General features: G+C 47.7%; 49 protein-coding genes and 1 pseudogene (1 of these 50 only partly in view). 18 read left to right on the top strand and 32 right to left on the bottom strand.

Going from position 1 to position 57,671, the window contains the following annotated elements:
- Positions 1-76: the 5' portion of a PA14 domain-containing protein gene (locus ACYVGO_RS12915; RefSeq protein ID WP_460969618.1), read on the bottom strand. 3,227 nt of this gene lie to the left of the window's left edge; only the first 76 of its 3,303 coding nucleotides appear in the window; its start codon is at positions 74-76; its stop codon lies off the left edge, out of view.
- A gap of 446 nt (positions 77-522) precedes the next feature.
- Entirely contained in the window at positions 523-1,380 is an 858-nt protein-coding gene (locus tag ACYVGO_RS12910; protein WP_142771172.1) for a glycosyltransferase family 2 protein, read from the bottom strand.
- A 947-nt stretch (positions 1,381-2,327) separates the two neighbouring features.
- Here ACYVGO_RS12910 and ACYVGO_RS12905 point away from each other — a divergent pair.
- A complete protein-coding gene (locus ACYVGO_RS12905; protein ID WP_460969617.1) occupies positions 2,328-3,320 on the top strand; it encodes a cyanophycinase in 993 nt (330 codons plus the stop codon).
- Positions 3,321-3,361: 41 nt separating this feature from the next.
- On the opposite strand, the gene ACYVGO_RS12900 is transcribed toward ACYVGO_RS12905, so the two are convergent.
- Entirely contained in the window at positions 3,362-4,711 is a 1,350-nt protein-coding gene (locus ACYVGO_RS12900) for a RagB/SusD family nutrient uptake outer membrane protein (protein ID WP_460969616.1), read from the bottom strand.
- Between the two features lie 49 nt (positions 4,712-4,760).
- Positions 4,761-7,832, bottom strand: a complete 3,072-nt coding sequence (locus ACYVGO_RS12895; protein WP_460969615.1) for a SusC/RagA family TonB-linked outer membrane protein — start codon at positions 7,830-7,832, stop codon at positions 4,761-4,763.
- Between the two features lie 492 nt (positions 7,833-8,324).
- Between ACYVGO_RS12895 and ACYVGO_RS12890 the strand changes: the two genes are divergently transcribed.
- The gene (locus ACYVGO_RS12890) at positions 8,325-9,626 is read left to right on the top strand and encodes an OmpA family protein (RefSeq protein ID WP_460969614.1); all 1,302 of its coding nucleotides are present in this window, start codon (positions 8,325-8,327) and stop codon (positions 9,624-9,626) included.
- Between the two features lie 98 nt (positions 9,627-9,724).
- The gene (locus tag ACYVGO_RS12885; RefSeq protein ID WP_142771177.1) at positions 9,725-10,387 is read left to right on the top strand and encodes an endonuclease III domain-containing protein; all 663 of its coding nucleotides are present in this window, start codon (positions 9,725-9,727) and stop codon (positions 10,385-10,387) included.
- Positions 10,388-10,400: 13 nt separating this feature from the next.
- Here ACYVGO_RS12885 and ACYVGO_RS12880 read toward each other — a convergent pair whose 3' ends face one another.
- The 7 genes from ACYVGO_RS12880 to ACYVGO_RS12850 all read right to left on the bottom strand — a co-directional run bounded on the left by ACYVGO_RS12880 (position 10,401) and on the right by ACYVGO_RS12850 (position 20,875).
- Positions 10,401-10,937, bottom strand: a complete 537-nt coding sequence (locus ACYVGO_RS12880) for a hypothetical protein (protein WP_460969613.1) — start codon at positions 10,935-10,937, stop codon at positions 10,401-10,403.
- A 247-nt stretch (positions 10,938-11,184) separates the two neighbouring features.
- Positions 11,185-15,060 carry an AsmA family protein gene (locus ACYVGO_RS12875; RefSeq protein ID WP_460969612.1) on the bottom strand — a complete coding sequence of 1,292 codons (3,876 nt, stop codon included), beginning with the start codon at positions 15,058-15,060 and terminating at the stop codon, positions 11,185-11,187.
- A gap of 341 nt (positions 15,061-15,401) precedes the next feature.
- Positions 15,402-15,860, bottom strand: a complete 459-nt coding sequence (locus ACYVGO_RS12870) for a DinB family protein (RefSeq protein ID WP_142771180.1) — start codon at positions 15,858-15,860, stop codon at positions 15,402-15,404.
- On the bottom strand, positions 15,857-18,868 hold the full coding sequence (locus ACYVGO_RS12865) for a glycoside hydrolase family 3 N-terminal domain-containing protein (protein ID WP_460969611.1): 3,012 nt from the start codon (positions 18,866-18,868) through the stop codon (positions 15,857-15,859). Before ACYVGO_RS12865 ends, ACYVGO_RS12870 begins: the two co-directional genes overlap by 4 nt.
- A gap of 171 nt (positions 18,869-19,039) precedes the next feature.
- Entirely contained in the window at positions 19,040-19,729 is a 690-nt protein-coding gene (locus ACYVGO_RS12860; RefSeq protein WP_142771182.1) for a porin family protein, read from the bottom strand.
- Between the two features lie 112 nt (positions 19,730-19,841).
- Positions 19,842-20,276 carry a hypothetical protein gene (locus tag ACYVGO_RS12855; protein ID WP_460969610.1) on the bottom strand — a complete coding sequence of 145 codons (435 nt, stop codon included), beginning with the start codon at positions 20,274-20,276 and terminating at the stop codon, positions 19,842-19,844.
- Positions 20,273-20,875, bottom strand: a complete 603-nt coding sequence (locus ACYVGO_RS12850) for an RNA polymerase sigma factor (RefSeq protein ID WP_460969609.1) — start codon at positions 20,873-20,875, stop codon at positions 20,273-20,275. The genes ACYVGO_RS12855 and ACYVGO_RS12850 overlap by 4 nt, the downstream gene beginning before the upstream one ends.
- A gap of 169 nt (positions 20,876-21,044) precedes the next feature.
- Between ACYVGO_RS12850 and ACYVGO_RS12845 the strand changes: the two genes are divergently transcribed.
- The gene (locus ACYVGO_RS12845; RefSeq protein WP_460969608.1) at positions 21,045-21,293 is read left to right on the top strand and encodes a hypothetical protein; all 249 of its coding nucleotides are present in this window, start codon (positions 21,045-21,047) and stop codon (positions 21,291-21,293) included.
- A 139-nt stretch (positions 21,294-21,432) separates the two neighbouring features.
- On the opposite strand, the gene ACYVGO_RS12840 is transcribed toward ACYVGO_RS12845, so the two are convergent.
- The 5 genes from ACYVGO_RS12840 to ACYVGO_RS12820 all read right to left on the bottom strand — a co-directional run bounded on the left by ACYVGO_RS12840 (position 21,433) and on the right by ACYVGO_RS12820 (position 25,727).
- Entirely contained in the window at positions 21,433-22,659 is a 1,227-nt protein-coding gene (locus tag ACYVGO_RS12840; RefSeq protein ID WP_460969787.1) for a DUF748 domain-containing protein, read from the bottom strand.
- 152 nt (positions 22,660-22,811) lie between these two features.
- Positions 22,812-23,588: a pentapeptide repeat-containing protein gene (locus ACYVGO_RS12835; protein ID WP_142771186.1), complete on the bottom strand. Its 777-nt coding sequence runs from the start codon at positions 23,586-23,588 to the stop codon at positions 22,812-22,814.
- 162 nt (positions 23,589-23,750) lie between these two features.
- Positions 23,751-24,098 carry a hypothetical protein gene (locus ACYVGO_RS12830; protein ID WP_460969607.1) on the bottom strand — a complete coding sequence of 116 codons (348 nt, stop codon included), beginning with the start codon at positions 24,096-24,098 and terminating at the stop codon, positions 23,751-23,753.
- An 86-nt stretch (positions 24,099-24,184) separates the two neighbouring features.
- A complete protein-coding gene (locus ACYVGO_RS12825; protein WP_460969606.1) occupies positions 24,185-24,964 on the bottom strand; it encodes a PD-(D/E)XK nuclease-like domain-containing protein in 780 nt (259 codons plus the stop codon).
- 109 nt (positions 24,965-25,073) lie between these two features.
- Complete coding sequence (locus ACYVGO_RS12820; RefSeq protein ID WP_142771189.1) at positions 25,074-25,727, bottom strand: hypothetical protein; 654 nt, start codon at positions 25,725-25,727, stop codon at positions 25,074-25,076.
- Between the two features lie 233 nt (positions 25,728-25,960).
- Between ACYVGO_RS12820 and ACYVGO_RS12815 the strand changes: the two genes are divergently transcribed.
- From ACYVGO_RS12815 to galU, 4 genes are all read left to right on the top strand, one after another.
- Positions 25,961-26,350 carry a helix-turn-helix transcriptional regulator gene (locus tag ACYVGO_RS12815; protein ID WP_142771190.1) on the top strand — a complete coding sequence of 130 codons (390 nt, stop codon included), beginning with the start codon at positions 25,961-25,963 and terminating at the stop codon, positions 26,348-26,350.
- 101 nt (positions 26,351-26,451) lie between these two features.
- Positions 26,452-26,937 carry a hypothetical protein gene (locus ACYVGO_RS12810; protein ID WP_142771191.1) on the top strand — a complete coding sequence of 162 codons (486 nt, stop codon included), beginning with the start codon at positions 26,452-26,454 and terminating at the stop codon, positions 26,935-26,937.
- 171 nt (positions 26,938-27,108) lie between these two features.
- Entirely contained in the window at positions 27,109-28,104 is a 996-nt protein-coding gene (locus tag ACYVGO_RS12805; protein ID WP_142771192.1) for a mevalonate kinase family protein, read from the top strand.
- Between the two features lie 71 nt (positions 28,105-28,175).
- On the top strand, positions 28,176-29,042 hold the full coding sequence (gene galU, locus ACYVGO_RS12800) for a UTP--glucose-1-phosphate uridylyltransferase GalU (RefSeq protein WP_460969605.1): 867 nt from the start codon (positions 28,176-28,178) through the stop codon (positions 29,040-29,042).
- Positions 29,043-29,096: 54 nt separating this feature from the next.
- Here the strand turns inward: galU and ACYVGO_RS12795 are convergent, their stop codons facing one another.
- On the bottom strand, positions 29,097-31,589 hold the full coding sequence (locus tag ACYVGO_RS12795; RefSeq protein ID WP_460969604.1) for a CotH kinase family protein: 2,493 nt from the start codon (positions 31,587-31,589) through the stop codon (positions 29,097-29,099).
- A gap of 550 nt (positions 31,590-32,139) precedes the next feature.
- On the opposite strand from ACYVGO_RS12795, the gene ACYVGO_RS12790 reads away from it, so the two are divergent.
- The gene (locus tag ACYVGO_RS12790; protein WP_460969603.1) at positions 32,140-33,672 is read left to right on the top strand and encodes a sulfatase family protein; all 1,533 of its coding nucleotides are present in this window, start codon (positions 32,140-32,142) and stop codon (positions 33,670-33,672) included.
- A 91-nt stretch (positions 33,673-33,763) separates the two neighbouring features.
- Here the strand turns inward: ACYVGO_RS12790 and aspS are convergent, their stop codons facing one another.
- The gene (gene aspS, locus ACYVGO_RS12785; RefSeq protein WP_460969602.1) at positions 33,764-35,533 is read right to left on the bottom strand and encodes an aspartate--tRNA ligase; all 1,770 of its coding nucleotides are present in this window, start codon (positions 35,531-35,533) and stop codon (positions 33,764-33,766) included.
- 331 nt (positions 35,534-35,864) lie between these two features.
- On the opposite strand from aspS, the gene ACYVGO_RS12780 reads away from it, so the two are divergent.
- Positions 35,865-36,239 (top strand): endonuclease domain-containing protein, encoded by a 375-nt coding sequence (locus ACYVGO_RS12780; protein ID WP_460969601.1) that lies wholly within the window; start codon positions 35,865-35,867, stop codon positions 36,237-36,239.
- Positions 36,240-36,470: 231 nt separating this feature from the next.
- Here ACYVGO_RS12780 and ACYVGO_RS12775 read toward each other — a convergent pair whose 3' ends face one another.
- Entirely contained in the window at positions 36,471-37,940 is a 1,470-nt protein-coding gene (locus ACYVGO_RS12775; protein WP_460969600.1) for an amidohydrolase, read from the bottom strand.
- 394 nt (positions 37,941-38,334) lie between these two features.
- Between ACYVGO_RS12775 and ACYVGO_RS12770 the strand changes: the two genes are divergently transcribed.
- Together ACYVGO_RS12770 and ACYVGO_RS12765 are read left to right on the top strand one after the other, a co-directional pair.
- Entirely contained in the window at positions 38,335-38,580 is a 246-nt protein-coding gene (locus ACYVGO_RS12770) for a hypothetical protein (protein ID WP_460969599.1), read from the top strand.
- Between the two features lie 8 nt (positions 38,581-38,588).
- Positions 38,589-38,954 carry a hypothetical protein gene (locus ACYVGO_RS12765; protein ID WP_460969598.1) on the top strand — a complete coding sequence of 122 codons (366 nt, stop codon included), beginning with the start codon at positions 38,589-38,591 and terminating at the stop codon, positions 38,952-38,954.
- Between the two features lie 92 nt (positions 38,955-39,046).
- Here ACYVGO_RS12765 and ACYVGO_RS12760 read toward each other — a convergent pair whose 3' ends face one another.
- From ACYVGO_RS12760 to ACYVGO_RS12725, 8 genes are all read right to left on the bottom strand, one after another.
- Positions 39,047-39,595 carry a DUF4136 domain-containing protein gene (locus ACYVGO_RS12760; protein ID WP_460969597.1) on the bottom strand — a complete coding sequence of 183 codons (549 nt, stop codon included), beginning with the start codon at positions 39,593-39,595 and terminating at the stop codon, positions 39,047-39,049.
- A gap of 217 nt (positions 39,596-39,812) precedes the next feature.
- Complete coding sequence (locus ACYVGO_RS12755) at positions 39,813-39,959, bottom strand: DUF2442 domain-containing protein (RefSeq protein WP_460969596.1); 147 nt, start codon at positions 39,957-39,959, stop codon at positions 39,813-39,815.
- Positions 39,956-40,090, bottom strand: a complete 135-nt coding sequence (locus ACYVGO_RS12750; protein WP_460969595.1) for a hypothetical protein — start codon at positions 40,088-40,090, stop codon at positions 39,956-39,958. Before ACYVGO_RS12750 ends, ACYVGO_RS12755 begins: the two co-directional genes overlap by 4 nt.
- Before the next feature lie 65 nt (positions 40,091-40,155).
- On the bottom strand, positions 40,156-40,248 hold the full coding sequence (locus ACYVGO_RS12745; protein WP_460969594.1) for a DUF4160 domain-containing protein: 93 nt from the start codon (positions 40,246-40,248) through the stop codon (positions 40,156-40,158).
- A gap of 77 nt (positions 40,249-40,325) precedes the next feature.
- On the bottom strand, positions 40,326-41,417 hold the full coding sequence (locus tag ACYVGO_RS12740; RefSeq protein WP_460969593.1) for a hypothetical protein: 1,092 nt from the start codon (positions 41,415-41,417) through the stop codon (positions 40,326-40,328).
- Between the two features lie 86 nt (positions 41,418-41,503).
- On the bottom strand, positions 41,504-42,094 hold the full coding sequence (locus tag ACYVGO_RS12735; RefSeq protein ID WP_460969592.1) for a hypothetical protein: 591 nt from the start codon (positions 42,092-42,094) through the stop codon (positions 41,504-41,506).
- A gap of 98 nt (positions 42,095-42,192) precedes the next feature.
- On the bottom strand, positions 42,193-43,047 hold the full coding sequence (locus tag ACYVGO_RS12730) for a class I SAM-dependent methyltransferase (RefSeq protein WP_460969591.1): 855 nt from the start codon (positions 43,045-43,047) through the stop codon (positions 42,193-42,195).
- A gap of 81 nt (positions 43,048-43,128) precedes the next feature.
- Positions 43,129-44,901 carry an FAD-binding protein gene (locus ACYVGO_RS12725; protein ID WP_460969590.1) on the bottom strand — a complete coding sequence of 591 codons (1,773 nt, stop codon included), beginning with the start codon at positions 44,899-44,901 and terminating at the stop codon, positions 43,129-43,131.
- Between the two features lie 168 nt (positions 44,902-45,069).
- Here ACYVGO_RS12725 and ACYVGO_RS12720 point away from each other — a divergent pair, with 168 nt between their 5' ends.
- On the top strand, positions 45,070-46,011 hold the full coding sequence (locus ACYVGO_RS12720; RefSeq protein WP_460969589.1) for a polysaccharide deacetylase family protein: 942 nt from the start codon (positions 45,070-45,072) through the stop codon (positions 46,009-46,011).
- Positions 46,012-46,295: 284 nt separating this feature from the next.
- Here the strand turns inward: ACYVGO_RS12720 and ACYVGO_RS12715 are convergent, their stop codons facing one another.
- The 3 genes from ACYVGO_RS12715 to ACYVGO_RS12705 all read right to left on the bottom strand — a co-directional run bounded on the left by ACYVGO_RS12715 (position 46,296) and on the right by ACYVGO_RS12705 (position 51,136).
- Positions 46,296-47,138 carry a ThuA domain-containing protein gene (locus ACYVGO_RS12715; protein ID WP_460969588.1) on the bottom strand — a complete coding sequence of 281 codons (843 nt, stop codon included), beginning with the start codon at positions 47,136-47,138 and terminating at the stop codon, positions 46,296-46,298.
- Between the two features lie 104 nt (positions 47,139-47,242).
- Entirely contained in the window at positions 47,243-48,268 is a 1,026-nt protein-coding gene (locus ACYVGO_RS12710) for a sugar phosphate isomerase/epimerase family protein (RefSeq protein ID WP_460969587.1), read from the bottom strand.
- 60 nt (positions 48,269-48,328) lie between these two features.
- A complete protein-coding gene (locus ACYVGO_RS12705) occupies positions 48,329-51,136 on the bottom strand; it encodes a PQQ-dependent sugar dehydrogenase (protein ID WP_460969586.1) in 2,808 nt (935 codons plus the stop codon).
- An 83-nt stretch (positions 51,137-51,219) separates the two neighbouring features.
- On the opposite strand from ACYVGO_RS12705, the gene ACYVGO_RS12700 reads away from it, so the two are divergent.
- Entirely contained in the window at positions 51,220-51,993 is a 774-nt protein-coding gene (locus ACYVGO_RS12700; protein ID WP_460969585.1) for an NUDIX hydrolase, read from the top strand.
- Between the two features lie 240 nt (positions 51,994-52,233).
- Complete coding sequence (locus ACYVGO_RS12695) at positions 52,234-53,193, top strand: ABC transporter substrate-binding protein (protein WP_460969584.1); 960 nt, start codon at positions 52,234-52,236, stop codon at positions 53,191-53,193.
- A 70-nt stretch (positions 53,194-53,263) separates the two neighbouring features.
- Here ACYVGO_RS12695 and ACYVGO_RS12690 read toward each other — a convergent pair whose 3' ends face one another.
- Positions 53,264-54,031 (bottom strand): hypothetical protein, encoded by a 768-nt coding sequence (locus ACYVGO_RS12690; RefSeq protein ID WP_460969583.1) that lies wholly within the window; start codon positions 54,029-54,031, stop codon positions 53,264-53,266.
- 33 nt (positions 54,032-54,064) lie between these two features.
- Complete coding sequence (gene moaA, locus ACYVGO_RS12685) at positions 54,065-55,057, bottom strand: GTP 3',8-cyclase MoaA (RefSeq protein ID WP_460969582.1); 993 nt, start codon at positions 55,055-55,057, stop codon at positions 54,065-54,067.
- A gap of 169 nt (positions 55,058-55,226) precedes the next feature.
- Here moaA and ACYVGO_RS12680 point away from each other — a divergent pair, with 169 nt between their 5' ends.
- The 3 genes and pseudogenes from ACYVGO_RS12680 to ACYVGO_RS12670 all read left to right on the top strand — a co-directional run.
- Complete coding sequence (locus tag ACYVGO_RS12680; RefSeq protein WP_460969581.1) at positions 55,227-56,003, top strand: DUF2490 domain-containing protein; 777 nt, start codon at positions 55,227-55,229, stop codon at positions 56,001-56,003.
- 180 nt (positions 56,004-56,183) lie between these two features.
- Complete coding sequence (locus ACYVGO_RS12675; protein WP_460969580.1) at positions 56,184-56,723, top strand: hypothetical protein; 540 nt, start codon at positions 56,184-56,186, stop codon at positions 56,721-56,723.
- 325 nt (positions 56,724-57,048) lie between these two features.
- Positions 57,049-57,671: pseudogene (locus tag ACYVGO_RS12670) on the top strand (hypothetical protein); the annotation flags it as partial.

Genomic DNA, 57,671 nt, shown 5'->3' with positions numbered 1-57,671 from the left:
AAAGAAGCAGTGCAGTTGGCAGTAGCCAATGTACGATGCGAAGCGGCTTTAAGCTGGAAAGTAGGTGTTTTGCCATGAGAAGTATAGTTAATGTCTGGTGGCAATAGTAATAAGTTAAATTTTAATTATCCAAAAAATATTATAGTTTATACTTAAAAATATTTTTGTATTTATTAAACGTATACTAAATGATAAACTGGTGCAAGATGAAGTTGCAATTTTGGGTGAGAGTAGCTGGAACAGGTGAAAGAACCTTTAGAGAGATTAGAAATATAGAATAGACCTTATTGTACTTACAGTCCAGTAGAAGTTGGTAGCTGAGGATCAATAGGATAGGGTGAAATTTGATCAATCTGACATTGATCCCGCAATGAATCTAGGGGGTTGAGCAGTGCGATACGCAATGGTGATAAGGGTACAACCGCCGAGGATAAACCCAGGCATAATGTGCTGTGTTTGGCAAAAGCTACCGGGTTTTTAGGATTGTCTACGGGTTTAGAGTCGATGGGGCACAACTATTTTTTAATTGAACGACTTCTTAGTATCGTGAGGAGGATGAGGTGTTAAATAGGACAAAGCACGGTTTAACTCCCGATGGATTCGTATTTTTAGGCACTGCCACAGTGTGCCATCTCGTAGCAACGTGCGGGGAGCTGTCCAGACCCGTGCGGAGCGAGTTCTCATTTGTACGACCCTACCGTATTGCATCATATCAAAACACAACCGGCCTTCGTCTCCTCGAAGGTTTGTCTGAATATAGCCGGCTCTCAAACCTGCTTCTCGTATATACCCCATACTGATACCATACGAATTAAGATACGGACGTTTATAGTGCCGAAACTCAGCAATAACATCTTTCAGTGTTTCATATACTAAGAATTGCCACCTTGGTATTTCGGGTAAAGCAATAAAGGAATAACGTCCGTAAACACAGACTACATCGGGTTGCTGAAGTTTTTTCATCATTTCATCCAGCCAATTTGGTGGATAAAGGCAGTCCGCGTCTGCTAGCAAGATATACTTGCCGATTGCCATTTCCTGGCCTAATTGACGAGCTGGACCCCAACCCTGGATAGGTTGAAAAAAACGCTTAACATGCAGTTTCTCGATAGTCTCCTGTGTTTTGTCAGTTGAGTTATTATTGATGGCAACAATTTCAAATGGAATATCTGTAGTCAGGCTTGAAAGTGTACTTATAGCACGAAGAATATTAATTTCTTCATTGTAGGCTATGACAATGATAGACACGAGTGGTTTCGTACTAATTCGTTCATCAAGACGCGAATTTATGGAATCGAACAGGTGTAGTGGAACTTGATCAAGGTTACGAAATGGATATTCATATTGTTTTATCCATTCAGGATTTGAGAGAATTTTCATAAAAATATGGGTAGGGTTTGCTCGCGCTATTCAATCAACTTGAGCAGGTATTTATCTAAAAATATATATTAGACTACTAAGTGAGCTGAACGTAACTTATCTTTTACAGTAGCCTTGCATGATAGGTAAATTATGTCTAAAATTTCTGTAAATAGCTAGTTATATAATTTATAAAATATGAGCAATAGAAAGTGTTTTATAGGTTAGATAGTGCTATAATTTATAGATATAGGTGATGTTTTGTTTATAAATAGAATGTTTTGGATCTTATATTTTTACATTATATTGTTTTGAAAATATGTTACTTAATTGATTTATATTCAGTAAATTGTAAATTTTACTGACTGATTTATAAATAAGTTAATTTGTAGATTTGTTGACTTTTATTATACCTGCATATATGGTTGCTATAGTTTTAATATTATGTATTAATAACTATAGACGATACCTAAATTGTAAGTATTTAAATTTACATGTATTTGAATTTTTACTTTGGTACTTGTGAAAATAAATTGTTATTATATATTGAAATTTATAGCTGCCTGATTTTAATGTAGACTTATTTCTGCTACTATTTTTTGTGATAATATAGTTTTAGTATTATTGTTGTTGTGCTATTTTGATTAACCTATTATTTGTAAAACTATTCAATTAGTATTAATTTATAGTTGTAAGTAAACGGAGACATTGAATGGGATGCGACGGGAAAATTACTATGTCCAGGCTCTATAGCGCAGTGGCTTATCCATGAAGATAAGTACTTTTGATAATGGGCTAGTATTCACCCATCATTCAGTCATTGCGTATCAACAAATGGTTCTGAGTCAGGTAAAAACAGCACAGCTGTTAGTTTGACTGACCTTACTTTTATATATATGCTCAATAAGTCAATTAGCACACTGTTTGGTTTTTTCGCCTGTGTCCTAGTCAGTCCTAATCAACCAAATTTGGCTGTTGCCCCTAAACGCTCGTATACATCCTGGATTGTAGGTGATACGTCTGATGCAAAACGACAGCCGCTTGGTGGGGTGGTATTAGCGGGTGGAAGTACAGATGTTGATGCGGCAATGCGCTGGTTTCTGAAGCAGTCGGGTGGGGGCGATGTGCTGATTCTTCGGGCATCGGGGAGTGATGGGTATAATGAGTACCTGTACCGGAAGTTAGGCGAGGCTGTTAATTCAGTTGAGACAATTTTGTTGAGAGATCGGGCCTCGTCAAATGATTCAGTCCTTATTCGTAAAATTCGTCAGGCCGAAGCTATCTTCTTTGCCGGTGGTGATCAGGCTAATTACGTTAACTTTTGGCAGGGTACACCCGTCGCCGATGCCGTGAACGAGCGTATTAAGGCGGGCGCTGTTGTAGGAGGGACGAGTGCGGGTTGCGGTATTCTGGGGCAAACCTACTTTTCGGCCATCGAAGGAAGAGTGACCTCCGAAGAAGCCCTGGCGAATCCTTACGACAAACGCGTGGATATTCGTCGGGATGATTTTTTGAAACAACCGCTGCTGGCTAATACTCTAACCGATATGCATTACAGTGCCCGTAACCGGCAAGGCCGCCATCTGGCATTTATGGCCCGTGCCGCAACAGATTGGGCTATCCGACCGCGCGGTATTGGCATCGATGAAAAAACGGCCGTTTGTGTTACACCCGATGGAAACGTTATGGTGTTTGGACTGGGGAATGCCTACTTTCTACAAATGACTAGGAAGAAACCTGAGGTATGTACGCAAAATCAATCGTTATCCTGGAACCGGAACCGGAAAGCGGTACAAGTAGTAACTATTGCTGGGTCGATTGATGGTGCCAAAGGGTTTAATTTGACGTCGTTTCAGCCGACCACGAAAGCAAAAAAAGAGTACTGGTATGTTCATTCGGGCACGCTGGCGCGGGTATTTACCCGTGCCAGCGTACGCACAAAAAACGGGCGAATCCAATAGGTGGATTCGCCCGTTTTTTAATTGAGAACCAAGTCTGACGATTAATATCCTGGATTCTGAACCAGCTTTTTGTTGGTATCGATCTCCCGTTGTGGGATAGGCAGAACCAGGTTGTTAGCGTTGTAAGCCACTGTGCCTACGGTACCCGCTGTGCGTTTGATATCAGGAAGTTGCTGACCTTCGAAGGCTAACTCAAGTCGACGCTCCAGCAGAATGGCTGCCAGATCGACCGTTGTTAAGGGAGCGGCCTTGGCGCGCGCGCGAATCAGGTTTACATCGGCAAGTGGCGTTGCGCCCGTAGTAGTACCCAAACGGAGGTTAGCTTCCGCACGAACCAGGTACATTTCAGCCAGTCGAACGACAGGTACATCGCCGTACTGATCGTTGAACTTACTGGTAAAGGTGTTCTGTCCAGCCGTGTTAAAGAAGGTACCCCGCACATCGCCAGTAGCGTACAACTGCCGGAATTTCGTTTGTACCCGTACATCGCCACGGCCCTGATTCAATGACGATGCATAGAACGTATTCAGGTCGTTAGCGCCATCCTGGTCTGTAACAATAACCTTGAAAATAATCTCCGACTCGTTGGTGGCGTCGTTAAATACATCGGCAAAGTTATCTTCCAGTGCATAGGTGCCTGAGGTAATAACCCGATTGGCGGCATCACGAGCCGCTGTGTAGTTCTGCTGCTGTAGATAAACGCGGGCCAATATAGCTGCGGCAGCACCTTTTGTGGCAAAACCACTTCCGCCCGATTGTTCGGCTGGTAGCAAGCTTTCTGCTTTTGTAAGATCGTCTAACACCTGTGCATATACTTCAGCAACTGTATTGCGGGCACGATAGTCAACATCTGTTACTGAGGTTGTTGGGGTCAGCACCAGTGGTACACCCGGATTGGCCGTTGCTGTACCGTCATTCCAGCTTTTGCCGAAAGCCTTTACCAGCTCAAAATACAGGGCTCCCCTGATAAAACGGGCTTGTCCTTCCGTATTGCCCCGGTTGGTTTCTCCCACTTTAGCCAGAGCCGATAGGACGCTGTTCGCGCGGTTGATGGCATTGTAGCCATCCAGCCAGAAATCGCGGGTAACCGTGTTCGATGTCGTGACAGTCTTGCGCCAGATTTCGTCGATCGTAGCGTAAGTACCCCCAAAAAGGACATCTCGGTTATCGCCCATTAAATCGCCAATGTATTGAATGCCACCACCGTATAGGTTAACATCACTAAGTCCATCGTAAGCGCCAATGAGGGTAATTTGTACGTCCTGTTCTGTATTTAACGCCTGACTCTGCTCAATACTCTGAGTCGGTACAACGTTCAGGCGGTTGTCGCAGGCCGTAATCAGCAAACTGACGGCTCCGGCGTATAACCAATATTTTATGGATGAATTCATAGCAAAAAATGCGTTGAAAAGTCGTTGATAATTTGTTCCGAAGTGCTGATTAAAAACCAATATTAATACCACCCGTGATCGTACGTGCCTGAGGAGCGGTATAAAAATCATAGCCCTGAGCAATGTTCGATACAATGTAATCGGCGTTTACTTCGGGGTCCCAACCGGCATAATTTGTGAACGTGAGCAGGTTCTGACCCGTTACAAACAAACGAACGTTCGTCAACTTCGCTTTATTGATAAGTGCTTTGGGCAGGCTGTACGATAGCGTAACGGTACGCAGCCGAACGAATGAACCGTCCAGAATGAACCGGCTGGATGATTGGGCACCGTTGTTATAGAACAAGCGAGCTTCTGGTACATCGGTAATCGTGTTCGCTGATGTCCAGGCGGCCAACTGGTTAACGGTCTGGTTATCTTCAAAACGTCCGTTAGCCGACGAGTAGCGACCAACACCATAGAAGTTGATCTTATTGCCAAATACGCCATTAAACAACACACTCAGGCTAATGCCTTTGTAGGTGAAGGTGTTCGTGATACCTCCCGTCCATTTCGGTAGTGGGCTACCTACAACCACCCGCTGTGCCTGACTATAGGTGTTGGTTGTTGTGCGATCCAGGGTGCCATCGGCATTCGTCGTGTTTTTGTACCATAGCGCGTCCCCATTGGCTGGATCAACACCTGCATATTCCTGCGTAAAGAACACACCCAGAGGTTGACCTTCAACAGCACGGCTCATGGCGTTGATACCTCCTTCAATAATCTGTGACTGTAGATTGGTGATCTTATTCTGGTTGATAGCCGCGTTGAAGCTCGTGGTCCAACGGAAAGCACCCGTCAGGTTCTCACTGTTCAGTACAATCTCGAACCCTTTATTCTCCAGACTACCTACGTTGCGGAATTGTGTAGCAAAGCCCGTTGTACCTGGTACGTTTACGCTCAGCAACAGGCCGGACGTTTGCTTATTGTAGTAGTCGATTTCCCCGTTGATTCGGTTGTTCAGAATACCGAAGTCAAGTCCAATGTCGAACTGGTTGGTTGTTTCCCACTTCAAATCGGGATTAGCCAACTGCGATGGGCGCTGACCGGGCAGCGTACCGTAACTGGCATCGCCGGTGAACAAGCCTAGCTGGGGAAAATTCTGGATTTCAGCGTTACCCGTTTGCCCGTAGCTGGAACGGAGTTTCAGAAAGCTGATCGTGCTGTTATTCTTCAGGAAATCTTCTTCCGATAGTACCCAACCTGCTGAAACGGCTGGAAAGAAACCATACCGGCTGTTTTTACCAAAGCGTGACGAACCATCGACACGGGCACTCAATCCCACCAGGTACCGGTCCGAGAATTTATAGTTGGCCCGCGCAAAGTACGACAGAAAGCGATAATCGGTCTGGGTAGAACTACCATCCGTTTTACGGGCAGCACTGGCAATCTGGCGATACGCATCCGATGGGAAATCCCGCCCCTCCGTAAAGTTGGTTTTCTGCTGCGATTGCTGATACGACATACCCGCCGTCAGATCGAGTTGACTGCGGCCGAATAGCGTATTGTAGGTGAAGAAATTGTTGGTCGTGTAATTCTCTACCCGAACGTAACGGTTTTGCCCAATACCCTGTGGTGCACTGAAATTGCGTTGCGTTTTGCTGTTGTAATACAGCTCTTCCTGTTGGTTAAGCACGTCCAGGCCAAACTCAGTACGGAAGGACAACCCTTTGATAATCTGTAACTGGCCGTATACGTTACTGATGCTGCGGTACACCGTTGTGTTAAAATAGGCATTGCCGATGTTAATTAACGGGTTGTAATAGACCGGTATGCTCAGATCGCCGGGAGGGGTACCAACGGGTAGACCCGTGGTTGGATCCGTGGCGGGTGTCATTGGCGGCAACGCCACCATTTGCATTGGGTTATCAAACTGATTATCAGCCGAAATGCGCTGATTGAACGTGCGGGTCTGCCCAGTGTTAAAACCTACCCGAAGCCGATCCGATACTTTATGATCCAGGTTAAGCCGACCCGAATACCGTTGCAACGCATTGCCAACCAGAATACCCTTTTGGTCTAACAACTGGCCCGATAGGTAGAAAGTAGTTTTTTCATTCCCGCCATTTAGGTTAATGTCATATTGCTGATAAGGGGCATCCTGATAGGCCAGATCACCCCAGTTTGTGCTCGCCTGCGTTGGTGTGCCATAGGTGCCAAGGCCCTGCGTTTCGTAGAATCCCTTCATATAGGATGTATAAGAGTCTGGATCACTTTGATCAAGACCTTCAATCCGATCCGAGTTTGCTGCTGCCTGGTTGTAAAACTTAACGTACTGATCCGTATTCAGAAATTGCAGTTTGTTCGTGGGTTTACTTGAACCATACTGGGCGCCAAAGGTAATGTTCGTACGACCTGCCTTCCCGCGCTTGGTGGTAATAAGCACGACTCCATTGGCAGCACGCGCACCATAAATAGCACCCGCCGATGCATCTTTTAGAATATCGACCGACTCAATATCCTGTGGGTTAATATCGGCCAGTGGGTTGGTGGAGGCACTGTTAAAACTCAGGTTATCCGTTGTAACGGGCGTGCCGTCAACTACATAAAGCGGTTGGTTCGACGCCGATACCGACGATTGACCCCGCACCCGCACCTGAATCCCCTGCCCCAATTTTCCGGAACCTGAGTTAATCTGAACACCAGCTGCTTTCCCCTGGAGCGCCTGGTCGAAGGTTGTTACCGGTTGATCCTGAATATCGGCAGCCCGCACTTTGGCGATGTTACCGGTCAAATCCCGCTTAATTTGCTGACCATACCCCGTAACAACAACTTCATTCAAATTGCGTACGTCAGTCTTCAATTGTACATCAATTACCGACCGGTTGCTGACAACTTCTTCGACAGTTGAGAAACCAATAAAGCTGAAAACGAGTGTAGCGTTGCTGCCTGCCGATAGCCGATAATTACCCGTTGCATCGGTGAGCGTTCCCTGTGTGCTACCTTTTATAGTGACGGATACCCCTGGTAAGCCAGTGTTATCGTCAGACGACGTGACCCTACCCGAAATCGCCTGATTTTGGGCATACGCTCCCCATGCTGTCAGAAGAAGCAGGAAGCTGATTTGTAAGAGTTTTCCCATAATGTTGTTAATGAAAAAAAGTAGTAATAACTGCAAAAGTACAATATTCAATGTGAATTAAAATGACATTAAACGGAGTGGCTAAGTATGTTATAGGTTATATACTAGAATAATTCATAAACAAATAAGCTGTATATGAAATAAAATACTTAAAAAATGACCTTAAAGCCTGGTTATAGTGATAAAGATTTGGTGAGGCTATTGTTGAAAAAATTATATTAATTATTTACTGAGATACTGCTTAATAATCTGAAAAGTAGCTAATGTTTACAATACTTAAGTAAGATTTGACAAAAATACCTAAGTAGAATTGATTAGGATTAAAGATGAACTAGCCTATATAACTTTTCCTGCGTAGCCCTGTTTTTTAGTAGATTCCTATAATTTTCGATTACGTAGTAGCTGATTCAGGACTTTTTAAAATAGGTATTAAACGGTGAAACAGGAGTTGTTGTCTAATCGTTACTGGTACATCAGTAAACTCAAACAACGATGAAATTTAAGCTGTTCACTCTATTCCTTCTGCTATTCGTAACGGGCTTGCGTGCACAGGTGCAGTACACAACCGAAAGCCCACGGATTGACGACATTAACGATGCCGATGTTAGCATCAAGCGCGTTGAGCTGACGGATCAATACACGGTCATTTACATGAAATTCGAAGCTCCCCAGTTACCACGTTCGCTGGGAAAATCATGGCTGTTTCCAATTCCCGCGCCAAATGGAGGAGGTCAGGGCGGGTCAATCGAATCAACAAACAACATTGGTTTTCAACCCACATCACGTTTGTACGTAAATCAGGGCGAACGTTCCTACAAATTCATTCGGGCAGAAAATATTCCCGGCGAAACGCGCCGACGGGTTAAACCTGGTGAACGCGTTGATTTTGTGGCTTATTTTGAGCGAATAGACCCCGGCTATACAACGTTCGATTTGTTTGAATGCCGGGACAGTAAAGGGTATATCTGTTTCAATTTCTGGGGCGTACACATCATTAATCCACCCCGGAAAGACAAGTACTCGCAACGTACACCGAAAGCACCAACACCTGTTCCTCCTAAACCGCAGCAGCCCCGCTACAAGCCCCGTACTACACCGGGCCTGGGGGCACCGGAGGAGGCACCGAAACCAACGGAGCCTGTCCAACCACAGGATGCACCGGCTCCAGTGGCTGTTGCGATTAACGGTACTACGCGCGATGCTAAAACGAAACAGCCAATTGTAGCTACTGTCACGTATCGGTTGTTATCCGGTGCCGAAGCATCGGGCGATGAACCGGCTGATTCCATACGGAGTAGTAACCCAACCGGAAACTACAAGATTGCCATTGAGCGACGGGGTGTTTATGCGGTAACGGCATCGGCCAAAGGTTACTTTAGCCAGAGCGATACGCTGGCGACCAATCGCATTGATGTGAACCGTGATTTTAATCTGGTGCCCATAGAAGCCGGTGCTAAAATCACCCTGAAGAATATTTATTTCAATATATCCCAATATAACCTAAAGCCCGAATCGTTCCCTGAACTGGACCGCCTGGTAACGGTGATGCAATCGAATCCGGCCATGCAAATCCGGCTGGAAGGACATACGGATACTGTTGGTGAGTTTGATGCGAACGTTGAACTGTCGCGTAATCGGGTCAATGAGGTGAAGCGATATCTGGTTAGTAAAGGCATCAGTGCAGGCCGGATCGAAACCGTTGGGTATGGCCCTTCACGACCCATCAATACCAACAAAAGCCTGAAGGAACGAGCCGAAAACCGACGCGTGGAAATGGTGATTGTGAAAATATAAAGGGGGGTAAACACAGAGAAAACGGAGATTAAACAGAGTTCATGGAGATTTTCTCTGTGTTCTCCGTGACATCTCCGTTTTCTCCGTGTTTAGATACCATGAAACCTACCTTCGACCTCAACGTTGTTTTGGCGCATATTGACGAAGCCATCCGGCCGTATCCAAAAGCGGCTATGTTCGATCTGTTTGAACGGGGCTACAACACCCTGTTCGAGCAACTAATCTCCTGTATCGTGTCTATACGAACGCTCGATGAAACCACGATTCCTGTCTCCTTACGTTTGTTCGAGCAGGCTCGAACGCCCGAACAACTTCTTGCCATCGACATCCCAACCTTAACGCAATTACTGTACGGTACTACCTACCCCGACCAGAAAGCCTATACCCTGCATGGCATTGCCGACCGCATCATGAATGAATTTGGGGGAAGTCTCCCTGCTGATTTCGCTACGTTAATTTCCCTGAAAGGCGTTGGGCCAAAGTGTGCTAATCTGGCATTGGGTGTTGCCACAGGACAGGCGGCTATCAGCGTCGATATTCACGTTCATCGAGTTGTAAACCGTTGGGGCTATGTGCATACCAAACAACCCGAACAAACGCTGAAGGTATTGGAAGAGCGGGTTCCGCGTGAACAGTGGATAAACATCAACCGACTGTTGATGCCATTTGGTAAGCATATCTGCACAGGTACATTGCCTCATTGTTCAACCTGCCCCGTACTGCCCTGGTGTGAGCAGGTAGGTGTGGAGCGCCATCGGTAGGTTAGCCAAAAACCTATTTCTGCAAGGTTGTTAAAAACTGTTTCAGATTGGCTAAGGTATCGCGGCAGGATTTGTCAATTTTTTGATATAATTCGGCTTGTTGGCGAGCGGCCTGCTCAATTAATTTCCGGTTCGTGATTTTGCCACCAGCTGCCCGTTCCAGTTCATCGGCTGTGCTGCTGGTTGTTCTGACCGGCACACTGATGCCTTTGCTTTCGGCAATCAAGTCGGTAATGGTAGCACGGTAGCGACCAAACTTAGCTTCAACTGTAAGGGTGTAGCGAACAGCCTGATCATCAATCCGGTAGGTTGCCTTGATAAACTGGATATTATGTTCCGGATCGTATTGCTGTTCGGCAGTTGGTTCTGCCGCATAATAGTATTCGGCCCAATCATGAAGCTGCCTCATCAGTTGCCGGGCTGGCAATTTAGCGTCTGGTACACGTACGATTTCCTGATATTGAACCTGGCCTGTTTCATTGGTTGGCAATCGGAGCTGCGCGAATGCACTACGTGATAAAAACAAGGTGAGGATGATCAAATACTTCATAGAAAATTGACTTCGAGTTTATGAACAGGTCTATTGCGCAGCCTGCCAAAAGCGAATGCGAAGATAAGACCGATAGGGATTTGATAATAGTGAAAATCCGCCAGTTGAGAGGAAATTAGTAACTATAGGTTTGGTATTTGCTCTTTATAATGGCTTCTATACAGATGGTGTTTTTGTCGTGCCGATCGTCCCGGTTGTAGAGAAATGCAGCATTACACGACCAACCGGGACGGTCGGCACGACAGCTTTATTCGTCAACAGGCAACGGGCGTTGCTGGCTCAATTTCAAATAATTAGCGCGGTATTTTTTATTTCCCTTCACACCAATACTAGTCAATATTCCACTCGTCATCGTTTTAATCCAGTAGCCGAAAATAAAGGTCTGCGGATCACGATCATAGAAAATACGCGAATCGGCTTCGTTTTTCTTACGTAAAACCTTGCCGATAACGAAGTTCTTTAATTTGATTAACAGCGTTTTTTTTGTTGTATCAGCAGGAGCGAGCAGGCTGATTTTTAAATCTTTATAATAAAAGTGCATGTTACCTACCGATGCATATCGGTTGCCCACAACCCGGGCCGTGATGGGCTGCACGTACCCCCCGTCCAGATTTGCGGCTATCATCGGGTTTGTTATTGAGCTCATTTCAGAAAGGTGTACATCCGATGTGTTGAGCAGCATATGAAAACCCGCCAGCGAATCGCCGTAGGATTCCCGGTAAGTCAGCCGATTGATGTTTAGTCCCAGTAGTTTAGTACTGGCCCTGAGCACTAAGCTGTCGGTCGTTTTTCTTGGGCGATTGGTAATGTTTTTCAGCACCCCATTGATGTTCATCAACGGTACGTTACTCACTCGGTTCGTCAATTTGGAGGTCTCGTGGTAAATAACATTACTGTTGATGACTGAAATCGAATCAATCTGAAAGGGTATGTTAACCCGACTCATTAATCGGGTAGGCATTAACTTTTCTGGCATAAAGTCTGGATCGGGCAATCGTTTATCCCGCGATACATCCGTCGTCACGTTTTTAACAACAATATGCTGAATGGCGATAGTCGAATCGCGACGCCATTGGGCCATATTCAGCCCGTTCAATTGAGCTTCATCCCCTTTTACGGTAATATAATCGGCCTGAAAATGGGTTGGTGCCATAAACTCCTCCTGAGGCATTGTCGGAGTTATCTGGAAATTATTGAGTTGCAGACGGGCGTTTTTAGGTGTCCAGTTTACATTTCCGGCCTGAAATGTGGTGGAAGGTCTTTGCAGTAAAGCGTCTGTAATGGCCAGATTTGTATGGTTCATCCAGGTTGACCAGGCTATTTTTTTGCCTGCTGTCCAGCTAAAATCCGGAAAATCGACCGTCGCTTTAACGTGACCAACGGTAAGCTCACTGGGAGGGGCCGCTTTTTTTGATTTGAGCACCGGATGCAAGTCGGTAGCGGCAAGGCTTGCGTGCAAATCGCCGACCAGAATGGGTTTCCCCGCCTTTGTAGCCGATAATCTGCCGTTCGTTAGCTGTACGGAGGCAGATGGGACTACCGTCCTTAATTGGGGGCTGGCAAGCGTTATAGCACTTGGCGTTACTTGTAAAGACGCAAACGTAAGGGCTTCCTGTTTAGCCCCATATAGCCCTTTTGCATCTATATCAACCACCGTTCGGACGCTCACTGAATCCCCCTCTTTTTTGTTGAGGTAATTAACCTTAGCCGCATTAACGTCCAATTCGTGCAGCGTAAATGTGAATGGAATAGAAAACGCACTGACTGGACGTTCGGGTTTCGATATGCCTTCTGTAATCAGGGTTAGTTCCGGGCGCTCAAGGTATACTGATTGCAGACGAATTGTTGAAAAATCAGTCGACTTAAATGGGGCCACCACCCGGAGCTGAGGCAGAGCAAGTTCGAGTTTTTTGCCCGGACTATTGTCTGTGTAACGCACGTTGGTCAGCGTAGTGATTTGCTGGCTATTTAGCTCTGCCTGGGCAATTGAAACCTGTTTAGTACTTGGCTGATTAAGATAGAGATCAGTCAATTTGCCGCTGATCTGATTCCAGCTAAAGTAGTCCGTTTCCGTTGTCAGACTATCGATACGTATTGCCGACCCCTGAAAACCCGCCCGCATTTGTTGGGGTAAAGCAGCATTCAGCGTTAGGTGGTCGGCCATTAACCGGGCAATATGGAGTAGCGGTAAGGACTCATGAGTGTGTGCCGATGTATGGGTAGGGATCGGACTTAGGCTTTTTTTTGCGGTAGTTTTCATGTCAACCACTAAGTCATGAACGCGGAGTAACTCAATCTGGATGTCTTTCGATTGCTGAAGTGCATCCCAGCCGAAAGCTTCCCAATACACGTTATTGGCGGTCAATGCGGTTCCGTTGGGGAAGCTCATCTGTACCTTATCAACGCCGTTGTACCGTTGTTTTCCGTAGAGGGTATAATTCGTCAGGGCAACGTTTAGCTTCTTCGTTCGCAACTGGGCACTGGCCACGGTCAGGTTCGGAATGGCGTGCTTCATGTCAATCAACGAATCGCTCACTAAAAAGTCGTTCAGCAAAACGGTAGCATTCATATTTTTCATGCTTACTTCCATCGGCTTCTCGCCCGATAGTTTGTACTGCGCATTGGCATTGATAATCCGGAAGTTGTCTACCTGGAGAAGCTCGCCCAGACCGTGTAACGTCTTGAATAAATCAACTTTTTTGGGTGGTGCGGTTGCCACAACAAATGGCTTTGGGTGTACTGCTGCTTTGGGGGTAGCCAGGATCGCAATGCTTGGTTGAACCAGTTCGGCAGCAGTAGCCACAAGTCGCTTCTGCATCAAATCTTCAAAGCTAATATTGTGTAGATGCAGCAACGGGGCTTTAAAAGTCAAGCCTTTGCCGGTTAGTTTTCGGGACGTAGTGCCATAGAGTACATTCCTGAAAATGAGGTCTTTCTTGAGCACCTGAAACGATTCAACCCCGATTTTGAACAGGCTATCGGGCGAAAAAAAAGCAATATTACGTAAGCTCAGGTTAACGCTATCCGTGGTAAGCGAGTGGTCACTTTGTTGATTGAGCGTCAGATTATAAATGGTCAGGTTCGCTTTCTGCGTGCCACTCCTGGAGGCCGGGTTCGACTTACTCGCCAGTAAGATTTCGCCATCCTGTACCCGTGTGTAGCCAATCGTTACGGTTTTGAACAGGGTTTTGATGTTCGCGTGAATTGTGCCACTCGTATCGGTTATCTGCTCTTTCCGACTTTCAATCGGCAAGGTGAGTACGGGTCTGACGCAAATGAGGGTATCGAGCCACAATTCACCTTTCTGGTACACGGCAGGTAAATGCCTTGAGTTGAAGAAGAACTTCTCGGCCCGCAAACTCATCTCCCCTTTTTGGGCAGTAGCGGGTTTGCGGAAATGAACCGAATCTATTTCAAATAGCTGCGTAGCGCTGGCAAAGCGCAATCCCCGAAAGCTTAGCGTATTTTTTCCATCGGATAACACCCACTGTTGCTTGCCCAGCGATACCTCAATGTGATCGGAGCCCAACACCCGTCGGTTATCATTATCAAGCTTAGAAAAATTGTGAACGACCAGGTTGATATCTTTAATGACAAATGGGCCTGACGAATTTCGTTTGATCAATGCGAACGATCCACCCTGAATGTTGAATGATTTCGCATGTAAATGGTCCAGGGTTTTTTGAAGATTCTCGAGAATACTCGATGTATGAAAACGGGTTTGATTGTGGCTTTTTGAATGGATGCGATAATCATGAACGACAACCTCGGGCCTGGAAACAGAAAAACTATCGACTAATAACTTCTTGTTTAGCAGGAGTTCCTGCCAGGATTCAATGGATAAATAAGCATTGGGAATTTTGACTGTGTAATAAGACGGTACGTTCGTGGTGTCTTTCCGGGCAAAGACCAAGCCATTTATTGTAACGGTTCTGCTTAAAATAGACAGGTTTAGGTCCTTACTCTGGAAGGTATAGCCCCCCTTTGTTTCTTTATCAATGGCGTAGGTGATTACGTCTTTTAAATTATTCACCAGCACAAAATACACGACACCTGCCGCTAAAAGGGGGACTGCCGCTACCACAAGAAGTAGTTTTACCCAGCTTTTTGACGACAACTTCATAAGTCTATTCGTGAGTAGGATGGTAGAACTTTGAGGTAGGTAGTTGGTACTGTTAACTAACTATCAATATAATGAGTTTAGCTCATGCTGTTAATTTAAGTGCAGGAATCTATAAATCAAGGACTTGTTAGGTGCTTCCTCGATAGCGTGAACGTTCTTCGTTCGCGCCAGTTGTTCACGCTTGGCTGTGCCGAGTGTGGACTATTTTTTACGGCCTCTGGCCGGTGAATACATCAAAAACGGGCCAGAGACCCTTGAAAAGATAGTCCACACTCGGCAAAGCCAAGCGTGAACAGGAGAGGCCGAAGAATAATCAGCACGAACGTAGAAGTTCGTGCTATTCAGAGCATTTCCCGCTTCCAGACAATAAAGTCCGTTACGGGGGCTTCGGCTACCATGGGTCGGATAAGTTGCACGACCTGCCCTCGGTGATAGGCCGCATGGTGACTCATATGGGTTAACAGATCAAGGAGCGTATTTTGATACGCCACCCCCTGCGAGTTTTTGTAGGCGATCGTTTTTCCTAAATCGGACTCAGCTAATCCATCCAGATAACTCGTTAGCTGACGATGTTGACGCTCGGCGGTTTCGGCCATCCAGCTAACCGGAATATCTTCCCAAATAGACACAAAGACCGATTCGTTGGTGATACGGCCAAGCCAAACGTGCTGTGCCGACAGGATATGGCCCATTACGGCAAGCGCGCGCGCTGGTGGATTTTGGATCGTTTCGAGCGAGCCGATAACGCGGAGGTTGGCCCAAAGCTCGTAATTCAGTAGCTGAATCAGATGATCGTTCATTGCAATCCTCGTTTTGTTGCCTGATACAATGCTTCAACGATGTTGGTGCGGGTATTCAGATTGCCTAGTTTAGGATTGTTTCGGGTTGGGTAAACCCGGTTGCATAAAAACACATAGGTAAGGTTATAGGCCGGATCGGGTTCAACCCAGACAAATGTGCCGGTAAAACCCGAATGCCCAAAACTGGCTTTCGTTGCCGACTTAGGCCCATTGCCCGAATAAGTGAACGACGGTTTATCGAAGCCCAGCCCGCGCCGGTTGCCTAACTCCGGAAACTGATACCGGGTAAACTCCGCCATCGTTTTCTGAGAAATAAACTGCTGGCTACCGTAGCTACCCTTCTGTCGGTACATCTCATACACTTTCATCAGGTCATTGGCGGAACCAAATAAACCCGCATGCCCCGATAGCCCGTTCAGCATAGCCGCGCCTTCATCATGCACACGCCCCCAGATAAGTGTTTTACGGAACAGTGAATCATATTCGGTAGGAACAATGCGATTTAAAGGATAAAATCGGCGTGGTAAAAATGTTAGTGTACTGGCTCCTAATGGTTTATAGAAAGTCGTTTTAATGTAATCCTCAAAATCCACACCCGTAATTCGCTTCACAATTTGCGGATAAAGAATAAACGAAAGATCAGAGTACACGTACTCTTTCTTGGCATTCAGCGGAGAATCCCGGATTTGCTGGAAAATGGTTCTCGGATACTTTCTGAATTCGAACAAGCTATCCGTCACCTCAATCGGGTAACGCCCCGACTGTTCCGCTTTGAAGGTCTTGGGTTTCCAGGTACCGTCCGGATTTTTGGTGTCCATCCAGAAAGGAATCCAGGCTTTCAGCCGGGCCTGGTGGGTGAGCACATCGCGCCAGACCAAATCCGCTTTGTTTGATTTTTTAAAGCCGGGCAGATAATCCGCCATTTTACCGTCGAGGTTAAACTTGCCTTCGTCCACTAAGCGCATTAGCGCGGGTGTTGAGGTGCTCACCTTGGTAACTGAGGCCATGTCGTAAAGATCATCCAATTGCACAGGCAGGGGTTCGGCACCTAAGGAGGCATCGTAGGTGTGCTTGCCGTAGGCTTTTCGGAAAATCACTTTGCCATCTTTAGCCATTTGCACGACACAGCCCGGAAATGCCTTCTGCGTCAGACCTACATTCACCAAGGAATCAACCTGCTGGGTCAGAAACCGGCTATCGATTCCCACTTCTTCAGGAATAGTGTATTTGAGTCGGCCAATGGGCTTTATGGGCATACCATCGCCCACCCGGAAGCGCTGATTGACGGTAACGGGTAGTTTACCTGATGCACCAATGGCCCCAAAAATCAACTGCGCCGATAATTCCTCGGTGTAATTGGTCAATTGGTAGGGCATAACAATGGCACGCGCCTTCTCAATATTACGGCTGGGCTGGGCCGTATCCATCGGAAATGTCAGTTTGTCCAGCGCATATACATTGCCAAACACCGTGACGACTGCCTTTCCCGTTGCAACCAACTCGCCAACCAGGCCGGCGGTTTTAGTTTGCAGACCGTATTTAACCGCTGGCCGGATGTTGTTCAGATGCACATCAACCAAAATCAGGTTGTAGTTTTTGAGCGAATCGCGTACCTGAGCCAGTGTCGAATCGGGAGTTTTTGAGGTAATGTTAAAATGCTTAATTAGCGTATAGTTGCCCGCCATTTGCTGGAATGCGGTGATTTTGTCGCTCTCAATGGCTACCGATGCAATTCGTAACGTATCTAACCGTTGCAGCGGCAGTAAATTCTGATCATTTTTCAAAACGGTCAGGCTGGCTTCGGTGAGTTTCCGGTTAAGCAATTCGTCCTGTACCGGATTGAGGTCGCTTACCAGATTTTCCAGCGCAATGGGTTTGTACTGATCGAGGCCAACCCAGGCTTTAGCTTTCAGTACTTTCAGGCAGCGGGCATCTAGTGAAGCCTGCGTCATGCGCCCATCGGCAATGGCTTGCTTGATCAGATAAAGTGCCGCCGGTACATCTTCCGTAAATTCCAGAACGTCCATGCCAGCCTCCAGCCCCAGTTCATCGGCTCTGCCCGATGGAAAATACTTGGTTACGCCTTTCATATTCATGGCGTCGGAGAAGATCAGACCCTGAAAACCCAGTTCGTTCTTAAGCAGGTTCGTAACAATGGCAGGCGAAAGGGTAGAGGGGCGATTCCGGGTTGTGTCCAGCGCCGGAATACTTAAATGGGCAATCATAACGCCCGCAGCACCTGCGTTGATCAACTGCTTGAAAGGATAGAGTTCGAGCGAGTCGAGTTGCGCGCGACTTTTAGTAATCAGGGGTAAGTCGTAGTGCGAATCGGTGCCGGTATCGCCGTGTCCCGGAAAGTGCTTTAGGCTGGTTAACAGTTGATTATCCTGCATGCCACGCATATAGGCAAGGGCTTTGCGGGCTACATCGTACTTGTTTTCACCGAACGACCGGAAATTGATGACCGGATTATTGGGGTTATTGTTGACATCGACGGAAGGGGCGAAGTTCACGTGCATCCCTAATCGGCGTGCCTGTTTCGCTAAATGAGCGCCCATCTGGTAAATGAGCGAATCAGAACCTGCACCCTGCATGGCACCGAGCGTCATTTGATACGGATAACGTACCGTGCTGTCCAGACGCATGGCAATACCCCACTCGGCATCCATGGCAATGAGCAGAGGCACCTTCGAGTTGGCTTGCAACCGATTGGTTAACCGGGCCTGGCGCGTAGGGCCACCCTGAAACATGACAACACCACCAAGCTTGTTGTTTTTTACGAGTGTGATGAGGGAGTCTTCGTAGCCGGGTTTCCGGTTCGAGTAGCCAGCCACCATAATCAGTTGTGCAATACGGTCGTCGGGAGCCATATTGGTAAACACCGAATCGACCCAGCAACTTTGGCGTGCATTAAGTTTAAGAAAGGTAGGTACGGTTGTTTGCGCCAGAGCCGGAAGGGACAATAAAACGCTGAATAAACCAAAAACAAAAGACCGACAGGATGGCATGAGAACTAAATTGGGGTCGTGAAGTGTCAAAAATACAAAAAAAGGTCCTCGCCACTTCCGTAAAACGTGAAATGGCGAGGACGAAAGTAAAGTATGATGTACGAGTTACGACGTACGAGTTGCGTTTTTTTGCCGACGCAGGCCGACGGAAATCATAACTCGTACATCAATTTAGCGGCTGTAGCGGCTGGGGTGTTCCCGGCCCACTCCGAAGCTATAACCCAGGGCTAACGTAAATGTCGAGTTTTGCAATGAACTGCGTCTAGTCCAATAGTTTGGAAAATCGGTTTGTACATCGCTTAGGCCAAGTGTATAACGGGCGTCAATCAGGAAATGCTGCCGGTTGCCCGTTCCCCAGTTAAGTTGAATACCGCCTGTTGCGCCCAAATCCAGATTGTTAAACGCTAGGCTGTTTTCGCCATTGAGAACTGGCCCCGTACCCTGGAGATAGTCGCCTTTAAGACGATTCGCATTCAGCTTAATACCTAGTGAAGGGCCAACAAAAATGTTCGGTCTGAAATTGCCCGACAAGGTCAGGAAATAACGGGCAACAACCGGAATCTCGAGGTAATTAACCCGCTGAATGAATTTCTTCTGGTTGTCGTTGTAGCTCGTACCGCGTTGGGAATACAAAAAATCGGCTGAAATCCCGAAGTGATTCAGCGAACTGTACATGACGAAAGCACCTGCCGAGAGCCCTGGGGTAAATTTCATATTATCGGCATCACCCCAATAATTAGATAAATTCAAGCCCACACGGGGGCCTACACTAAAGCGTTGTTGAGCAAAAAGGCTTGATACACAGCCAGAAACGAAGATAAATGCTAGGATGGTGGAGCGTAATGAATTTGCGCGAAACATGGACGAATCAATAAGTTGATATGCCCGGTTAACGTCAGACCTCCGGCAAATGTTTTATTTTTCTTAAAAGACTTTTATCATTTTTATGGCACAACTTGCCACATAAGCAGGCTCAGGCCGGTCTGAAAAGAATAGTTTTCTGCTCTAGGGGATTTGCATACTTATAATCATGCATAGCTGTTTTTATTGGCGTGACCGGCTTGGGTTTTACAGGCTGTTTAGGCGCAAAAAAGATAAAATAAATAGCCATTGCCAGCATAAATAGAATGGCTGCCGTGGTCGTTGCGATCCACAGGGGCCATAATCGTTTCTGATTAGCAGATTCATGAATACGTTGGTGCAATGCATCCCGCAGATCGGCCATTTGGTCGGTCATGGAGCTGCTGGTCACGCCAGTTGCGGTTTTCTGCATGGCTTCCAGACCGGCCAGTGCATCGGCATAGAATGGATTCTCCAGCAGCAATCGCTCAACTCGGTGCCGTGCTGCCCCATTCAGTCGTCCAGACTGATAAGCCCGTAACTCCTCGAAACTCAGTTGGTCGTTCATAGATCCTCTTTACTCATGCAAATTTTCAACTTTCGTCGACCATTTTGCAAATAACTTTTCACTTGTTTCATGTCATATCCAGTCAGGTCGGCCACTTCCGTATAGCTCTTGCGTTCCAGATAAAACAACGTCAGGCAGGTTTGCTGCTCGGCTGGCAGTGTTTTAAGGCAGGCTTCCATGCGTGTTAGATCTTCCTCTAGTTCCAGCGAATCGGTTTCATCAGTCAGGAACAGCTCATCTACATCGTCGCCAGTGGCATTTGTCACCAGCTCCGTTTTAGGATGCGCCTGATTTTTACGCAGTTGCATCAGGCAATAATTCCGGGCCACACTATGCAGCCAGGGGCCAAATTGTTGTACCTCATGCCGACGCAGGTCAGTTACCAACTGCTCGAACAGATTCATGACGGCATCTTTAGCCTCATCTTCATCGCGCAGGTAATTATAGCAAACGGCATAAATCAGCTCCATGTGTTGTTCATAGAGTTCACCCAAAATTGCCAGATCGCCCGTGGCTCGGTAAGCCGCCACATAGTCGGCGGCATCGCTGCGAGAGCGGTTATGTATGGGTTTAGGCTTACGGAACAGTTTCAGAAACATAGGCTGGAGGCTGCTTACGTAACAGATGCATGATCGGGCTAAATTCCATACAGGGTGATTTGATTTCATATTTTTCGACAGCTGTCGAAAAACAAACTTGTCTTTGCTCAATAGCAGTAACCGAATAGCGCCTTCTGTCGTTATATAGCTATACCAACTCATCGACATTATGAAACGCTTCTTTTTTATCACCAGCCTACTGAGCAGCTTTATTTTTGTAGGTGCATTTGCCCAAAGCGGTCAGTCGCCCGCTGTTCAGCAATCCACGTCAACGACAGATACCCGGCAGGCAAACCCGCCCCGCCCCAAAATGAAGTCTACGAAAGACACTGCATCGCCTAAAAACCGGAAACAACGCAGGTTAGCACCGGATTCGCTACGTCGGGGAGGTGCAACGCGGGTAGATACAATTCGGTAAAATCGGTGGTGTGCAAGTGGTGTCAGGTTCTTCAACCTGACGCTGCGAGGTTTCTCAAAACCGAGTTAGTTACGCTCGGTTTTGAGAAACCTCGCAGCGTCGGTTATAAGTAACCGACGTCACTAAAAGACGCAGCCGCCTATTTCCCCTTTTTTCGTTCGGCCTTTCGCGCTGCTCTCTTCTCTTTCCGTGCCGCCTTTCGCTCGGCCCGTTTTTCTTTCCGTTCCGCTTTTCGCTCAGCCCGTTTGGCTTTATAATCGTCTTTAAGGCCTTTAAAAGCGTCTTTTAAGGTGATATTGTTATCGAACTCGCCTTTAAAAGCCTCAACGTATGCATTGCGCAGGATACCGAAAATGGTTGGCCAGAGCGCCGTTTCAATATTATCGACTGTACCATTCAGGGGAATGCGTGTAGCTACCTGATCGTGTTTTTGATTCTTTAGGATTTCGGTGCCGCCCTGGGCAATGAGCTCGGTAAAAAATCGACCTACAGATCGTCCCTTGTGCTCATTTAACTTAAAAATTTGCATGTCCTTCGTGAGCGGCTTGATGTAGCCATTGAGCTTCTTGTTGAGCATGGCCATCTCACTGTATACACTCACAGTGCCCCGTTCAAAGTCAAGGTTCGCGTATTCGCGGGCAAGGGTATTAAGTTTCACTAGTTGAAGATTACTGAACCGGAGATTGTAATCAAAATCCGGGACGACCTTCAGTAAATTCATATTGGCCGAAAAGTTCATGGTTCCCCCGTAACCCAGAACATCGCCCGAGGCTACAACCGGCGAGGGTAACTGTTTATTCTTGTCTTCAACGTTACGGATATTTCGAATTTCTCCCTGAAATCGCTGCATCGACAAATCGGCACGAGGTTGGGTAACCAAACTGGTCAGGTCCACTTTGCCATTGACAACGGCAAAGCGGTTGATGCTAATGGGCAACAGTTTTTTCAGATAAGCCGTCCAGTCGACCTCGGCTCCGGTTTGATTGCTGGCTTCATTTTCGCTAAACGCAAAATTGATTTCCGGTTCATAGCACTCCACTTCGCTGACTAATTTGCCTTTTAGCAACGACTTCCACTCAACCGACAAATCCGTTTTGGGAATAAATAGAAATGGCTCTTTAATCTTGCCGTTTATTTTGCGGATACGAAGATTATCAAGTTGGTAGGCACCCCGAATGAGTTGAATATCAATATCTTCGACGTGGCCTGTATAGCCGCCCATGTCGGCCAGAGTTTTATTGACGTACCGAAGTACAAAATAGGGCAATAACAAGCGGGCAATAACCAGCAGAACGATTACTGCGATAAGAATTTTGGTAGTCCGTTTCAAAACGTTGCGTAATTGATGTAACCTTCTGATAAACACGCAAGTTGGGAAATGGTTAATTTGTGAAGTAGGTGGAGTGAGTGGAATAGGCGAAGTAAGTAAAAGTGGGTGGAGTACGTGTAGTCGTTTCACAAACTACACATACTCCACCCACTTCACTAATTTCTAACTCCTTCTACTTCGCTAATCAACTATCTGCTCGGTGAAAATTTCCGGCCATCAAGGGTTGTGTACTTGAAGTCGGCGGAGCCGTCAAAACGAACATCGTCGAAATTGGTGCCTCGTGGGAGATGGGTGTATTTGAAATCGGCATTGCCTGAGAAGCGAGCCTTCTGAAAGTTCGTTACTTCATCAAATTTGGTGTATTTGAAATCGGCAGAACGCTCAAATGTTGTTTTCTCGAACGAAGACGACTCATCAAACTTGGTGTATTTAAAATCGGCGTAATCCCGGAAGGTTGAGCCGCTGAAATCGGCAGCATTACGGAATTTAGTGTATTTGAATAGAGCTTCCTCGCCGAATTTATTGTTGGTAAAAATGGCCCGCTGGCTAAAGTTCGAATACTTAAAGGTGGCATCATCGTCAAACGTACAGCCGTCAATGGTTACGGCCTCAGTAAAATCGGCATTATAAACGGTGTTGTTCGTGTTGAAAATCCGTTTCCCATCCTGCTCGTCGGTGTGGTAAGCCAGAAATTTGCCTTTGAATGTGCAGTTTTTAAAGGTCAGGGGTACTTCTACAACACTTAAGAATTCATGTGAATCTCCTTTCCAACTGCCTTCCCGTACTTCTTTACGGTTTGCCAGATTTGTGAGGTCGAGGTCGCCAGTGATGGTTACGTTTTGATAGGAAACTGCTTCCTTGCGATTGATTTTGGCCATAATATCTTTCGCGTCAACAGTTGACTGAGCTAACGTAGGCGACAAGGCAACGAGAGCCAGGAGGAGGGAAGTAATCAGGATTTTCATGATGCGCTTTCTGAATTTTGATTGACATTTAAGTAAAGATGTAAACCAGGCCTGAAAGGTTGCATGGCAATTCGTGGTGTACGTAAAGAGGTGAAGTATGTGTAGTAGGTTTATTCCTATGCCACATACTTCACCTCTTTACGTACACCACGAATTGCTAACTTACTCCAGCCACATCACTTTGTCATAAGCCTGTTCATAATCCATTTCTTCAAGCGGGACCAACCCTGTAAAGTGGCCTGTCTCATCTGTCTGGATGGCGTTCCAGCAACCCGACGCATCGCGCAACAGAAGCCGGTAGCCATAGAGCGGATGCAGGGTATTGCCATCTGTACGGTGATCCCAGCCCGTTTGCAGTTCAATAGCGAACGCAATTCGGTCCATTACTTCCTTCATCTGGCCTACCACACTGTCGGCTCTATCTAATTCCTCGATCCAGAGCACCAGTCCGTCGGTTCCCCAATCAAAGTGGAGCGGGGTAGGTGTAAGTGTTATTATGGAAGCGTTCATACGTTGATTAACTAGTTTGAAGTTTGTCGTTCCAGGTTTGTGGTTGAGGGAGAACATCAAACAACAAACTTCGAACGACAAACAAATCAGGCACTCATACTCCAGGCGGAAGCTACCAGTTCTGGCTGCGCCCGCTCTTCCTGCCATTTGCGGAGCCAGAAACGGTACTTCTTGCGTCCATAATCCAGAAAACCGGGGATTGACGACGCATCCACCGCAAACAGCCGATGTGGCCGTTGTTTCATGACACCAACAAACACGAACCGGAATTGCCGGGTTGCATCCCATTCGCCCGAATCGGCATGCCGTAGGCTATCCACATAAAAAGCCGCTTGCCGGTCGTAGTCATAGGTGTAGCAAGACTCAAGAAATTGCGCTTGTGTCCGGGCTGAGGTTGTTTTTAGGTCAATGATCAGGGCATTCCGGCGTTTGGGACTGGTATAAACCAGGTCTAACCGGGCTTTACAGGGAATACCCGTTGTTGGTTCCATTGACAGAACAACACGCTCCCGATCCGACTGGCGCAGATACCGGCGGCAAAAACCGTCCTGTCGAATGGTTTGCATCAGCGTTTGCAACTGCTTGGTTTGGGCAGGAGCCAGCGCATTCATATCGGTCATATCTGGCAGCAACTGCGATAGCACAGTACCAACGGTTTCTGGTTCGAGTAAGTGCTGGTGAAAGGCCCGGCCAAATACTTTTGTCTTTTCTGGTATAAATCGAGTCGACGGGGTTGACCAATAGCCCAGATGTTCTTCTTTCAGGCGTGTTAAATCTGAGTTCGACACCCTCGGTAGCGCCCGGTAAAAATCGCCGGAGGTAATCAGGTGAGGAGTCGTTTGTATTGAAATAGGGGATGTCAGCATGGAATAAGTGTCTGGGTGCAATTCGTGCAGTATCTGGAATGAGTGGAGTAGGTGAAGTGAGTGGAGTGAGTCAGTTAACTCACTCCACTCACTTCACCTACTCCACGTACTAACCGGCTGATAATAACTCAGGCTCGTCGGCAAGATTGACGAATGGGTTATAGTAGTTCATCGCCGTTTTGATATTGGCGATATCGGTAAGTGTTTCCTGTCGAAAGATTTTGACTTCCTGTGCAAACTGTTTCAGTTCAGCTGTTTTCTGTGCGTCGCCAATTTTGTAAGAGAATGTAGCGATGTAGTACACACCTTTGGGCTGCACCTTCGTGTATTCTTTCTTCTCGGCAACGGCTGTAATGACCACATCGGCCAGTGTAAGGTCGTCGTAGTAGAGTGGTTCGATGAGTCGGAAAATATTATCGACCGAATAGCCATGGAACAGCAGTGCCGACACGCAGTTCTTGTCGTCGATGAAGAAAATTTCTGCCCAGTTTTTGGTCCCCATGTTCAGGATATTGTCCGTAAAAATCCGCCAGGCCAGGGGTTGGAAGGTTAAGGTACGGCCTAATTTCTCGGTGCCGTTAATGTTGAACACACCTTCTTTGGCATCGAATCGATACTGACGGGGGTGTCCTTCCAGGTATTTGTATCGCCGGGCGACACCAGTACTGACCAACTCGCCAGCTAATTGATTCACTTTTTGATCCACATTCAATGGCTCTCCGCTTTGAATTGTCTCGATTTGGCTTTTGTTTTGTGTGTTCATTAGTATTTGTTGTTTACTGTTCAAGCAGGGGACCCATTTTGCGGTCCCTTTTGCCTTTTTACGGGCTGTGTTTACAGGTTTAAATATACATACTTTTGTGTAATTCACAAAGCCATTTCCTAGGATATTTGCCAATATATTTACTCAGTTTTGTGTAATTTTAGCGCGGAGCAGGGCGCACGGGGCGAAGTAGTCTCCCTGCGCCCTGCTCCGCGCTCCGATCACCCCCGCCTATGACAATTCACCTGCGCCTTCAGGAATTAATTGACTCGCTCAATATTAGTGTGCTGGAATTTGCCCGCCAGCTTGGTGAACACCGGGGCGAAAAAGTATACCATATCTTGCACGGTCGGCTGAAGCCCCGCTACGATACACTCGAAAAAATATTAGTGGCCTATCCGCAGGTCAATGGCGACTGGCTATTACGGGGAGAAGGGCTAATGTTTAAGACACTCAATTCGCCATCGGCAGCCATCACAACCGAGGAGCGATTGCGTAATGTAGAGTTCCTTTTGTTTCAACTCAACGAGCGGGTTGCCCTTCTTCAACAAACCAATGATCAACTGCTGGAAGAGATAAAAGGGAGGAGGGAGGAAGGGGAGGAGAGGGAGAAAGGGGAGTGACCGTTTAATTCCTCCCTCTCTTTCCTTTCCTCCTTCCTCCCCCTCTCATTCAAAAACAACCCACAGCCATTTCCGGTTATAGTAAAAAAACACTTAACGCTATGGCAACTACGTCACCATTCGATCCGGAAAAAATAGATCCTGAGTACTATTCAAAAGACCCTAACCAACACGGTACCTCCGATTTTGGTCATGAATCAGAAGGGGTTGGCACCAACGCTTATAAAGACTCTACATCCGGTATGGATATGGATAGCGAAAATATGCACCTGACGCACGATAGTCGTGAAGCCAATCTAGACGGTAGCCGACCTATTGATGCTCAGCCTGCCAGTCTGGGTGGCAATCAGGAATGGGACGTTGATGCGGACGCTATTTCTGAAGTTCCTAAAGGGCGGATGATGAGCGACGAGGCTGCTAAGACCTTAAGCGAAGTGGCTGAAAACCCCTCTGATGATGCCCTTCTGCACCGCGCCGATGCAACCTACTTAGAAGAGGGGGATGATCCAAATAAAGGCTACGACCCCCATCATGTAGGGTATAGCGGAAAAGATAAAACGGATGTGGAGAAAAACGAGGTAGACTAAAGAGGGATACTACGTTAATCTAACCTATGGATGGAAGAGCGATTGGGAAACCCCTGATCGCTTTTTTATTGATTGTATGGCTAAGTTGGACTACTTTATGCTGAATATTCTTTCGTAAACTTGCCGTTTAATTGTTAGCTAAGCCTGCGGATACAGAATCCGCCTTTTATTTTGCTCATCGAAACCCGTGCCTACGCCCGAGCTGGGATGCTCGGCAATCCGTCAGACGGATTTTTTGGTAAGACAATCGCCATTACCGTTCGTAATTTTGGCGCGTCCGTAACGCTTTATCCATCCCCCGAACTGCACATTGAACCGCAGCCTCAGGATACCAATGTATTCAGAAGCCTGTATCACCTTCGTGATTCTGTAAGTACGCTTGGTTATCATGGTGGCGTACCCTTGTTGAAGGCAGCCATCAAGAAGTTCGCAGAATATTGCGAAACCGAACAAATTCGACTTCGGAACCAGAATTTCTCGATTCGCTACAACACATCCATTCCACGTCAGGTTGGTTTGTCAGGTTCCAGTGCCATTATTGTGGCTACGTTCAGGGCTCTTATGCAATTCTACGGCGTTGAGATTCCGCAACCTATACTCCCGAATCTGGTGCTGGCTACCGAAGCCGAAGAGTTAGGCATTACGGCTGGCTTACAGGATCGTGTTATTCAATGCTATGAGGGCTGTGTGTATATGGATTTCGATCGGACTACCATGGAACGCCAGGGGTATGGCCAATATGAACCGATAGACCCACGTTTGCTGCCCAAACTCTACATTGCGTATAATACCGATCTGGGAAAACAGTCGGGGCAGGTGCATAATGATGTTCGGGCACGATGGCTCAAAGGTGATGTTACTGTGATTGAAACGATGAACTCGATTGCTGATGTAGCCCGACAGGGACGCGAAGCGCTGCTCAAGCAGGACATCAGTGGCGTAAATGAGCTTGTCAATCGTAACTTCGACCTTCGTTCCCAGATTTATAACATCAGCGATCGTAACCGAAAAATGATTGAAACGGCTCGCTCCTGTGGGGCATCGGCTTCGTTTACAGGTTCAGGCGGCTCCATTATTGGCCTCTACCGAGATGATGCCATGCTGAACCGCCTTTTCGTTGAATTGAAAAAAATCAATGCCCGTGTTATTAAGCCTTATGTAGTTTAGCGCGGAGCACGGGGCATGGTGCGCAGAATTTCCCCTGCTCCCTGCACCGCGCCCCCTGCCCTTACAAAATCATGATCAAAAAAGCCGTTATTCCTGCTGCCGGATTTGGAACCCGGTTTCTGCCTGCCACCAAGGCTCAACCTAAAGAAATGCTGCCCATTATTGACCGCCCCACCATTCAGTATGTGGTGCAGGAGGCCGTTGATTCGGGTATCGAAGATATTCTGATTATTACGGGAAAAGGCAAACGGGCGATCGAGGATCACTTCGACCGAAATCACGAACTTGAAACCCGGCTTGAAGAAAAAGAAGATCAGTTATTGCTGGATGAGATGCGCCGACTCTCCGATATGGCCAACCTGCACTACGTTCGCCAACGCGAACTCAATGGTCTGGGCGATGCCATTCGATATGCTCGTCATCATGTTGGAAATGAACCATTTGCGGTGTTACTTGGCGATACAATCATGGACTCGGTGATTCCCGTAACCCAGCAATTGATTGATACATACGCTCAATATGGCTGCTCGGTAATTGCTGTTGAAGAAGTTCCCCACGACAAGGTAAACCGCTATGGTATTGTTGGCGGCAAGTCATTAAGTGATCGGATTTGGGAACTGAATACATTGGTTGAGAAACCTAATATTCAGGATGCTCCGTCGAACTTAGCCATTGCGGGTCGGTACATTTTAACGCCCGAAATCTTTTCCATGCTGGAACAAACACCAGCTGGCAAAAACAATGAAATCCAGTTAACTGATGCCATGTTGTTGTTACTTAAACGCGAAAACCTCTACGCACATCGCATTGAAGGAAAGCGGCATGATATTGGAAATAAACTCGATTTCCTGAAAACAACGGTTGAATTTGCCCTGAAACGACCTGAATTTGCCGATAAGTTTCGGGCTTTTCTGGAAGAGATTCTCCGAAAAGAATAAAGGATCAACATAGAGAAGGGCCCCATCGTGATAGGGCCCTTCTCTATGTTGATCCTAATTGTTACTAACTCGAAGACTTAAAATGGCTTCATCGTCCTCGCCATTTATGTAGCCGTTGTTCGGTGTAGAATCAGAGTCGTTGGGGGTTGCACTCGCTATTTGTGCCTTGAGGGTTCCGGTAGTTGTGGGTTGGATCGATAAAATGAGTGTTCCCGAACTATTGGCCGGAATAGCGCTAATGGTACCTGATACGGTTTGACCATTGATGGTTAAAGCAGCTGTATTCGTCACTTGCCAGCCATCTGGTAATAGCATTTGTACGGTTATGTTGCTGGCTGCAGCACCCCCTCGATTACTGACCGTAAGGCTAACACTCAGTAAATGAGTGGGATTAATCACCAGATTATCGCTACTTATTGCTAAACTCAAATCTGTTTTGGCAGGATCAGGCAGTGGCTGGTTACTCTGTACGGGTGGTAATGGAGTCTGATTGGGATTGGGCGAAACGCTGATTTGACCATTGGTATCGCGTGTTCGAAGATCAACTAGGGCTTCGTCATCCTGCCCGTCACCGGTGCCCGAGTTGGGCTGACTGTCGGGGTCAGTTCGGCTACTGGATTTTATTTGAGCTGCGTTTATAAAGCTACCGTTGTTCGTTACGGTAAGATTATAACTAAAATGAGCCGTTTGACCCGCGGCTAAACTGTCTGTGGTTATGGTAATGACATCGTTATTCTGCGTTATGGTTGATAACGAACTCCCTACAAAAGCTAACCCGGCAGGCAATCGATCTTCGATCTGAATCGAGTGGGCTGTTTTAGGGCCCGCGTTAGAAAGAGCTAAATCCAGGCTAACAGTATCGCCAATAGCCACTACCCGTTGATTACTGGACAGTGCAAGTGATAAATCGGCCAGTGCTGGTAAGACTGTAACAAGGGCTGTTCCAGAGCTTGTACCTGTGCCACAGCCATTTTTTACAAATTGAATAAGGTAAGGCGTCGTTTGGGTTGGCGTTACGGTTACAATGGCAGTACTGCTTGTTGCTGTTCCGCTTTGGCCCGTTGACAGTGTATAGGTCCATGGAGATGCATTGGTAAATGTTAGGGTTAGCGGAGCCGATTGTCCCTCTTCAATAGGAGCTGACTGAGTGGTACTTAGTGTAGCAGTCGGAGTCCCGCTAAATCCACAGATTGAATTGTCCATCCAGTCCAGGCGATTCGTCAGCCAGGTTTTTAGGTAGTCGATTTCATTTTGTAGTGTAGCTCCGTTATAGGAAGGGGAATCGTTCCAGGTAGAAACGCCAATGATTGGCCATTTCTGGAAGTTACGACTAAAGGCTCCCTGGTTCAACAACGCATACTGTGCATCAATGAAGGCCATCAGCGTAGGCGTACTCCAGACAGTTTGGCGCAATTTTTGATACCTCGAGACAAAGTTTGTACCAAAGGCAGGGCAGGCCAACAACTTTCCCCACCAGAAAGGTACTGGAAAGGAAGGATCCCCCGGAGCTGTATAGCGCCAGCCCTGATAACTCTGTGCATTGCCATCAAAAGCACTCGTCAGAAACCCAAACGCCAGATTAAAGTCCCAGACAGGGCCAGCGGATAATTTCCCTCCTTTGCTATTCCGTTCTTTCGCCAAATACGTGCTAAAGCGGTACGCATCGGCATTGCTCGATAGTTCCTCAACCAACATATAATCAACGAATGTGCTATCGGCTATATAGCTGTTGTAGCCCGAGCAGTATGAACTGCTGGACATCATTGTTTCGAAGGAGTTAATGTATGTTTTAATGTAGGTAAATTGTTGTGAAACAATATTGGCGTCGTTTGGGTAATCGGTCATCCAGTAATGTTTTTGAGTTCCACCTGGGCTGGAATAAGCTGATTGCCATTGATGGGTTGGATCAAAATTGCCACAGGCTTTATCGATCTTAACAACATAACCGCCGGTAATGGAGTTGCTACCTAAGTCGGTCGGGTCCAGCTTGTTAATATTTATTCGTCCGGGATCACGTTTGACTTTCTCTTCGAAGATGAAGATGCCCTGATAACTGCCATTAATGATGACTTCTACATATTTTGTGCGCGATGCATAACGTCCCGATACGTTGGCCATATGATAGGCTACTACATCCCGCATGAAGGTCTTGTCAATGTAAGAAGGGTTGAGTACCCAGTCACTTTCTTCGGGAAAGCCAAATAGAGGCACATCAATGGAGGTTGTAACGGCGGTTGTTGATCGTAGTTCAATACCTAATGGTTTCTTGGGATAATTTTGGCTGCTACAGCCGCGGTATTCAACCTTTATTTTCCCATTGTATTCGTTCGCAGGATCGGTAACGTTATTAATACCACTGGCATTATTGATGATGGTCATACTGCACACGATACCCGGCTCATCGGTAATTGTTCCCCCCTCTGTGTTGATAATGACAATAGGCAAATTCGTCGTTGTCAGCGTTTGCGCGTGTGTAGTTCGGACGATCCCCAGGTAACTAATTAATGTGACGATACATAGCCAGCTCGATAGAATGTTGCAGTTCATGATGAAATAAAATTATGTTTGTGGATAGAAATAATAGATCCGCCATCGTAAATAGGGTACTTTTTTAATTACTTTACTTAAGCAAAAATCATGCTAATTCAGTATAATTGTAAGTATCTAATTAAGTTCTAAGATTTATTAATAGACTAAAAATATAATTATTAAACATAATTTTATAATAATTATCATATAGATTGTATCTCTGTTAAGACATAGTTCCTGCGGGATTGGCGCTCTAATTTGTTGAAGTTTGCCAGGTTAGATAGAAAAGCATCGGGTAGACCAAGTTTCAATATGATGTACACAACTGGGAGAAAACACCGCTTTTAGTAGGGTGGCTTGGAAGTTAATGATATTGGTGCTATTTGCGGGAATGGTACCCAGATCGGTACTCAACACACCATCAACTAGGCTGACACCTGGTGTATTTTGGTGGATATTGAACCATAATCGGTGTCTGTTCTGCGCAGATTTGACTAGAGTTCATGGACATGAGCTAGCTAAGATGCTCCGAAAACACTAGTATTGAGACCGAATTCCCCTAGCTATTATGAATTATACGTTTGGCTCTTGGGTAACGGGTTCTCTACTTGCGCTTTCGCTGCTTTCGCAGCTACTAAACGAGCCTGCGCGTCAACACGATGCTTATGGGCTGGAATCGAAAGGGAATAAAAAACAAGCTGATAGTCGCCCGAATATTGTGCTGATCGTTTCCGATGATCACGGCCGAGAAGCTCTTGGCTGTTACGAAGAAAAGGGAGCTCCCAAACCAACCATCCGGACACCGAACATTGACCAATTAGCAGCCGATGGAGTCCGATTTTCGAATGCTTTCTGTACTACGGCTAGTTGTAGCCCCAGCCGGTCGGTGTTGCTGACGGGCCTCCATAATCATGCCAATGGTATGTATGGACTGGAGCATCAGGTGCATCATTTCAGTTCGTTCGATACGGTGCGGTCGCTGCCCGTGTTGTTGGAGCAGGCGGGGTACCGAACCGCACGCATTGGAAAATTACACGTAGCGCCTGAGCAAGTTTATCATTTCCAGCACGTACTTGGGGCCGGTGGCGTCAATGACCCGGCGTCAATTGGACGAAGTCCGGTAGAGATGGCCCGTAAATGCTATTCGTTTCTGGAGGAAAAGTCAGACCGCCCGTTCTTTCTGTATTTCGCGACCGATGATCCGCACCGTAGCAATACCGTGGCTCCTGATGGAACACCTATTTTCGATGGCTCGAAACCGAATCTGTTTGGAAACAAACCTGGTGGGTATCCGCAGGTAGGCGACCATTTTTACCAGCCCCGTGACGTTCGGGTGCCGTCGTATATATCGGATACCAAAGCCAGCCGGGCCGAACTGGCGCAGTATTACGAGGCCGTCAGCCGGTTGGATCAGGGTGTTGGTCGTTTGATTGCGTACCTGAAAGATACGGGCCAGTACGACAATACGCTGATTGTTTACCTGTCAGACAATGGCGCTCCATTTCCCGGTTCGAAAACAAATCTGTATGAGCCGGGCATGCACCTGCCCTTGATCGTGAAACTACCAAAGCCGAAAAAGCCCGGCTTTGTGCAGAATGCCATGATTTCGTGGGTCGATATAACGCCAACGCTCCTGGACTTTGCCGGAGTTGAAACGGGCAAAGCACCGAAACAGGGCCGTTCGTTTAAGACTATTATTGAGCAGGAAGGCGTGGCTGGTTGGGATGAAGTCTACGCATCACACTCGCTGCATGAGATCACCATGTATTACCCGATGCGGGTCGTGCGCGAACGACGCTATAAATTAATTTTCAACATCGCCCACGCATTGCCGTACCCAATGGCCCTTGATCTGTATAACTCGTTTACCTGGCAGGACATCCTTAAAACAAAGCAAAAGCTATATGGCAAACGAACGGTAGACGCTTACCTGCACCGCCCGCGCTTTGAACTATATGACCTTGAAACCGACCCTGACGAGATCCACAATCTGGCCAGTAACCCGCGGTATCGGGACGTATTGACCCGAATGCAGGTCAAGTTGAAGCGATTCCAGCAACAAACTCACGACCCGTGGGTGAGCAAGTGGGAGCTTGAGTAATCTCATATCAAATAGATTTAACCACAGAGGCACAGAGATCACAGAGCATAAAACTCCGTGATCTCTGTGCCTCTGTGGTTAATAAACCCCTTTACTTCGCTACCGTCGCGATTTTTAATTCGTTCAATTGCGCCTGGCTGATGACCGAAGGTGAATCGATCATGACATCGCGACCGGAGTTGTTTTTCGGGAAGGCAATGAAATCGCGGATGGAATCGGCACCACCGAAGAGCGAACACAGCCGGTCGAAGCCGAACGCGATACCACCGTGCGGGGGCGCGCCAAACTCGAAGGCATCCATCAGGAACCCAAACTGCGCTTTGGCTTCTTCGTCCGAGAAACCCAGAATGCTGAACATCCGGGCCTGCAAATCGCGGTTGAAAATCCGGATTGAACCACCGCCAACTTCAGTACCGTTGATAACCAAGTCGTAGGCATTCGCCCGTACCGATCCTAAATCGCTATCTAAGAGCGGAATGTCTTCGGGCTTGGGTGAGGTGAAGGGGTGGTGCATCGCAAACCAGCGTTGCTCTTCTTCGCCATACTCGAGTAAGGGGAAGTCGAGTACCCACAGCGTGCTGAATACGTTCGGATCACGCAGGCCCAGACGGGTACCCATTTCCAGGCGTAGCTCATTGAGTTGCTTACGCGCTTTAGCGCATTCGCCCGAAATGATCAGCATCAAATCGCCCGGTTTGGCACCGAAATGAACTGCCCATGCTTTCAAATCCGCTTCCGAATAGAACTTATCGACCGAGGATTTCAGCGTTCCATCTTCATTATAGCGAACATAAATCAGGCCTTTGGCACCAATTTGCGGGCGCTTGATCCAATCGGTCAGTTCGTCCAATTGCTTCCGGGTATAGTGCGCGCAACCGGGGGCGTTAATACCGACAACCAATTCTGCTGAATCGAATACGCCGAAACCTTTGCCCGAGGTCATATCGACCGTATCGAAGGTGCCTTTAAGTTCCACGAACTGCATACCGAAACGCGTATCGGGCTTGTCGGAGCCGTAGAACTTCATCGCATCGGCGTAGGTCATGCGGGGTACTGTGGCCATATCGATGCCCTTCACGGCTTTAAATAAATGCCGTACCAGCCCCTCGAACATATTCAGAATATCTTCCTGCTCCACAAACGACATCTCGCAATCGATTTGGGTAAACTCAGGCTGACGGTCGGCACGAAGGTCTTCATCGCGGAAGCACTTCACAATCTGATAATACCGGTCAAATCCCGATACCATCAGCAGTTGCTTGAACGTCTGGGGTGATTGGGGCAGTGCGTAAAATTCGCCCGGATTCATGCGGCTGGGTACCACAAAGTCACGTGCGCCTTCGGGTGTCGATTTGATCAGAACCGGTGTTTCTACCTCAATGAAATCCTGGCCATCCATGTACACCCGCGTTTGCTGGGCCATGCGGTGGCGCAGTTCCAGGCTCTTCCGAACGGGATTCCGGCGAAGGTCAAGGTAACGGTATTTCATGCGAAGATCGTCGCCCCCGTCGGTGGTATCTTCGATCAGGAAGGGTGGCAACTTGGCCGGGTTCAATACCTCCAGCGACGTTACTTTCAGCTCAACCTCGCCGGTTGGGATATTCGGATTTTTGGATTTCCGTTCAATAACTGTCCCGGTAGCTTGCAGGACAAATTCGCGGCCCAGGGAGCGGGCAATGGTGAACAGTTCAGGCGCAGTCTGACCATCTTCGAGCAGAAGCTGCGTAATACCATAGCGGTCGCGGAGGTCGATCCACAGAACACCGCCTTTATCGCGGATGGTCTGCACCCAGCCAGCCAGTGTAGCCGTTTGATTATCGTTAGAAAGGCGGAGTTCCCCGCAAGTGTGCGTTCGGAGCATGTTTAATGAGCGAATTAGTGAATGAGCGAATGAGTGAATAGCTGGCGCAAGTGTTATTCGCTCATTCACTAATCCGCTCATTGCGAACTTGCCGCAAAGGTACGGACTCCGACCGCAAAGGGCAAGGTAATCTCTATAACATACAATTGCTTCTTATCTTTAAAAATCAGCTAAAAGCTCAGGCTTTAAACCCCTAAATCCCCTGAAGGGGACTTTGTCTACCAGTGAGCAAAGTCCCCTTCAGGGGATTTAGGGGTTTTTAAGGACCAAAAGTGACCAATTATAGGCAACTACGTATAGATAATCCTGTGCGTGTAACAATTGAATATAAATGGTCACTGACATGTTTTATGGGGCTTCGCCCCAACTCTTTGAGAATGCTAAAAAACTACGGGAAGCAATGACGCCTGCTGAGCTCCAACTTTGGGAGGGTTTGCGAGCAAATAAGCTAAAAGGATTTCGTTTTAAAGCGCAACATCCTCTTTCATATTTCATCGCCGATTTTTATTGTCACGCTGCCAAATTAGTTATTGAACTTGATGGAGACGTACATAATTCTATTGATCAGCAGGAATACGATCTAAACCGAACTTCTGTTCTCAACGAATTTGGTATTACAGTGATTCGTTTTCGAAATGAAGAAGTTATGTGGAACTTGGACGTAGTATTAAGTAAAATTGCTGAGTTCCTATCAAGCGTGAACTAGTTTCTATCTCTAAATTCCCTGAAGGTCAGGCCTGTTAAGTTCTCATTAAAAGGAGGCTTCTTGATTGACCGCTCCGACCCCCACCCCCCTGAAGGGGGATCCGTCCAAGGGAGAATTAAGCCCCCTTCGGGGGGGTGGGGGTAAAACTTAACAGCTCTGAGCTCTGCCCTGAAGGGGACTTTGCTCACTGGTAGACAGAGTCCCCCTTCAGGGGATTTAGAGGTATTGAGGCTATTTCCGGTAATCCAATGCTGGTTTCCGATCGCCGAGCAGTGCCTCGTATTTGAAGTCGGGGCCAATTTTCTTTACCCATTCTTCTCGCGCTTTCTCGATGAGCGTTGGCGTTTTGTACAGATCCAGGGCAGTCATGGCCAGTGTTTTGGCGGCTACGATCATGCCTTTCTGCCCAATAGTCATACCACTGGCGGCTGTCGATTGCCAGCTATGGGCCGATGAACCCGGTACCCAGGTTGCCGTCGACAGACCAACGGTGGGTACAGCCCAGCTTACATCGCCCACGTCGGTAGAGCCACCGCTGGTTGCGCTTTCGGAGGCATCGCGGAAATCTTTCACTTTGGCCGCATTTTCGATGGGCACTTTCTGCTCACCGAAGGTCTCGCTGATTTTTTTAGCGAAGGCTGTTTCTTCGGGCGTATAGTTCACCCCGCCAACCGTTTGCAGATTCTGGTGCATCACCTCGGCCAGGGTTACGTTGGGCAAGATATCATACACCCCCCCCAGAACTTCCCAGGTTACCTGCGTTCCGGTTCCTTTAGCAGCACCTTCGGCTGCATTTTCAATCCGTTTCCAGACGCTTTGTACCACCGCCCGATCTTTGTTCCGAACGTAGTAATACACTTCGGCATTGGCGGGAACTACGTTTGGTGCTTCGCCCCCTTTGGTGATGACGTAGTGAATACGGGTATCGGATGGAATGTGCTCACGCATCATGTTGACCATATAGTCCATCGCTTCAACGCCGTCCAGCGCCGACCGACCCCGTTCGGGCGAGGCAGCCGCGTGAGCAGCGATCCCCTTAAAGCGGAACTTTGCGTTTTTGTTGGCTAACGATGTTCCCGCATCGGCGGCATTCTGAGCGCCGGGGTGCCAGTGCAAAACAACGTCCACATCCTTAAATAGCCCTTCACGAACCATATATACCTTGGCCGAACCGCCTTCTTCGGCGGGGCAACCATAAATTTTGATCGTTCCGGCGTGCCCTGATTTTTTGAGCCAGTCTTTCACCTGTACCGCAGCTGCCATCGACGCCGTACCGAAGAGATTGTGTCCGCAACCGTGGCCACCTTTCTGACCCGCGATTGGGGTAAATTCGGGCTTGGCTTCGGTAGCCAGACCAGGTAGGGCATCATACTCACCCAGAATCCCGATAACGGGTTTGCCTGATCCATAAGTGGCTACAAAGGCGGTGGGAATACCGGCCACGCCCGTTTGCACGTCGAAGCCTTCTTTCTTTAGTTGCTCTTCCAGCAGGGCCGAACTCTTCTCTTCCTGATAACCCAGTTCGGCGAAATTCCAGATCTGCTTCGAGATACCGGCGTACTCCTGAAATCGACTATCCAGGTTGGTAATGATGGTTTTCTTGTCTGGGTCGACGGCGGGAGTTACGGCTTTCTTTGCTTTCGGTTGGGCAACCGCGAGCATGGGCGTTAGTAAGATAATTGTGAGGAATTGTTTTTTCATGAGATTGTATTCTGGTAATTGGCTTGTAAGCCGATAAAAATACGGCAAAAAGAGGAGTTCGACAATCCTGTCGATGCAATGTTATATTTACTCAAATAATAATACTCTGATACGATGCCCTCTCGGTTTGACCAATCTTAATCAGGATAGTATAAACAGCAAAAGCGCGTCACTCTCCCGAATGACGCGCCCTTACTACACACTTAAAACTTATCGGCCCGGTAGGGATATTGGTTGAAAATCAGGTTGACGGCTTCCCGGACTTTGCCTTTCTGACAATCCAGTCTGTTTGTAGACGTTAGACCCGAAACTTTTTACCGAAACAGGCTAATGGCCGATCCGCACAAAGCAAGTGGAAATTTCGTTATCTTGCCGACAGCTAATATAAACAACCATGAACATTTCTGTTGATTTAGAGCAGCTTATAAACGAAGGTATTAAAGGGCTACCCGAAGCGTATCTGAGCGAGGTGGCTGATTTTGTTGTGTTCGTTCGGCGTAAGGCTATGGAGCAGAAACCGTATGATGTGGAGGGTATTCGGCAGGAGTTGAGTTTGCTGGATGCTCGTGAACGTCAGCATCTGGACGATGAATTTGAACGATTTGACCAGCAGTTTCCCAAAGAACGAATCAGTATGTAAGTGATACGATGGCGATTGTTGCCTATCTGGATAAACGTCGGTTACCATCGTTGGTAAAACAAATTTTTCAGTCAGCAGATGTTGGACTATGCACTATAGCCATCCCCGCTATTGTGGCAATGGAGGTCAGTTATTTAGTTGAGAAAGGCCGTATTAACGTATCACTGGCCGATTTGAAACAACACACAGCTCAATATCCAACGTATCAGTTGCAGCCGTTAACGATTGAAATTATAGAATCTACTTTCCAAATTACGGACATTCCCGAATTACACGACCGGCTGATTGCGGGAACTGCCAAGTGGTTAAACAGTCCGCTCATTAAGAACGACCCCCTTATTCGATCATCTACTTTTCTAGAAACAATCTGGTGAGCAAACTCAGACGATAGCTTACATCAATTACAGTAATAGAAAAAGCGCGCCACTCTCCCGAATGGCGCGCTCTTACTATTGCTACAGGCAAACTAAAACTTATCAGCCCGGTAGGGATATTGGTTGAAAATCAGGTTGACGGCTTCCCGGATTTTGCCTTCCTGACGATCCAGCCCGTTTGTCGATGTTAGCCCTGAAGCCAGCCCCTGCCAGACCGATTGGTCGGTTTTGGTGTCGACGAGATTGACCAGAATGGTGCCCGCCTGAATATTAATGTCCTTTTCTTTTCCTAGACTCTGGACTGCACCAGGAGTGACATTATCGGTGTCTGAACCTGTGTATCCCTTGATCGTTGTGGGCTGGTCGAACACGCGGACATTGACAATCAGATCGGGCGACTGACGAGCCAACGTATAGCCCCGACCGTCCATCGCATTGCCAATGGCATCCCGTATCTGTTTTTTGATGACCGGACTGTTCCTGGCATATTCTTGTTTGGTATCGGGTTGCGTAGCCCAGGCGTAACTTTTAAAGTGACTAAAGTCAGTATTGGGTCTGATTTCGCTGTCTATCGTAACGTTTTGTGCCTGAGTCAGGCTGGCGGCTAGCATCAATGCGGCACCTAAAAATAACCGTTTCATAACTGTGTTGAATTAAATTGATACAAGGTTTACACCTGTTTGGTATCAATAACGAACACAGGCCAGGTCGGTTAATTAAAAGGTTGTTAAATGATAAGGTATCAATATAAAGGGGGAGCTATATAGACCTGGTGTAACTGCGAAATAGGGGAAATTAAATCCCAGTCCTTCCCCCAAACGATGTTGCCGCGTTCAAGGCGAAACTGTTTGAATTTGCTCAATTGGCGATACTTGTTATGTTGGGATGAGGGTGATTTGTTAAAAATGGTCCAAAGTCAACCACCTGCGCTGTTCCATCCGAAAATGATAGCCGTACCTGATATTGATCGATGTAGTCTGCCTGGGTAATTGTAAGTGTCCTCATAATCTCTTGGTAATCTTGCGAATTTTGGGCTTCTTTTTCAGGACAAAAAAATCAAGCCATTTCTGGGCAATTTCATCCGCGTATCGCTCAACTACTTTTAACGCTTCCTTCTGATCCTTAGCTGGCAGCATTTCTACCCCATCGGGCTTTCGTAGCTGGACATCGGTTAATCAAAGAACAATTCAAAAATGGTTTCCTATTCAGCATGGCTTACGTGCACATGAACAGGTAAATGTTCGTTGCTATAGAAATAAAATATAAGACCGAAATATTCAATCAGCTTGGGCATGAGTTAGTTGTAAAGTATACAAAAAATCAAAAATAGGGTATACTTGATTTAGTGACTAGGTGCGATCTAAAAGTTTATTAATAATCATACACGTGTTCGATCTTCACCTGCTGCTCGTTCACATACCGGATGGTTTTATTTAATGAGCCCACTGTCGTTACCAGCGCGACCCGCTTCAGGCCAGGTTTGGTAACAATCGGTTGCGTGAATACCAATTGCAGGTTAGGGGAGACAGGTTGCCAGGTTTCGGGAGCGAGTACCGTTAGTAAAATGGCCGAATTATTCCCGGCTATCTCGCGAAACGTTACACCCTGACTGACCAATGCCGACACCGCCGGATGAAACGCTTCATACCGGGGCAGCAGCAATAAGGCCGAGCCATCGGGGTAGGTTTTGGCAGGGGGCACGGGGCTTGGGGCAGGGGGAACCTTGTCTACAATAACGGCGGTGGTTAGCAGGGCTTCCTCATAGGAGGCTTTGGTGCCGAGTTTGATGAGGTAGCCGTAACCCGCTTTTACCAGTAATTCGGTCAGCAATAGATACTTGCGTTCGCATTTGCGGATGAAGTGTGGCCCCCAAAACGATGTACCGCTGAATAGCCTGGGAATGCGGGATGTAAAGTCGAATTCGTACCAGGGCAATACGCGGATAAAGTCGACGTAATCCTGTGAAAATTGGGCGTTAAAGTTGTCTTCGTCGGTGACGACGGCTCCATTAGCCGGATTGGTAAGCCGACCAATAACCGTTTCATAAAGCGCCTTCAAGGTATACTCAACAGTCGTGCTCACACCGATGACCCAGATCATGATGTGGTAACCGGTGTTGAAGGCAAAACTCTCCTTTATCTGATCATACACAACACCGTAGCTCTGCCAGAGCTGCCTGACATGGCTCATGTACGGGAAAGTCGTGGTGGTACGCACATGGGCATAATCGGCTATTTCGGCGGGGCTATGTACCAGAAACCATTCGGGATAGGTCAGGAACGTCTGATCGGCAGGCCGGATGTGTTCAACTGGTGTAACCGGATGCGGGTTGCTGACCAGCCATTCGTTGGGCACCACGCAGCCTTTTCCGGCGGGTATTGTCAGTGCTTGCCGTCCTTTCCGGAAGAACAGGAAAACAGCAAGTACAACCATGATGATTGTCAGAACCGGGAGCCTAAGCATAGTCGTTGATGGTCATTTATTGTCAGTTGTTGCTTTATCAGTCAATGACGATCAATGACAAAGAATGACCATCAAATGACGATTTGTTAATGATTCCAAACCAGGCCAGCCGTCTGGAACTCGATTTGCCGCTTACCCTGTCCCGCAAAATCTACGTCGACAGTCATGTTTCGGGCTGCTTTCATCTTATTAATCAATGCCTGGTCGGAATCAAAAAATATGATGTTCGCGCTTCCGTTTTCGGCGGCTGAAAACGAGTACGTGATAGCGGGGTTTTCATCGAAACGGACATGGGCTTTGCCTTCCTGAAAACTTCGGTTAAACTGCCCTTTGGACACCTGTATATACACATGCGTACCACTTTCCCGCTTCCGAATCGTCAGGGTAGCGATTGAGCCACCCGCGTAAGGAAAGCCAAATTCAAGTAGTTTAGGTGAAGTAATCGACGCTTTATAGACGGAATGCCCTTCTTTATCGGTTGCCTTCTCATAAGTCCAGGTAGCGGCACCCGCAGGGGCAGCTTTTGTGGAAATAGGCTTGTCGTCGGATAAAGCTACGGGTGGCTCCATGGTGTCGGTTGTCGTTTTTGTGGAGCGCGCTACGTTGGTTTGCTGGGCTTTGTCCTTGTCTGAACAACTGAAAAGAGTTAGCAGAGCGAGGAGGTGAAGTAGTTTCATGTAGACTAGTTGATTTTTGATTCACCGGGTTAAAACCTGACGGCTATGGTGAGGACACAGACCGAGGAGGCAGCTACGCGGGTTTCCACCCACGCTTCTCAACTTTTCGTGAATAGGGCCATTGTATTATCGGAAGGATCATTGGCCTGCAACAATCGCTTCCCGGCATCTGTAAAGCCAACTTTGGTGATCAGTTTACTCCACTCGTCAATAGGTTTGAAGTCCTTGTAATCTTCCTTGTCGACTTCCCAGGTAATATTCAGTCCTAGGTTAAAGACCGTGTGTACCAGCGATACAAACGTAGCCATATCGGGCGTTTTTACGTCGTGGTCGCGCAGAATGAACCAGCCGCCGGGACGCAAAATTCGCCGGATTGAGGCAATAAAATCGGTTAGCTTTTCGGGCCGGGTGTGGTGCAATCCTATCAGACAAGTCACCAGATCAACGCTTTCGTCGGGGATGGCGCTGGGAGGGATGGGATCAAAATTATGCGACTCTACAAAGGTACCCAGCTTGGTTAACTGACCGCGTTCCATAATATCGGCGGGACTGAACGTTGGTGCTATATCGTTGATCAGATAAATAGGCCCACTAATCGGCAAGTGTTTTCGCAAATCGCTAATGTACCGGCCTGGTGAGCCAATTTCTGCATAGCCATTCACCTGTGCACCTTTGGGGAGTAACTCCAGCATTTGCCGGGTCATTTCCTTCTTCTGAACTTTAAGGGCAGGCAACGCATACGTCAATTCCGACAGAAACGGCTTAATGCTGGGCAGACGATTCTGAATGGTTTTGTAAATGGTTTCGTCCGACGTTTGGGTTTTCGTCACTTCCCCAATCAGATGGTGAAATTTATCTTCGGGGTAGAGGTGAAAAACAACTTGCAGGAAGCGATAAAATGCATCGCGTGGTTTCGTCTGGTCGAAAACGGCATGAAATTCGGAAGTAGCCATGAGTTGTTGATTAAAAAAGGTGAAACACAGAGAGAACGGAGGAAGGACAGAGATACACAGAGGACAATAGAAATCTCCGTGCTACTCTGTTTTTCCTCTGTATCTCTGTGTTAAAGCCCCCTCTGGTTGATAATACGTATCCCAAAACACATTATGAAACCGGAAATCCGGGTCCAGGTTTTTCTTTAAGGCAAATAGCTTTCTCGCATTAGGATAGGCCCGATGAAACTGATCCGATGTAGCATGCGCCTGATAAGGCAAATAGTACGCTCCTCCAACAGATAGAGCCGCGTCGATCAGTTCACGAGTCCAGATAGCCACGGCGTTTTTGGCCACGGCATTCGTTCGTTGTTTGTAATACACCACAAACGCAAAGACTTCTTCGCGTGCCCAGGCCAGATAGGAGCCCGAATCAGGCAGGGCGTGCCGGACCGACACGTTGAGCACATTGACCTGATAGCGGTTGAAAATCTCGCTCATCTTTACCGCGAAATCGTCGAAGTGGCGAACAGGTACGAAATACTCCTGCAACACATAGGTTCGGTTGATGCGGGAGCGCGGTTCGAGTTCAGCCACGTCGTAGCCCGCTTCGTAGTTGCGCCAGTGAATGGGAGTAGAGCGGTAAAGCAGCGGATCTACGATATGCTCCCGACGCCATTTACCAGCCGCCGTTTCGGTAAATGCCCACATAAAATACCGTTCCAGCGGATACGATTCCCGAAGTGGCATGAGCCGGGTTTTAACGGTTGGCTGCTCCCTTGTTTTTACCCAGGTAACAGCCCGCATATTTGTGTACGCAGGCGGGTACATATCGCCGTTGTGGAAAACCGCTTCGGGATTGTCGCGGATGGTATCGGCAAAATAAGTGCGATAATCCGACCGGGATAGCTTATGGTATTCCCGCCGAACAGCCAGATTCTCTTCCAGATCCAGTTCTGCCGAGACGATAATACCCAGACCATTATACCCTCCGATGGCACCGAAAAACATATCCGGATTTTCGGTACAACTAGCCCGAACCAGCGATCCATCGGCCAGCACAAGCTCAATAGCACGAACGGATAAGATTAGCGGCCCGTGTCCCATGTAACGCCCATGACAGTTTACGCTGAGTGCGCCACCAACCGTAAAATTGGCGTAGGTCTGCATGATCTTGATACTGAGGTCGTGGGCGTCAACAAATCGCTGAATGTCGCACCAGCGAATTCCGGCCTGAACGTTAATTCGGCGCTCGTCTTTCGAGAACTGGATCACCTGATTCAACTCCCGCATGTCGATGTGGAGACTACCCGGACTGGCCGTTTGCCCACCCATGCTGAACCGACCGCCACCTACAGAAATAGGTCCTGAACTGCTGCGAAGCCGCTCCTGTAATTCAGCTACTGACTTTGGGCGGAACACATCGGCTACCACAACTGGGTTCAACTGAGTTACATCATTGATGATTCGTTCAGGAGCGCTGTGCGGAACCGGTTGTCCGTTATCGTTTTTGAAATAATCGGCAGCTTCATCGGGTACAGTGCCAAACGGGTTCTGATGCTTATCGCCCCGTTTGAAGCCCAATAAATAAATGAGCCAGAGCGGCCCCAATACCGGAACCAGGATGGCCAGTAGCCAATAGCCCGAATGGTTCGTGTCGTGTAATCGTTTGTTAGCAGTAGCAAGTAATGATCCAAGTAGAAGCGGATAGAGAACGTACGTTGCGCCTTCACCAACGAAATCGTGTAAAACGGTATGAAGCACGTAAAATGTACTCCAGATGAATATCGAGACCAGCCAGTACGTTGCCCGATGAATACGGCCCCGGGTTGTGAACAGAAGATAGCTAAGGGGAAGTTTATCTTTTAAACGCATAGGTCTAACAAAGATAACGGAGCATTGGGTATCTGGCTGATTAACAAGGGAACCTCTTATTGTAAGGTATGAAATTTGTAAAGCGGGAAGTACAGTTTGTGACTGGTTGCTAATTTTATTCTATAGGCCAACTACTTTTTTCCTAAGTTTGGGCCATATTCATGTTCTATGTTTACTCGCAAAAACCTATTTCTCTCAGCGGCCCTTTGCCTGTCTGGTTTAGTAACCAATGGCCTGATGGGCTGCCAGTCGAAAAGCGCGTCTACCAGCGAAGCCACGACGACAACTGATTCCACAACGGCGGCTGCGACCGACAAACCAGCCTCAACTGCGGAAACAGCCAAAGCAGCGCCTGTTCCTGATCCATCTAGCATTCCCGCCGACAAAATTGCGGATGCCGCTACCATTCTGGCCCGTCCACAGGTGCCAGTGTTGTGTTATCACCAAATCCGCGACTGGCGGGGGAGTGATTCGAAAAGCGCAAAAGATTACATTATTCCCGTTCAGGCATTCAAGGACCAAATGCAGATTCTGGCCGATAGCGGTTACCATACCATTTTACCCGATCAACTCTACGCTTACCTGACAACCGGCGCACCGCTGCCCTCAAAACCGGTTATGCTCACCTTCGATGATGGTGATCTCGATCAATACGAAACCGCTGTACCCATTCTGGACAAACTTGGTTTCAAAGGCGCGTTTTTCATTATGACTGTCGCTATTGGCCGTCGGGGAAAGCAGCCGTACATGGACAAAGCGCAGATTAAAGAGTTGTCCGACAAAGGTCATACGATTGGTGCCCATACCTGGGATCACCATAACGTGAAGAAATATCAGGGCGACGACTGGAAAATTCAGATCGAAGAGCCGAAGGCGAAGCTGGAAACCATCATCGGGAAACCCGTAAAATATTTTGCCTATCCCTTCGGCTTGTGGAATCATCAGGCGTTACCTGAAATTCAGAAACGCGGTTATGCCGCTGCGTTCACCCTCGCCGACAAACGCGACGATCAAATGCCGCTTTACACCATCCGACGCATTATTGCTGGCGGTCAGTGGAGCACGAAAACGTTTTACCGGAACATGACCCAGAGTTTTGATGGGAAATAGATAGTAGGGTAAAAGGTTTGACGTCTGTAGTTTGAGGTTTGAAGTTGGCTACCTCTGTTCTTGCTTGGCTATGCTGAGTGAGGTCTATTGTTTTAACGGCCTCCGGCCGGAGAAATACAGATTAAGTTAAAAACGGGCCAGAGGCCCTTGAATTGATAGCTATCACTCGGCATAGCCAAGCGAGAACAGAGTTTAGCGTAAACGTTTGACGTCTTTAGTTTGAGGTTTGAAGTTCTTTCAGCGGTAGCCAACTTCAAACCTCAAACTAAAGACGTCAAACGTTTTTATTCAAACCGCCCGGCCCATTCAATGCCTGCCACAATATGCGGCATGGCGTATTTGTCGGTGAAGGTTTCATTCATATGGCCCATGCCGGTGTAGAATACGCGGCCTTTGCCAATGACGTTCGTCCACGAAATCGGGTGATCACCCCCCATCGCTTTGGGCCAGGTTGCCTTATAGGTCGCTTCGTTTAGCGTTAGCAGAACCTGAATACTGTCTTTACCCCGCACACTCTGTTTGAAATTATACCATTCATCGGCTCGGCGGAATTTGGCCGGTAAATGTTTGGTCGTTGGGTGATTCCGAACATCGGTAATGACCTCTGCTTCAGGTGTATGTTCAGGATACAACGGGTGGTCACGGAAGTGGGTACCAAGCATATGATCGTACCAATCCCAGCCGTATTCGGTATCCGAAGCGGCATGAATACCGACGTAGCCACCTCCGTTTTCAATAAACTTCTCAAACGATTTTTCCTGCTCTGGCGTCAGAATATCGCCCGTGGTCGACAGGAAGACGACGGTTTTGAATTTGCTCAGGTAATCATCATTGAAGAAGGCACCGTTTTCGGTCGTGCGAACATCCCAGCCTCTGGCCTTCCCCTCTTTTTTGAGCGCTTCAATCCCCGGCTCGATGGACTCATGCCGGAAGCCATTTGTCTTTGAGAAAATCAGGACACCTTTTGGGCCAACAGTACCCGGATCGGCCGGGCGTTCCGTATCGAAAACGGGCTTTTGCCACGGAAGCTGCCGGGTAACATACATCCCGAATACGACAAATGCACCTGCCAGTAAAACCAGAACGAGCACTAGCCCCAGCAGGATTTTTACGAATTTACGAAACATGATTTTGGATATGTTGATTGAATAGAACGCAGATTTGTATGATAGTTATGATTTATGCTGATCATGATTAATCATAACTATCATACAAATCTGCGTTCTATGTTTTAAGCAAGCTCTGTCCGAACGCGTTCGAGCAGGGTTTTCGTGGCTTTAATACCGTCGTTGGTGGGCAAATAGCCGCCGGTTGGGTTATACATGCCAATTATGCCGCCTTCATACTCGATGCCTACATAGCCTTTGAATCCGGCATCTTTAATGATTTTGAACATCTTCAGGAAATCGGTTTCGGTCTCGTTGCCAGTCGCATCGAACTTGTGGGTTTTGGCACTGATGCCTTTGGCGTATGGCATCATTTTCTTCACGCCTTCGTAGCGGTCATATTCCTTGATGCACTTGGTGCCCATGATTCCCTTGATATCGTTGGTTTCGGGCTTGCTGCGTTGCCGACAGAAGTTGCCGAAATCAGGTAATAAGCCTGCATTGGGCATGTTCACTTGTTTTAGAACCCCAACCAGCCAGTCGATGTCGGTTGAATTGCCAAAGTGGTTTTCGACAATTACATCCATTTTTGACTTGGCAGCATATTCCAGCAATTTGTGATACCCGTCGGCGGCCGATTTTGCAGCTTCATCTGCGGGGTCGTCTTCTGCACCCGTCATCGCTTTGGACGTATCACCCAAGTTCACCCGGATGGAGCTACAGCCCAAATACTTGGCCGCATCGACCCAGGCATAGTGAGATTCTACGGCTTGCTTACGTTTAGTAGCATCCAGATCGGCAATATTGGCTCCATCGACCATGATGAGGTTGTTTTTCATGCCGAGGTCATCGGTGCGTTGCTTGAGTTCTTTCAAATAAGCCTGGTCAGTGTGCTTGTTATTGAAAAACATGGAAACGTATTCGAGCACATTGATGCCGAAATCGTTTTTGGTACGGGCCGGAAATTCCATGTTGGTCATCTTGCCCGACATCAGTTCGCCCGCAAACGAGAATTCGGCCAGTGAAATGTCGAACGAGAATTTTTTAGCTGTCATATCCGCAAAGGTTGACGTTGGTAAAACAGATGACAGGCTCAAACCGGCGGCTGTCAGGCCAAGTTGATTCAGAAAATCACGTCGTGATTGGGTCATGGTATCAAGAAGAAAAGCCCCTCTCCTGAAACCAGGAGAGGGGTTGGGGTGAGGTTTAAACTAGTTAGAAAGCTGTACGGTAACGGGAACGAAGAGCGGAGATTTGCCCGCTTTTTCGTTTTTAAAGACGAAATACAAATCGTGCTGACCAGTCGTTGGCGTAACCGTGACCTTGGTAATGCTGGGCTTAAAGAGATCGGCGGGGTCTTTGCTTTCGTTAGGCAACAACTCTTCAGTTTGGCCCAGCGATGGCCCCGTTGGTGAATCGATGTGTATTTCGATGCGTCCACCAACGGCCATGAGTTGCGCTTTGGGAACGGCTACCGCAAACTCCATCGTCCGTACGCCCGTCAGGTCAAACTTGTTGAATTGCACATAGGTATCCGAGCCCATCACAATGACAATCGGGTAGGGTTGAGTGCCCATTTTGAACAGCGTGACGCCTTTCGATTGGCTGTTGCTCGTACCCAGTGGTATTAGCGGATTGCGTAGCACCAGTACTTGTTCACCGGTCTGGGCAGGCAGGCCATTGGCTCCTTTATCTTTGTACGATGCCTGCAAAACCAGATCACCTTTCTCATTTTTATCGGGCGTATACGTGCCTTTTGTTGACAGCGATGGTGTAGCTACTTTCTTATCAGACAAGGTGAGAATATACTTCACAATCTCGCTGGCGTCATTCTGGCCCAATTGTGGGTGAGCTGTCATGATCGCATCGCCCCAGGAGCCGCCACCACCTTTAATGATTTTGTTCGACAGGCTGGCTACGGCATTCGCGTCGCTTTTGTACCGTTTGGCTACCTCAACGAAGGCTGGCCCAACTGATTTTTTGTCCACAAAATGGCAGGCTTTACAGTCGCTCTTTTCCATAAGCACCTGGCCTGCACCTAAGTACGTTGCTTCCGAGAATTTGTGCCCGGCCGGGCCGCGTTCGGCCTCGCTCACATTCTGCGCTGATCCTTCAGTCTGGTAGTTGGCTTTCACCATGACCTGCTTCGCCAGAATTTTCCCAGTCGCCAAACTGCCATCTTCTTTATCCGTCACACTAACCTGATAGGCAATCGGTTGACCGGGGAAGTAGAAGCTTTTATTTCCATTCAGGATGTCCAGCGCCACGGTAGGCGGTTGATTGCCCGCCATAATATCGACCTCGCGGGAATCCTTGAGGCCTTTGGCATCCGTTACGGTTAATATCGCTTTATACTGACCTGGCTTCTGGAACGTGAACGTTGGATTTGGCTCGTTCAGAACCGTTGGCTGACCACCCGCTTTAGACCCTCCAGTCCGGTTGTAAATTTTCCACTGATAGGTTATCGCATCGCCATCAAAATCTTTGGTGCCTTCCGACGATAATTTCACCGCCATAGGAACGGCACCGGCTTTCTGATTAGCAGAAGCCTGTACGTTCGGCTTGCGGTTACCGGCGTTGAATTCAATTTTTACCAGGCGGGAATCGTCGTTTTTGAGGAACCAGCCTGTACCATATTCCAATACATAGAGATCACCGTTCGGGCCGAAAGCCATATCGATGGGGTGACTGAAGGCCATGTTGGGCAGGAAGCGCTCCGTGCTGGTCATGTCGCCTTTACTGTCGTAACTGACGGCTAGGATCATGTCGCGCATCCATTCGAACAGGAACGTTTTACCGTTATAATACTCCGGGAAAGGGCGTTTGGCACCTTTGAAATCGTCTTTGTAATAGGTCGGGCCAGCCATTGCACTTCGGCCACCGGTACCCATAATTGGGAATTGCTTGCTCTCGGCTGCCGGATACCAGATCATGGCAGGTTGGGCAGGAGGGAGGTCGTTCAACCCCGTGTTGTTGGGCGAATCGTTGACTGGGTGAGCCGGATCGAATTTGGCACCCCCTTTTCCGGTCGTAAAATCTTTATCGTAATAGGCTTTGTTATTCCCCACAAAATAGGGCCAGCCAAAATTGCCCGCCTTTTTCGCCTGGTTGTATTCATCCTCAGCGGTAGGGCCAACGCCTACTGAATCTTCACCGGCATCGGGACCAACATCGCCCCAGTACAGATAGCCAGTATGTTTATCCACGGCAATCCGATAGGGGTTCCGATGCCCCATCGTGTAAATTTCCGGGCGGGTTTTAGGCGTTCCTTTTGGGAATAGATTGCCTTCTGGAATCGTGTAAGTGCCGTCGGCTTCGGGGTGGATGCGTAGAATTTTGCCCCGCAAATCGTTCGTATTTCCCGATGATTTCTGGGCATCCCACGGGCCACGGCCTGGGCGCTCATCAATAGGCGCATACAAGGTAGCGCGCGGGCTAGTGTTATCGCCGGTTGAGAGGTAGAGGTTGCCTTCCCGGTCCCAGTCAATCGAGCCACCGGTATGGCAGCACTGCTCACGCTGGGTGGCTACTTCGAGCAGTACTTTTTTCGAGGAAAGAACCAACTCGTCGCCACGAAGCTCGTAGCGGGTCAGGATGTTTTTGGGCTCGTTGCCTGCGGGCGAATAATACAGATAAACCCAGTGATTTTTCTCGAAGTTAGGATCAAGGTTTACGCCCAGCAGGCCATCTTCGGCCTCGGTTTCGTTTCCTTCCTTATCCTTGTATTTCGTGCTTACCGGAATCGAAGCAATGGTTTTTACCTGCTTCGTTGTGGGGGAGTACAGTTGTACCTGCCCATGCCGTTCAATAAAAAGAACGCGTTCGTCGGGCAGAATGGCCATTTCGAGGGGTTCATTTAATTTTTCGGCCAGTACTACCTTTGTAAATCGATTTTCATCGGGCTTGTCGCCGGGGTCAGTCAATGGCCTTACGGAATAGGCCAGAAGTCCAATCGCGCCAATGCAAAGTGGAATTACTGCCTTGTACGATTGCCGTGAGAAAAAGTGGCGTTTCATCATAGATGTGTAATTTTAACACAATGATACTGATTTTATTTTATTGTGTTGAAATTACACACTATGTTTATTCTTAAATTTTCCATATGGAATACCAAAAAGAATTGAGAAGACTCATTACCGATTTTAAAACAAATTTTCTTTCCTCGGTATCACTCGACCTGGTGATATTCGGTTTTCACGATGGCCAGCTAAAAGTGTTGTTGCTTCGCTGGAAGGGCACGAATGACTGGTGTTTGCCCGGTGGTCGAATTCGCCATGAGGAAAGCCTGGAAGCAGCTGCCTATCGGAGCCTACAGCAACGGACAGGTTTACGTGAGATTTTCCTGCAACAATTTCACACCTTCGGCGACGTTATGCGGTACACGAATTTCAGTAAACAGGAAACGATGGCGAAGCTGGGTTTACCCGACGATGTGACGCATGAGCTTGTTAGTCGGGATGTGTCGGTAGGTTATTATGCGCTGGTCGAGTTTGCCAATGCGATCCCTACCCCCGATTTCTTTACGGAGGAGTGTTGCTGGTGGGACATCGACCAGATTCCTCCGTTATTATTTGATCATAACAGTATGATTACGTTGGCACTCAAAACCTTACGTCGGCAACTCAGCTACCAGCCTATTGGCTATAACCTGCTACCCGATAAGTTTACGATGCCTGATTTACAGCAACTGTACGAAACCATTCTGGGCCAATCGCTTGACCGTCGAAATTTCCAGAAACGAATGCTGGGTTATGATATTCTGGAGCGGCTGGAAGAGCGTAAAACCGGTGGTGCGCACAAAGCGCCCTATTTATATCGGTTTGATAAAGCGAAGTACGAAAAAGCCCTGGCCGATGAAATTCTGTTCGTAGGCTGAGTGTTAGATAAGGATGCTGTTGATTCTAATGATACTAATCGATTCTATTGATTCTGGTAACCAGTCCAGTAGCTTTAACAGAGTCTTTAGCACCTACAGAATCTATTTTAGTCATATACTAAGCGTCTATTTTGTTTTCTTTCTTTTTACATTAGTTCTTGCAATCAGCTATTTCCCACTGAGTGCAGAAAACCTTATACAACCTGACTTGTTAAACTAGCCGTATCAGTACTGTACCCCATGAATACAACCATTAAATTAGCGCTTGACCGGACTCCTAACACCAATCATACGGGCTTCTACGTTGCCCAGGCAAAAGGGGCTTATAAACAGGCTGGTCTTGATGTAGAATTCATTTCGCCTGATCAGGAGAACTATCAGACCGCGCCAGCGCGTCGGGTGGCCCAGAGCGACGCTCATTTGGCCATTACCCCCTCCGAAAGTGTTATCAGCTATCAAACCAATGGAGTTAAGTTGATTGCAGTAGCTACGTTACTGGCGCGTGATGTGAGCGCTATAATGACCCTGAGAGAAAGTGGGATTGACCGGCCGCAACAACTGGACGGTAAGGTGTATGCCTCCTATGGTGCTCGCTATGAAGAAGATATTATCCGGCAACTGATTCAGAACGATGATGGACGGGGCCAGTTTATTCCGCATAAATCGCCCTGGGCCAATATCTGGCGGGCGTTAGTAACCCGTGAGGTCGATGCGGCCTGGTGCTGGCTTACCTGGGAGGGCGTGAAAGCGGATATTGATGGTATTGACCTGAACCAGTTTCTCTTTGATGAGTACGAAATCCCCTATGGCTACAACCCTGTACTAACTGCCGACCAGGAGTGGGCCGACCTGAATGCGGATGCCTTACGGGCGTTTCTGGAGGTAACCGCAGCAGGCTTCCGCTATGCAGTGAAAAATCCTGATGAATCCGCCCGCTTGCTGATGAAAACGGCCAATCACCCCTCGCTATCCAACCGGAATTTTGTGGAGCAGAGCCAGCAACTGGCATCAGGTTATTACTTAGATGGCGAAGGAAATTGGGGGTTCATGCATCGAACCATCTGGGTATCGTTTGTGAACTGGATGATCCGCAACCGGATGCTCACCGACGCGAAAGGGGAGTTGATTCAACGAATGGACGTGGATGCACTGTTTACCAATAAATATTTTGAAGGTATTCCGGCGGTGATACGCCTGTGATGTTTAGTATTTAAACGAAGTTCGCCCCCTACAGGGGGCGAACTTGTTTTAAGAGGGAAAAGCCTGATCTCTAATGAAACAGCGCACGCTTTAACTTTTGCCAGCGAGAAGGTGTTTTGACAAGGCAAATCCCACCTCCGGTAATATTCTTCCTCATTATTGGCCTTGGTTCACGTACTATAATATCGTTAAGGGTAATTGATGAGGTTGAGTTTGATACAGGAATCGTAGCTTTTCCTGGTAGATAGCCTTGGGTATATGTCCAGACTGTTAGTTCCGTGAGTTGCTTTTGCGAAGTCACGATTAGCTCGAATGTCCCAGTGCTATCTGTCTGAGCTTGCCAATATTCTACAAATTGGGACGCAGATACCGTAACGCCTGATGCAGGCGACAGCTTTCCGCTTGTATCCATGAGCATGACTCGTCCGGTGATAACCCATTTTTTTTCGGCGTCAATGTCGGGAACTGAAATCGTTGAAACAGAAAAATCGGTCCGTACGGAAGTTGATGGCGATGGTTTAGGAGCTTGGTTAAGTTGAGCGCGCGCTGTTTGCCAACCAAACAAGCCCATTGTGAGTAAGCCCACCCAATGCCGCCAGACAGAGGCAATTCCTGGGTTTGCTACAACCAGTTGACGATTAAGCTGCTCATTCCGGAAACGCCCGCAGCTCGTTTCTGGCGCTTTACTGAGTAGCCGAACCAATTCATGATCGGAAAGGGCCGTATAATCAACTACCGTTTTCTGACAACTGGCACAGAACCGCCCCTGTTCGTTCGGCTGCATCTCATCCCACCGTTCGTGGCAGGGCTGGGAAATCTGGATGGTGAGGCTTCGCATACTACACCTTATCTACTGGTTCTTACATTAGATCTAACCGCCAATCGTGGACATCGACTCACTAACCGATCCGCCAGCCTGCACACTGCGTTGTTCGGCTTCGAAACCGTTGAGTGGACGATGGGCGAAAGCTTGCAGAAAGGCTGCCGTCAGCTCATTGTCGGACGCGCCAGACCGAAGTAAAGCGCGAACATCCAGCACACCGTTATCGTATAGACAGGTTTTTAGGGTTCCCTGGGCAGTTAGCCGGATTCGGTTACAGGTGCCGCAAAAGGTTCGGCTGAAAGCCGCAATGACGCCGATGGTTCCCTGGTGACCCGGAATCTGGTAATTGGCCGAGGTTGAAAACGGGGGATCGGGCAGTTTCTCTAGATCGGGGAAGTGCGACCGGATTTCGTCTACAATACGCTTGTGTGTCCAGTTAAGTACTGGATAATGGCTTCCTTCGCCGTTGAAGGGCATTTCTTCGATAAATCGGACGTCAACAGGCAGGCTGCGGGTCAGATTGGCTAGCGGGATTAAATCCTGCGTATTCTGCCCATCCATTACTACCGCGTTGATTTTGGTCTGAATCCCCGCCGATATAAGCGCATCGAGTGTTTTCAGTACAGCGGGTAGTTCATCGCGCCGGGTAATTTTTCGAAACCGTTCGCGGTCGAGGGTATCCAGACTCAGATTAACCGATTTAACACCGAGCGCGGCTAAATCAGCGATATGAGGGGCCGTTAATACGCCGTTGGTTGTCAGGGAAATGTCAGTCAACCCGTCAACAGCTGCCAGCCGATGCAGGAAATTCATCAGGCCCGCCCGAACGAACGGTTCACCACCCGTAATCCTTACTTTTTGTATCCCTAATCGGGCTAGCACCTGCACAATACGCTCCATTTCCTCAAAGGTCAGGACCTGATGTTTAGGCAGGTATTTGATGCCTTCTTCGGGCATGCAGTAAAAACACCGCAGGTTGCAACGGTCCGTTACAGCAAGCCGGAGGTAAGTGATGGGGCGATTGTGATTATCGTAGATCATGCAGTGTCATACTAACACAAAATTAGGGGTTTTGATTGCATTCGGTTCTGTTTCGTAACGGCAGTTTTGAGTGTATGTCATGATGAAACCGAACAGAATCGATTGTTTAAGAAGCGATTGGCATACTATTTGGTAAGTGGCCTACCTAAAGCCTGCTACTTAAAAACTAATGCGAATTCTTTTCCTGCTGTATTTCCTGTTGACTGGTTGTAGCTGTATTGCACAGGATTGGACATTCTATGGTTTTTTCCCTGCTATCTCGCAATCGGGAAACATTGGCAAAAAGTTTCAGTACAATCTGTACCTGTCATCTACGATTGATGCGTTCCATCAAACTGTAGCGGATAAGGACTATCCAGCAACGGCCCTTCAATATTATGTACAGCCGAGTTTAAGCTATAAGCTCACCCCTGCTATTCAGGTGGGCTTGGGCTATGCCTATGTAAAGCACAATCTGTTTGGGCTGCATGTTAACGAAAACCGCCTTTGGGCACAGGCAGTGGCTACGCACGGTGTTCCCGCGCTGGGTCGGCTGAAATTGTCGCATCGGTTACGGTACGAGGAGCGTTATCCGTTGAATATGAAAACAAACCAGTGGTCGTATGCTACCTTGTTCCGATATCAATTGGGGGTGAATGTGCCGCTGTATGATCCCAAACAGAAAACGAAAGGATTTTATGCGTCGGCTTCCAATGAATTTTTTCTGTGCCTGACGGGGGCTCAAAACAGTCCCATCAGTTCAAAAAATAGTTTTTACGGTGAAAACTGGCTGTATGGTGGCCTGGGCTATAATACGGGCAAGTTTGGTAAGATTGAGCTGGGCTATATGTACCAAAATCTGATTCGGAATCCGCAGCAAGACCATCGCTACCTGCATTTATTGCAGGCAACCTGGGCGGTTAACTTCGATTTGTCGGAAATTGGCGTTTGGTTATACACGCCTTAAATTCAGGCAGAACAGTATGTTAGATGCAGTCTGTGACATTATTTTGCTATAGTATACATTCTAACTAACTATGGCATAGCTTTTGCCAAAGTTTTGTAAAAAAATAGCTCATAACTAGTCAGTATGGGTTTTGTTTGAAATATTAGTATTATTTTTGGAGAAAATCTGTCAATCGTCATTTTGAAAAAAGTAGTTTCCATCGGTCTCTTTGCGCTACTCGCCTATCACACGCTGGCTTACGTGCTGGTGTTTGTGGGCTCCTGGTGGCAGGAAGAACATGACCTCTCGGAACGACTTTCTGTTTATCGGTCGGTTGATAGCATCGTCGAATTTGAGATTCCCCTCAAAGATAAACTCGATGAAAGTACCATTGCCCGCACAACCTCAGATGGGTTCAGCTATCATGGGCATTATTACTCCATCGTGAGCATTGAGGTTCGTGATAATATGCTTCACATTGCTGGTCTGGAATCGCAAAGTCGTTCATTCTGGCAGGGGGATTTACTTTCGTTCCTGAATAAGCACGTTGCTGGTGCTACCGATTCGCACGAAAAGGCAACTAAGTTTTTGAAGTTTCTGCTAAAAGAATATCCGGTTAATCCGCGATCTGTTTTTTGTTTTCTTACCCCCAACTGGCGCGAAGCCATTCGTATTCCCGAACAACTGTTCGTACTTGCAGCCCGCGCCCTGCCCGTTCATTCGCCCCCTCCCGAAGCCTGAGGTGAATTTCCTTCTATCGCGTTCAAGACCTGTTTGCAGTAGTTATGCTGGCTATATTGTCGTGCCATGTCGCATGAGCAACGTGTAGTTGTTGGCTCACTAATTGACGGGTAGTGTCAATACCAATAAGCTACGGACTGCTAAAAATGGTATAGCCAACCCAATCCCTGGGTATTCCGGCTACGCGATTGTGCGACCTTTTCTATCCAGATAAACTGATTTATGATTTCTGTTTGTAGGTCTACAAACAGGGCATCTGCTTGGCTACTGTTAGGACCGGTCGTGCGAGAAAGCATTCATTTTCCATCTCAGACATTCGTCAATCATGAAATTAATCTCTACTATCGGTTTAGCGATAGCGTATATACTTGTTTCCAACACAACAACATTGGCACAAGGTTGTGTGGCGGTTCGGCACATGAGCTGCGCAGCGCCAGCAGGATCTGCCGATTATTTCAAACAACGTAACGGCCACTGGCAGGTGTCGGCGGGCTATCGGTTCTTTCGTTCCTACAAGCACTTTGTGGGCGATGTAGAGCAGAAACAACGTGTTGAACAAGGCACCAATGTGATTAACGTTTCTCATGCTATCGATCTGGGAATCACTTATATGGTGAACCAGCGGCTGTCGTTTTCGGTCAACCTACCAATCCAGTACTACGACCGCTCATCCCTCTACGAACATTACGGTAATACCGTTGCGCAAAATCCCCAACAGAAACGGTTTGATACCGGCTCGGAGGGCATTGGTGATCTACGTATTTCTGGAAGTTACTGGCTTGTTAATCCAGTCAAACTGCCTAAAGCCAACCTGGCTGTTGGGCTGGGTGTAAAACTGCCAACGGGTAAGTATGATGTGACCGACGATTTCCACAAACTGACGAAAGAAGGCACAGATTATACAGTTAAGTTGCCTGTTGATCAGTCGATTCAATTGAAGTCGGAGGC

The organism is Spirosoma migulaei (assembly GCF_054776855.1).
The sequence above is the reverse complement of the archived record's forward strand: the minus strand, read 5'-3'. Positions and strand labels throughout refer to the sequence as shown.

What these genes read in the sequence shown, in the direction of transcription:
- ACYVGO_RS12725 (WP_460969590.1), bottom strand. Translation starts at nt 44,901, where the DNA reads ATGCGTTTAAAAGATAAACTTCCCCTTAGCTATCTTCTGTTCACAACC.
- ACYVGO_RS12810 (WP_142771191.1), top strand. Translation starts at nt 26,452, where the DNA reads ATGGCAACTACGTCACCATTCGATCCGGAAAAAATAGATCCTGAGTAC.
- ACYVGO_RS12835 (WP_142771186.1), bottom strand. Translation starts at nt 23,588, where the DNA reads ATGAAAATCCTGATTACTTCCCTCCTCCTGGCTCTCGTTGCCTTGTCG.
- ACYVGO_RS12845 (WP_460969608.1), top strand. Translation starts at nt 21,045, where the DNA reads ATGAAACGCTTCTTTTTTATCACCAGCCTACTGAGCAGCTTTATTTTT.
- ACYVGO_RS12695 (WP_460969584.1), top strand. Translation starts at nt 52,234, where the DNA reads ATGAATACAACCATTAAATTAGCGCTTGACCGGACTCCTAACACCAAT.
- ACYVGO_RS12795 (WP_460969604.1), bottom strand. Translation starts at nt 31,589, where the DNA reads ATGAACTGCAACATTCTATCGAGCTGGCTATGTATCGTCACATTAATT.
- galU (WP_460969605.1), top strand. Translation starts at nt 28,176, where the DNA reads ATGATCAAAAAAGCCGTTATTCCTGCTGCCGGATTTGGAACCCGGTTT.
- ACYVGO_RS12705 (WP_460969586.1), bottom strand. Translation starts at nt 51,136, where the DNA reads ATGATGAAACGCCACTTTTTCTCACGGCAATCGTACAAGGCAGTAATT.
- ACYVGO_RS12700 (WP_460969585.1), top strand. Translation starts at nt 51,220, where the DNA reads ATGGAATACCAAAAAGAATTGAGAAGACTCATTACCGATTTTAAAACA.
- ACYVGO_RS12830 (WP_460969607.1), bottom strand. Translation starts at nt 24,098, where the DNA reads ATGAACGCTTCCATAATAACACTTACACCTACCCCGCTCCACTTTGAT.
- ACYVGO_RS12750 (WP_460969595.1), bottom strand. Translation starts at nt 40,090, where the DNA reads ATGCTGCCAGCTAAGGATCAGAAGGAAGCGTTAAAAGTAGTTGAGCGA.
- ACYVGO_RS12710 (WP_460969587.1), bottom strand. Translation starts at nt 48,268, where the DNA reads ATGACCCAATCACGACGTGATTTTCTGAATCAACTTGGCCTGACAGCC.
- ACYVGO_RS12755 (WP_460969596.1), bottom strand. Translation starts at nt 39,959, where the DNA reads ATGAGGACACTTACAATTACCCAGGCAGACTACATCGATCAATATCAG.
- ACYVGO_RS12825 (WP_460969606.1), bottom strand. Translation starts at nt 24,964, where the DNA reads ATGCTGACATCCCCTATTTCAATACAAACGACTCCTCACCTGATTACC.
- ACYVGO_RS12890 (WP_460969614.1), top strand. Translation starts at nt 8,325, where the DNA reads ATGAAATTTAAGCTGTTCACTCTATTCCTTCTGCTATTCGTAACGGGC.
- ACYVGO_RS12680 (WP_460969581.1), top strand. Translation starts at nt 55,227, where the DNA reads ATGCGAATTCTTTTCCTGCTGTATTTCCTGTTGACTGGTTGTAGCTGT.
- ACYVGO_RS12740 (WP_460969593.1), bottom strand. Translation starts at nt 41,417, where the DNA reads ATGCTTAGGCTCCCGGTTCTGACAATCATCATGGTTGTACTTGCTGTT.
- ACYVGO_RS12895 (WP_460969615.1), bottom strand. Translation starts at nt 7,832, where the DNA reads ATGGGAAAACTCTTACAAATCAGCTTCCTGCTTCTTCTGACAGCATGG.
- aspS (WP_460969602.1), bottom strand. Translation starts at nt 35,533, where the DNA reads ATGCTCCGAACGCACACTTGCGGGGAACTCCGCCTTTCTAACGATAAT.
- ACYVGO_RS12770 (WP_460969599.1), top strand. Translation starts at nt 38,335, where the DNA reads ATGAACATTTCTGTTGATTTAGAGCAGCTTATAAACGAAGGTATTAAA.
- ACYVGO_RS12765 (WP_460969598.1), top strand. Translation starts at nt 38,589, where the DNA reads ATGGCGATTGTTGCCTATCTGGATAAACGTCGGTTACCATCGTTGGTA.
- ACYVGO_RS12900 (WP_460969616.1), bottom strand. Translation starts at nt 4,711, where the DNA reads ATGAATTCATCCATAAAATATTGGTTATACGCCGGAGCCGTCAGTTTG.
- ACYVGO_RS12760 (WP_460969597.1), bottom strand. Translation starts at nt 39,595, where the DNA reads ATGAAACGGTTATTTTTAGGTGCCGCATTGATGCTAGCCGCCAGCCTG.
- ACYVGO_RS12730 (WP_460969591.1), bottom strand. Translation starts at nt 43,047, where the DNA reads ATGGCTACTTCCGAATTTCATGCCGTTTTCGACCAGACGAAACCACGC.
- ACYVGO_RS12745 (WP_460969594.1), bottom strand. Translation starts at nt 40,248, where the DNA reads ATGCCCAAGCTGATTGAATATTTCGGTCTTATATTTTATTTCTATAGC.
- ACYVGO_RS12880 (WP_460969613.1), bottom strand. Translation starts at nt 10,937, where the DNA reads ATGAAGTATTTGATCATCCTCACCTTGTTTTTATCACGTAGTGCATTC.
- ACYVGO_RS12865 (WP_460969611.1), bottom strand. Translation starts at nt 18,868, where the DNA reads ATGCCATCCTGTCGGTCTTTTGTTTTTGGTTTATTCAGCGTTTTATTG.
- ACYVGO_RS12775 (WP_460969600.1), bottom strand. Translation starts at nt 37,940, where the DNA reads ATGAAAAAACAATTCCTCACAATTATCTTACTAACGCCCATGCTCGCG.
- ACYVGO_RS12820 (WP_142771189.1), bottom strand. Translation starts at nt 25,727, where the DNA reads ATGAACACACAAAACAAAAGCCAAATCGAGACAATTCAAAGCGGAGAG.
- ACYVGO_RS12715 (WP_460969588.1), bottom strand. Translation starts at nt 47,138, where the DNA reads ATGTTTCGTAAATTCGTAAAAATCCTGCTGGGGCTAGTGCTCGTTCTG.
- ACYVGO_RS12720 (WP_460969589.1), top strand. Translation starts at nt 45,070, where the DNA reads ATGTTTACTCGCAAAAACCTATTTCTCTCAGCGGCCCTTTGCCTGTCT.
- ACYVGO_RS12780 (WP_460969601.1), top strand. Translation starts at nt 35,865, where the DNA reads ATGGTCACTGACATGTTTTATGGGGCTTCGCCCCAACTCTTTGAGAAT.
- ACYVGO_RS12855 (WP_460969610.1), bottom strand. Translation starts at nt 20,276, where the DNA reads ATGAACGACCAACTGAGTTTCGAGGAGTTACGGGCTTATCAGTCTGGA.
- ACYVGO_RS12885 (WP_142771177.1), top strand. Translation starts at nt 9,725, where the DNA reads ATGAAACCTACCTTCGACCTCAACGTTGTTTTGGCGCATATTGACGAA.
- ACYVGO_RS12875 (WP_460969612.1), bottom strand. Translation starts at nt 15,060, where the DNA reads ATGAAGTTGTCGTCAAAAAGCTGGGTAAAACTACTTCTTGTGGTAGCG.
- ACYVGO_RS12690 (WP_460969583.1), bottom strand. Translation starts at nt 54,031, where the DNA reads ATGCGAAGCCTCACCATCCAGATTTCCCAGCCCTGCCACGAACGGTGG.
- ACYVGO_RS12870 (WP_142771180.1), bottom strand. Translation starts at nt 15,860, where the DNA reads ATGAACGATCATCTGATTCAGCTACTGAATTACGAGCTTTGGGCCAAC.
- ACYVGO_RS12910 (WP_142771172.1), bottom strand. Translation starts at nt 1,380, where the DNA reads ATGAAAATTCTCTCAAATCCTGAATGGATAAAACAATATGAATATCCA.
- moaA (WP_460969582.1), bottom strand. Translation starts at nt 55,057, where the DNA reads ATGATCTACGATAATCACAATCGCCCCATCACTTACCTCCGGCTTGCT.
- ACYVGO_RS12735 (WP_460969592.1), bottom strand. Translation starts at nt 42,094, where the DNA reads ATGAAACTACTTCACCTCCTCGCTCTGCTAACTCTTTTCAGTTGTTCA.
- ACYVGO_RS12790 (WP_460969603.1), top strand. Translation starts at nt 32,140, where the DNA reads ATGAATTATACGTTTGGCTCTTGGGTAACGGGTTCTCTACTTGCGCTT.
- ACYVGO_RS12860 (WP_142771182.1), bottom strand. Translation starts at nt 19,729, where the DNA reads ATGTTTCGCGCAAATTCATTACGCTCCACCATCCTAGCATTTATCTTC.
- ACYVGO_RS12850 (WP_460969609.1), bottom strand. Translation starts at nt 20,875, where the DNA reads ATGTTTCTGAAACTGTTCCGTAAGCCTAAACCCATACATAACCGCTCT.
- ACYVGO_RS12815 (WP_142771190.1), top strand. Translation starts at nt 25,961, where the DNA reads ATGACAATTCACCTGCGCCTTCAGGAATTAATTGACTCGCTCAATATT.